The sequence below is a fragment of the Microbacterium sp. NPDC055903 genome (genome assembly GCF_053615555.1).
On record NZ_JBSHCA010000001.1, the window covers coordinates 833,125 to 890,795 of the forward strand.

Annotated in this window: 46 protein-coding genes (2 of these 46 only partly in view); 20 read left to right on the forward strand and 26 right to left on the reverse strand. The window is 69.1% G+C overall.

Annotated elements, in window-relative coordinates:
* The 4 genes from ACWGJP_RS03830 to ACWGJP_RS03845 all read right to left on the reverse strand — a co-directional run.
* A protein-coding gene (locus ACWGJP_RS03830; RefSeq protein ID WP_452328422.1) for an AAA family ATPase crosses the window boundary here: on the reverse strand, positions 1–454 show its start. Its footprint begins 518 nt before the window's first position; only the first 454 of its 972 coding nucleotides appear in the window; it begins with the start codon at positions 452–454; the stop codon falls past the left edge of the window.
* Between the two features lie 40 nt (positions 455–494).
* On the reverse strand, positions 495–6,578 hold the full coding sequence (locus tag ACWGJP_RS03835) for an Ig-like domain-containing protein (RefSeq protein WP_452328423.1): 6,084 nt from the start codon (positions 6,576–6,578) through the stop codon (positions 495–497).
* A 129-nt stretch (positions 6,579–6,707) separates the two neighbouring features.
* Complete coding sequence (locus ACWGJP_RS03840; protein ID WP_452328424.1) at positions 6,708–7,277, reverse strand: DNA-3-methyladenine glycosylase I; 570 nt, start codon at positions 7,275–7,277, stop codon at positions 6,708–6,710.
* Between the two features lie 291 nt (positions 7,278–7,568).
* Positions 7,569–9,623, reverse strand: a complete 2,055-nt coding sequence (locus tag ACWGJP_RS03845; protein WP_452328425.1) for an acyl-CoA dehydrogenase family protein — start codon at positions 9,621–9,623, stop codon at positions 7,569–7,571.
* A gap of 150 nt (positions 9,624–9,773) precedes the next feature.
* On the opposite strand from ACWGJP_RS03845, the gene ACWGJP_RS03850 reads away from it, so the two are divergent.
* Complete coding sequence (locus ACWGJP_RS03850; RefSeq protein ID WP_452328426.1) at positions 9,774–10,190, forward strand: OsmC family protein; 417 nt, start codon at positions 9,774–9,776, stop codon at positions 10,188–10,190.
* Position 10,191: 1 nt separating this feature from the next.
* On the opposite strand, the gene ACWGJP_RS03855 is transcribed toward ACWGJP_RS03850, so the two are convergent.
* The 5 genes from ACWGJP_RS03855 to ACWGJP_RS03875 all read right to left on the reverse strand — a co-directional run bounded on the left by ACWGJP_RS03855 (position 10,192) and on the right by ACWGJP_RS03875 (position 18,800).
* On the reverse strand, positions 10,192–11,310 hold the full coding sequence (locus ACWGJP_RS03855) for an HTTM domain-containing protein (protein WP_452328427.1): 1,119 nt from the start codon (positions 11,308–11,310) through the stop codon (positions 10,192–10,194).
* Positions 11,307–12,119: a DUF5819 family protein gene (locus ACWGJP_RS03860; RefSeq protein WP_452328428.1), complete on the reverse strand. Its 813-nt coding sequence runs from the start codon at positions 12,117–12,119 to the stop codon at positions 11,307–11,309. Before ACWGJP_RS03860 ends, ACWGJP_RS03855 begins: the two co-directional genes overlap by 4 nt.
* A gap of 72 nt (positions 12,120–12,191) precedes the next feature.
* Positions 12,192–15,506 (reverse strand): choice-of-anchor G family protein, encoded by a 3,315-nt coding sequence (locus ACWGJP_RS03865; RefSeq protein ID WP_452328429.1) that lies wholly within the window; start codon positions 15,504–15,506, stop codon positions 12,192–12,194.
* Between the two features lie 214 nt (positions 15,507–15,720).
* Positions 15,721–17,502, reverse strand: coding sequence for a glycoside hydrolase family 3 protein (locus tag ACWGJP_RS03870; RefSeq protein WP_452328430.1), 1,782 nt, complete (start codon positions 17,500–17,502; stop codon positions 15,721–15,723).
* The gene (locus tag ACWGJP_RS03875; protein ID WP_452328431.1) at positions 17,502–18,800 is read right to left on the reverse strand and encodes an MFS transporter; all 1,299 of its coding nucleotides are present in this window, start codon (positions 18,798–18,800) and stop codon (positions 17,502–17,504) included. The genes ACWGJP_RS03870 and ACWGJP_RS03875 overlap by 1 nt, the downstream gene beginning before the upstream one ends.
* A 141-nt stretch (positions 18,801–18,941) precedes the next feature.
* Here ACWGJP_RS03875 and ACWGJP_RS03880 point away from each other — a divergent pair, with 141 nt between their 5' ends.
* Positions 18,942–20,207: a TetR/AcrR family transcriptional regulator gene (locus tag ACWGJP_RS03880; protein ID WP_452328432.1), complete on the forward strand. Its 1,266-nt coding sequence runs from the start codon at positions 18,942–18,944 to the stop codon at positions 20,205–20,207.
* Positions 20,208–20,219: 12 nt separating this feature from the next.
* Here ACWGJP_RS03880 and recQ read toward each other — a convergent pair whose 3' ends face one another.
* Complete coding sequence (gene recQ / locus ACWGJP_RS03885) at positions 20,220–22,217, reverse strand: DNA helicase RecQ (protein ID WP_452328433.1); 1,998 nt, start codon at positions 22,215–22,217, stop codon at positions 20,220–20,222.
* Positions 22,218–22,297: 80 nt separating this feature from the next.
* Between recQ and ACWGJP_RS03890 the strand changes: the two genes are divergently transcribed.
* Complete coding sequence (locus ACWGJP_RS03890; protein ID WP_452328434.1) at positions 22,298–22,600, forward strand: GNAT family N-acetyltransferase; 303 nt, start codon at positions 22,298–22,300, stop codon at positions 22,598–22,600.
* Entirely contained in the window at positions 22,597–23,514 is a 918-nt protein-coding gene (locus ACWGJP_RS03895) for a pirin family protein (protein WP_452328435.1), read from the forward strand. Before ACWGJP_RS03890 ends, ACWGJP_RS03895 begins: the two co-directional genes overlap by 4 nt.
* Positions 23,515–23,686: 172 nt before the next feature.
* Here ACWGJP_RS03895 and ACWGJP_RS03900 read toward each other — a convergent pair whose 3' ends face one another.
* Positions 23,687–26,722 carry a S8 family peptidase gene (locus ACWGJP_RS03900; RefSeq protein ID WP_452328436.1) on the reverse strand — a complete coding sequence of 1,012 codons (3,036 nt, stop codon included), beginning with the start codon at positions 26,720–26,722 and terminating at the stop codon, positions 23,687–23,689.
* 138 nt (positions 26,723–26,860) lie between these two features.
* Here ACWGJP_RS03900 and ACWGJP_RS03905 point away from each other — a divergent pair, with 138 nt between their 5' ends.
* Genes ACWGJP_RS03905 through ACWGJP_RS03925 form a run of 5 tightly spaced genes read left to right on the forward strand, consistent with a single transcriptional unit; the run spans position 26,861 to position 31,550 of the window.
* Complete coding sequence (locus ACWGJP_RS03905) at positions 26,861–27,403, forward strand: ECF transporter S component (protein ID WP_452328437.1); 543 nt, start codon at positions 26,861–26,863, stop codon at positions 27,401–27,403.
* 43 nt (positions 27,404–27,446) lie between these two features.
* Positions 27,447–29,276, forward strand: coding sequence for an ATP-binding cassette domain-containing protein (locus ACWGJP_RS03910; RefSeq protein ID WP_452328438.1), 1,830 nt, complete (start codon positions 27,447–27,449; stop codon positions 29,274–29,276).
* Positions 29,273–30,088 (forward strand): energy-coupling factor transporter transmembrane component T family protein, encoded by an 816-nt coding sequence (locus ACWGJP_RS03915; RefSeq protein WP_452328439.1) that lies wholly within the window; start codon positions 29,273–29,275, stop codon positions 30,086–30,088. The genes ACWGJP_RS03910 and ACWGJP_RS03915 overlap by 4 nt, the downstream gene beginning before the upstream one ends.
* Before the next feature lie 11 nt (positions 30,089–30,099).
* Positions 30,100–30,975 carry a siderophore-interacting protein gene (locus ACWGJP_RS03920; protein WP_452328440.1) on the forward strand — a complete coding sequence of 292 codons (876 nt, stop codon included), beginning with the start codon at positions 30,100–30,102 and terminating at the stop codon, positions 30,973–30,975.
* Positions 30,972–31,550 (forward strand): ECF transporter S component, encoded by a 579-nt coding sequence (locus tag ACWGJP_RS03925; RefSeq protein ID WP_452328441.1) that lies wholly within the window; start codon positions 30,972–30,974, stop codon positions 31,548–31,550. Before ACWGJP_RS03920 ends, ACWGJP_RS03925 begins: the two co-directional genes overlap by 4 nt.
* Positions 31,551–31,601: 51 nt before the next feature.
* Here ACWGJP_RS03925 and ACWGJP_RS03930 read toward each other — a convergent pair whose 3' ends face one another.
* The 6 genes from ACWGJP_RS03930 to ACWGJP_RS03955 all read right to left on the reverse strand — a co-directional run bounded on the left by ACWGJP_RS03930 (position 31,602) and on the right by ACWGJP_RS03955 (position 36,335).
* Positions 31,602–32,366: an ABC transporter permease gene (locus tag ACWGJP_RS03930; protein WP_452328442.1), complete on the reverse strand. Its 765-nt coding sequence runs from the start codon at positions 32,364–32,366 to the stop codon at positions 31,602–31,604.
* On the reverse strand, positions 32,363–33,217 hold the full coding sequence (locus ACWGJP_RS03935; RefSeq protein WP_452328443.1) for an ABC transporter ATP-binding protein: 855 nt from the start codon (positions 33,215–33,217) through the stop codon (positions 32,363–32,365). The genes ACWGJP_RS03930 and ACWGJP_RS03935 overlap by 4 nt, the downstream gene beginning before the upstream one ends.
* Complete coding sequence (locus ACWGJP_RS03940) at positions 33,214–33,585, reverse strand: DUF1048 domain-containing protein (RefSeq protein WP_452328444.1); 372 nt, start codon at positions 33,583–33,585, stop codon at positions 33,214–33,216. Before ACWGJP_RS03940 ends, ACWGJP_RS03935 begins: the two co-directional genes overlap by 4 nt.
* Position 33,586: 1 nt before the next feature.
* A complete protein-coding gene (locus tag ACWGJP_RS03945) occupies positions 33,587–33,940 on the reverse strand; it encodes a PadR family transcriptional regulator (protein WP_452328445.1) in 354 nt (117 codons plus the stop codon).
* 159 nt (positions 33,941–34,099) lie between these two features.
* Entirely contained in the window at positions 34,100–35,263 is a 1,164-nt protein-coding gene (locus tag ACWGJP_RS03950) for an acyl-CoA dehydrogenase family protein (protein WP_452328446.1), read from the reverse strand.
* Positions 35,264–35,411: 148 nt separating this feature from the next.
* Positions 35,412–36,335 carry a D-alanyl-D-alanine carboxypeptidase family protein gene (locus ACWGJP_RS03955; RefSeq protein ID WP_452328447.1) on the reverse strand — a complete coding sequence of 308 codons (924 nt, stop codon included), beginning with the start codon at positions 36,333–36,335 and terminating at the stop codon, positions 35,412–35,414.
* 106 nt (positions 36,336–36,441) lie between these two features.
* On the opposite strand from ACWGJP_RS03955, the gene ACWGJP_RS03960 reads away from it, so the two are divergent.
* From ACWGJP_RS03960 to ACWGJP_RS03970, 3 genes are read left to right on the forward strand one after another with little or no spacing between them, the layout of a single operon-like run.
* Entirely contained in the window at positions 36,442–37,464 is a 1,023-nt protein-coding gene (locus tag ACWGJP_RS03960; RefSeq protein ID WP_452328448.1) for a zinc-dependent alcohol dehydrogenase, read from the forward strand.
* Positions 37,461–38,219, forward strand: a complete 759-nt coding sequence (locus tag ACWGJP_RS03965; RefSeq protein ID WP_452328449.1) for an SDR family oxidoreductase — start codon at positions 37,461–37,463, stop codon at positions 38,217–38,219. The genes ACWGJP_RS03960 and ACWGJP_RS03965 overlap by 4 nt, the downstream gene beginning before the upstream one ends.
* On the forward strand, positions 38,216–39,199 hold the full coding sequence (locus tag ACWGJP_RS03970; protein ID WP_452328450.1) for an aldo/keto reductase: 984 nt from the start codon (positions 38,216–38,218) through the stop codon (positions 39,197–39,199). The genes ACWGJP_RS03965 and ACWGJP_RS03970 overlap by 4 nt, the downstream gene beginning before the upstream one ends.
* A gap of 49 nt (positions 39,200–39,248) precedes the next feature.
* Here ACWGJP_RS03970 and ACWGJP_RS03975 read toward each other — a convergent pair whose 3' ends face one another.
* From ACWGJP_RS03975 to ACWGJP_RS04010, 8 genes are all read right to left on the reverse strand, one after another.
* Positions 39,249–40,763 carry an aldehyde dehydrogenase (NADP(+)) gene (locus ACWGJP_RS03975; RefSeq protein ID WP_452328451.1) on the reverse strand — a complete coding sequence of 505 codons (1,515 nt, stop codon included), beginning with the start codon at positions 40,761–40,763 and terminating at the stop codon, positions 39,249–39,251.
* Positions 40,760–41,938, reverse strand: coding sequence for a fumarylacetoacetate hydrolase family protein (locus tag ACWGJP_RS03980; RefSeq protein ID WP_452328452.1), 1,179 nt, complete (start codon positions 41,936–41,938; stop codon positions 40,760–40,762). The genes ACWGJP_RS03975 and ACWGJP_RS03980 overlap by 4 nt, the downstream gene beginning before the upstream one ends.
* A 72-nt stretch (positions 41,939–42,010) precedes the next feature.
* Entirely contained in the window at positions 42,011–42,793 is a 783-nt protein-coding gene (locus ACWGJP_RS03985; RefSeq protein WP_452328453.1) for an enoyl-CoA hydratase/isomerase family protein, read from the reverse strand.
* Positions 42,790–43,947, reverse strand: coding sequence for a hypothetical protein (locus ACWGJP_RS03990; protein ID WP_452328454.1), 1,158 nt, complete (start codon positions 43,945–43,947; stop codon positions 42,790–42,792). The genes ACWGJP_RS03985 and ACWGJP_RS03990 overlap by 4 nt, the downstream gene beginning before the upstream one ends.
* 4 nt (positions 43,948–43,951) lie before the next feature.
* Positions 43,952–45,172 carry a CaiB/BaiF CoA transferase family protein gene (locus ACWGJP_RS03995; RefSeq protein ID WP_452328455.1) on the reverse strand — a complete coding sequence of 407 codons (1,221 nt, stop codon included), beginning with the start codon at positions 45,170–45,172 and terminating at the stop codon, positions 43,952–43,954.
* 8 nt (positions 45,173–45,180) lie between these two features.
* The gene (locus tag ACWGJP_RS04000; RefSeq protein ID WP_452328456.1) at positions 45,181–46,245 is read right to left on the reverse strand and encodes a Gfo/Idh/MocA family protein; all 1,065 of its coding nucleotides are present in this window, start codon (positions 46,243–46,245) and stop codon (positions 45,181–45,183) included.
* The gene (locus ACWGJP_RS04005) at positions 46,242–47,201 is read right to left on the reverse strand and encodes an MBL fold metallo-hydrolase (protein WP_452328457.1); all 960 of its coding nucleotides are present in this window, start codon (positions 47,199–47,201) and stop codon (positions 46,242–46,244) included. The genes ACWGJP_RS04000 and ACWGJP_RS04005 overlap by 4 nt, the downstream gene beginning before the upstream one ends.
* Entirely contained in the window at positions 47,198–48,352 is a 1,155-nt protein-coding gene (locus ACWGJP_RS04010; RefSeq protein ID WP_452328458.1) for a mandelate racemase/muconate lactonizing enzyme family protein, read from the reverse strand. Before ACWGJP_RS04010 ends, ACWGJP_RS04005 begins: the two co-directional genes overlap by 4 nt.
* A 109-nt stretch (positions 48,353–48,461) precedes the next feature.
* Here ACWGJP_RS04010 and ACWGJP_RS04015 point away from each other — a divergent pair, with 109 nt between their 5' ends.
* From ACWGJP_RS04015 to ACWGJP_RS04045, 7 genes are all read left to right on the forward strand, one after another.
* A complete protein-coding gene (locus ACWGJP_RS04015) occupies positions 48,462–49,208 on the forward strand; it encodes a FadR/GntR family transcriptional regulator (RefSeq protein ID WP_452328459.1) in 747 nt (248 codons plus the stop codon).
* 199 nt (positions 49,209–49,407) lie between these two features.
* Positions 49,408–50,673, forward strand: coding sequence for an ABC transporter substrate-binding protein (locus tag ACWGJP_RS04020; protein WP_452328460.1), 1,266 nt, complete (start codon positions 49,408–49,410; stop codon positions 50,671–50,673).
* 4 nt (positions 50,674–50,677) lie between these two features.
* A complete protein-coding gene (locus tag ACWGJP_RS04025; RefSeq protein WP_452328461.1) occupies positions 50,678–51,637 on the forward strand; it encodes a carbohydrate ABC transporter permease in 960 nt (319 codons plus the stop codon).
* Positions 51,634–52,464 (forward strand): carbohydrate ABC transporter permease, encoded by an 831-nt coding sequence (locus ACWGJP_RS04030; protein WP_452328462.1) that lies wholly within the window; start codon positions 51,634–51,636, stop codon positions 52,462–52,464. The genes ACWGJP_RS04025 and ACWGJP_RS04030 overlap by 4 nt, the downstream gene beginning before the upstream one ends.
* 3 nt (positions 52,465–52,467) lie before the next feature.
* A complete protein-coding gene (locus ACWGJP_RS04035) occupies positions 52,468–54,612 on the forward strand; it encodes a right-handed parallel beta-helix repeat-containing protein (RefSeq protein ID WP_452328463.1) in 2,145 nt (714 codons plus the stop codon).
* A gap of 74 nt (positions 54,613–54,686) precedes the next feature.
* The gene (locus tag ACWGJP_RS04040) at positions 54,687–55,730 is read left to right on the forward strand and encodes an Rv2578c family radical SAM protein (RefSeq protein WP_452328464.1); all 1,044 of its coding nucleotides are present in this window, start codon (positions 54,687–54,689) and stop codon (positions 55,728–55,730) included.
* Positions 55,731–55,746: 16 nt separating this feature from the next.
* Entirely contained in the window at positions 55,747–56,286 is a 540-nt protein-coding gene (locus ACWGJP_RS04045) for a YaeQ family protein (protein WP_452328465.1), read from the forward strand.
* 3 nt (positions 56,287–56,289) lie between these two features.
* Here the strand turns inward: ACWGJP_RS04045 and ACWGJP_RS04050 are convergent, their stop codons facing one another.
* A complete protein-coding gene (locus ACWGJP_RS04050; RefSeq protein WP_452328466.1) occupies positions 56,290–56,766 on the reverse strand; it encodes an Lrp/AsnC family transcriptional regulator in 477 nt (158 codons plus the stop codon).
* 105 nt (positions 56,767–56,871) lie between these two features.
* On the opposite strand from ACWGJP_RS04050, the gene ald reads away from it, so the two are divergent.
* Positions 56,872–57,671: the 5' portion of an alanine dehydrogenase gene (gene ald / locus ACWGJP_RS04055; protein ID WP_452328467.1), read on the forward strand. Its footprint extends 289 nt past the window's final position; 800 of the gene's 1,089 nt are visible here — the first part of the coding sequence; its start codon is at positions 56,872–56,874; its stop codon lies beyond the right edge, outside the window.

The window sequence follows — 57,671 nt, forward strand, 5'->3', positions numbered from 1 at the left end:
CGATGACGAGGAAGGGGCGCCCTGTCTCGTGCGTGACGCCGTCGACCGTGACGCGGGACTCCTCCATGACCTCCAGCAGCGCGGACTGCGTCTTCGGCGAGGCGCGGTTGATCTCGTCGGCCAGCACGATCGACGCGAAGATCGGCCCCTTGTGGAACTCGAAGCGGTGCGCCTGCTGGTCGTAGATAGTCACGCCGGTGACGTCGGAGGGCAGGAGGTCGGGCGTGAACTGGATGCGCGCGCTCGTCCCCTGCACCGTGGCCGCCAGCGCCTTCGCGAGGCTGGTCTTGCCCGTTCCCGGGGCGTCCTCCAGCAGCACGTGTCCCTCGGCGAGCATCGCCGCGAGCACCAGGCTCACGATCTCGCGCTTGCCCTGCAGGGCCTTGTCGACGTTGTCGACGAGGCGGGAGAAGGTGCCCTGGAACCAGGCGGCCTGTTCGGGGGTCATCGTCATGTCTGTTGATCTCTCTTGATTCTGAAAGGGACGGGGCCGACTACGGTCTCGGCCACCACGATTTCTCAGTGTCGGCGCCGCCGCCCCAGCCGAGGATGTCGACCCAGGCCTCGATGCCGTCGCGGCCCAGGTAGCAGCCGATCTGCGCCGAGCCGTTGCCGTTGAAGTTGACGCTGTAGGTGTAGTTGCTCACACCGTTGGGGTAGGCGCTGGAGTAGCACTTCACGGTCTGGTTGCCGATGTTCAGGTTCTCCCAGTGCACGACGAACTTGGCGCAGCCGTTCACGCAGCTTCCGGCGAGGTCGCCCTGCGTCACCCAGACGCGGGGCTGCGGCGGAGCACTCGTCGATCGGGATGCCGTGCCGTCGCTGGACCATCCGGCGGCGTTGTGCACCTGGACCCGGATCGAGTGGGACTGGCCGTAACCGTTGCCGACCGTCGTCGAGCCGTTGACGTTCACGCTCTGCCAGCCGCCGCCGTTGACGCTGATCCGCGCCTGATCGAGCGCAGCACCGTTGTTGCCGTTCCCGCTCCACGAGAACGTGATCGACTGGCCGTTGTTCTGGGCGCTGACGTTCGGTGCCGGCGGGATGCCGTACGGCGTCACGGAGTTCGAGCCCGCGGACCCGTCGGAGATGTACTGCTTGCCGTCGACCGTCGCGACCGCACGCACGCTCACCGAGTACGACTGCCCGTTACTGACTCCCGAGATGGTCGTGCCATCCCAGTTGCTCTGCCAGCCGCCGCCCTTGTTGAGGTTGAACTGGTAGCTCGTCTCCCCGGCCGATGCGCCGTTGAGCTGCGAGGCGCTGAGCTGGTACCCGGACAGCTTGATCCACCCGTCACCCGTCGTCGCCGTAGGGCGTGGCGGGGTGTCCGGCTTGATGACGCCTCGGCGGGGCGCCGAGGCATCGCTCCACGCACCCCAGTCGGCCTTGTTCTGCGCACGCACCTTGTAGGTGTACGCCGTCGTCGAGGTGTCGACGACGACCGCCTGCGAGGTGCTGCCGGCCGCGACGTTGATCGTCTGCACACGGGTCGACCCGTTGTACACCTCGAGCTGGTAGCCGTCGATCGCGTCGCCGTTATCGTTCGGCGCGACCCAGCTCACCATCATCTGCGCGCGAGGCGGCACAGCCTGCATCTCCGCAGTCGTCGGTGGTGCCGGCTGCGCCGGCGGGCCCGCGGGGATCTCGGGCAGTGAGGGCTGGCTCATCGTCGACGGCTCGGGCGCGAGGTTGTGCGCTTGGATCGTCGCCGTGTACGAGGTGCCGTTCTCCAGGCCTGTCCAGGTGTACGTGTTGCCCGTGATGTTCGTCTTCGTGCCGGAGCCCACACCACCGGAGAGGACGATCGTGTAGTACTCCACCGGCGAGCCTGGTGTCGTCGGCGTCGTCCAGTCGATCTTCAGCTCCTTGTCGCCGAAGGTCAGAACTGGAGCGGCCGGCGTGTCAGGACGCGCGTCAGGACGCGCCTCCGCCGAGGACGGCGACGGGTCGGACTCGCCGACGCGGTTGGTCGCGGTGACCTGGAAGAGGTACTTGACGTTGTTCGTCAGGCCGTCCAGCGTGCACGTGGTCGACGAGCACTGCTTGGTGTACGGGTCGCCCTGCACGGAGCGCACCGTGTAGCCGGTGATCTCGGCGCCGTTGTTCGCCGGCGGCGACCAGGACAGCACCACGGTACGGTCCTGCACGCTCGAGACCGTCGGCACGCCGGGAGCATCCGGCTTGCCCTGCACAGTGACGACGATGGTCCCGTCGACCTCGCGGTCGGGGTCCTCGGTCATGTCGCCGATCCGGTAGCGAATGTTCATGGTGCCGACGAACGTCGCGGCCGGCGTCACCTCGACACGGTCGCCGACGACCTTGGCCTGACCGTCGCCGCTCTCCCTCGTCGCGCTGAGCAGGGTCAGCTCGCCCTCGCCGACGAACGGGTTCACGTCGTTCGCGAGCACGTCGACGGTGATCGTCTCGCCCTGGTTCGCCTCGTCGATCGTGTCGGTGTTGGCCGTCGGCAGCTCGCGCGTGGATGCCGTCACCGTGACGTCGACGGTGCCCTCGATGGGCTCGGTCTCGCCGTCGGAGATGCGGACGACGATGGATGCCGCGGTGCCCTTGGGCGTGTTCGACGCGGCCTCGACGAGCAGCTCGGTGCCCTCGACGCGCGCGCTCAGGCCGTCGGTCGTCCCGCTGACGTAGGTGAAGGTGTGCTTGCCCTGGTCCTCGGGGTCCGGGTCGTCCGTCAGCTCGGCGAGATCGATGGATGCCGGCGCCTCACCGGGCGCGACGTTCAGCTGGCCGCGGATGAAGGTCGGCTGCTGGTTCTCCGGCGGCAGCACCGTGACGGGGATCGACAGCGTCGCCTTGCGTCCTTCGGGGTCGTCGGGGCCCGTGCCGTCGGTCACCTCGAAGTTCAGGGCGTCCGATCCGAAGTACCCCTCGGCCGAGGTGTAGACGAGCGTGCGCTCATCCTTGATGAGGTTGTCGCCGTTCGCGTGCGCGGCGCTCACCTTCTCGGCCTCCGTGATCACGACCGAACCGCCGCCTGCCACGGTGACGTAGTCGGCGAGGGGGACCTCGATGGTCTCGCCGCTGACGACCTCGATGCCCTTCGTGGAGTCGACCACCGGTCGCAGGTCCTGCAGCGCGGGGACGAAGATGAACGACGACGTCGACTGCTCGTCCTGGTCGGTGATCGTGTAGCGGATGAGCTGACGCTCTTCTCCGATCGTGACGCGCACCTTGCCGTTCTCGAGCACCTCGCCGCCCGGCTCGCTCTCCAGAGCCAGCGACTCGGTCGTCCCGTCCGGGTCCTCGTCGTTCGCGAGGACGTCGACGTCGACGGTCAGCTCGTCCTTGACGTCCTCGGACTTCACCCTGTCGTCCCTGGCGATCGGGTACAGCAGCGGCACGTCCTCGTCCACGGTGATCTGGATGACGGCCTTCGCCTCGGCTCCTCGGTCGTCGACGATCGTGTACTGCACCGACGTCTCCACCGGGAAGTCCGGCGCCTGCACGAGCACGCGGTCGCCCGAGACGCGGGCGTCGAGCCCAGCCACGCCCTCAGGGACGGTGACGCCGCCCTCGACGAGCACGACCTCCCCGCCCTCAGGGTCGGAGTCGTTGAGCAGCACGGGGACAGCGACCTCGCGGCCAGGCCGCACGACCACGGAGTCCTTCACCGCGTACGGGCTCTGGTTCGCCTCCTCGCCGGGGGCTACGCCCACGCGGACCGTCGCGGTGCCCTCCTTGCCGAGGTTGTCACGGACCTTGTAGCTGAACGTGTCGACGCCAGCGGCATCCTCGAACGCCTGGTAGACGAGATAGTTCTGCTCGACCGTCACCTGACCCATGCTCGGGTTGGAGTCCAGCCCGAGCAGCTCGACCGAGTCGCCGTCGGCGTCGATGCCGTCGAGCGGGATCGCGATGTTCGCCGTCGCTCCGCTGATCGTGCGCGCCGTGACGTCCCTCGGCCTCGGTGCGGCGTTGCGCTCCTCATCGACGGCGAGAATCTGGATGGTGATGTATCCGGCATCCATCTGACCGTTCTCGTCGACCACGTTGTACGTCGCGTACACGGTCTTTGCCTCAGGCCCCGCACGGAAGCGGACCGAGTCCTGCGAGACGAAGGCCTCGCCGTCCTCCGGGTCGATGAACGGCTCGATGAGCTCGGGAGCGACGTGCATCGCCGCGTCGTTCGGATGCGTGTCGTTGTCGAGCACGGGGATCGTGACGACGTCGCCCGCGCGGACGACGACCGTGTCATCGTTCGCGACCGGCGGCAGGAGTTTGTCCGGTGCAGGGATCGGGATGACGACGACGTCGCCCTCCGCGGTCTTGGACCCGTTCGAGATGCGGTACGAGATGCGCACCTGCCCGGAGATGCCGCCCTGATCGCCGATGCGCAGCGTCTCGTGGTTGAGCACGGACACCGAGACGCCGCTGCCCGGCTCGACCGTCACGGACTGCACGACGAGGATGCCACCGGCGGGATCGGTGTCGTTGTTGAGCACGCCGACGAGGACCTCGCCGCCCGTGGGCAGCAGGGCGACGTCGCGCACCGCGATCGGCGGAAGGTCCTCCTCGGACTCCTCCTCGACATCGATGCGGACGATGCCCGTCGCCGACGGCACGCCGGCCGTCACGAGGTACTGGACGTAGTAGACGCCCTTCGACTCGGCCTTGAACGTGAAGGTCTTGTTCGGATAGTCCGGCACGATGGTCGCGCCGTCGACCGTGTCCACCCTGTTGAGGCGAAGCTGCTCGCGGCTCGAGCTCGTGTCGTTCGCCGTCGGGGCGACCGTGACCTGCTGGCCGACCTTGGTCACGACGTGATCCGCGTTGGTCTTCGGCAGCGTGGAGCCGGTGGGGCGGACATCGAGCTGGATGACACCGCTCGCGATCTCGCCCAGCGCATCGGCCACCGTGACCTGCACCTCGTAGCGGCCGGGGGCGCTCGCGACGGCACGGTAGGTGATCTGGCCGTCGGTCGTGAAGTCGACCTCGTCGCCGGGCGCGGCCACGACATCGCGGAGGTAGACGTCGTCGCCGTCAGGGTCGATCCAGTCGGGCAGGACGTTGTACGAGATCGTGCCGCCGGTCTCCACGGCGAGCGTGCTCTTGCGCTTGGCCTCCGGAGCGCCGTTGACGCTGAGATCGTGCACCTCGACGACCACGGTCGCGGTGTCCTTGCCGCCCCGGCCGTCGTCGACCTCGTACTCGAAGGTCGCGGTTCCCGAGGCATCCTCGTCGACGGCGATCTGCAGAGCGCTGCCGTTGTTGATCGGCTGCACATCGCCGATCGAGGGCTGCTTGCTGGAGAGGGAGGCCACCAGCACGTCGCCGTCGGCGTCTGTGTCGTTGTCGAGGACGGGCAGGTAGGTCGTGCCGCCCGGACGCACACCGAACTCGTCGTCCTCGGCGATCGGCACGGTGTTCTGCTCGCTGCGCTCGGGGAGCGAGGTCTCCACCGTCTCCTCGGTGGTGTCCTCCTCCTCCTCGGTCTCACCCTCGGGAGGGGTGATGTCGTTCCAGTTGTCGACCTGCTGCAGGCTTTCGGTCGCCAGCCACGCGGCGCCGCCGACGACGTCGTTGAGGACGATGACGTCGCGGTTAACGCGGAAGGTGAGGTTCGCCCCCGGTGCGACGTCGGGGATGCTCTTGACGAGGTCGTTCGAGTCGGTGGCGCAGTCGCGGACGAACATCCCCGAGCCCGACCACGCCCCGTACGCGCATCCGAGCAGCGAGACCGGCGCGGCGGCCGAACCCTCGGCACCTGCCTCGGTCGCGACGACCTCGGAGCCGTCGAGCGGCACGCTCAGCAGCGCGGACGAGGTGGCGACGGTGACGGCATCCGCGTCGGCGGACGCCTGCTGCAGCACGGCCGTGTCGGCGCCGTCGATCTCGGTGCGGAACCCGCCAGGGGTCGTCACGACGCCCTGTGCGGGGTCGAGGACGACGGGCGTCGTGCCGACCGCGGTGATGGTGGGCGAGCTGCTCGCCTCCACCCCGTCGATGGAGGCCGTCGACGCCTCGAGCGGATCGCCCTGCGTGTCGACGGGAATGGTGACGACCTCTGAGCGCTCAGCGGAGACGGCGAAGACCGTGCCGTCCGCGGCGACGGTCACATCCGCACCGCGACCCAGCTCGGCCGTCGGATCGGCGCCGGCGTACTCGAATCCGGCCAGCGACTGGACGGACTTCACCCAGAGGTACCCGGATGCGGTGTCGAGGATGGCCGCCGTCTTGTCGCCGAGCGCGACCTTGGCGGCACCGGGGACGGCCGTGCTGTCGCCGAGCGACACGCGCGCGGGGTCGACCAGGCCGACCGTGGACTCCTCCTTGTTGACGACGACGATCGTCGACTCGTCCTGGAGGATGTCGAAGTTCTCGGCGCTCGTGCGCAGACCGCCGTCGAGGACGGTCGACTCGTTGTTGAAGTGGCCGACGAGCAGGCTCGACGACTTGGTGATCCAGACGCCGCCGTCGTTGAGGTCCACCTCGGTGGTCGGGTTGCCCTCGTAGGCGAAGGCGAGCGTGGTGATCGTCAGAAGGCCGGCTGTCACAGCGGCCGCCGATGCCAGCGTCTTGGGTCGCGCTCGTACCCAGCTCAGCGCCTTCATCCCCGGTTCCCCCCTGGGTCGATGATCGTGGTCCTCGTCCATGTGGAGCCACGCCAAAGGCACGCCTCCCACCGAGACATCCTAACCGGCCGCGCGACACGCGCGAGATGGGGAGATGTCCCCACCCGATCAGCGCGCGCGCCAGCAGCCTTCGATGTGGTCGTCGACCATGCCGGCGGACTGCATCAGCGCGTACATCGTGGTGGCTCCGACGAAGCGGAATCCGCGCTTGCGCAGCGCCTTGCTCATGGCTGTCGACTCCTCGGTCACCGCCGGCACGTCCGCGAATGCGCGCGGCCTGGTGCGCGGCGGCGGGGCGAACGACCACATCAGCTCGTCGAGCTCGCCCTCCGCCATCTCGGTCACCAGCCGTGCGTTGCCGATGGTCGCGAGGATCTTCGCCCTGTTGCGAATGATCCCAGCATCCTGCATCAGCCGCTCGACGTCCTCGTCGCCGAACTCCGCGATGGCCTCAGGGACGAAGCCGGAGAACACCTCGCGGAACCGGGGACGCTTGCGCAGGATGGTGATCCAGCTCAGCCCGGCCTGGAAGCCCTCCAGCGACATCTTCTCGAACAGCGCCCTGTCACCGTGCAGCGGGGTGCCCCACTCCTCGTCGTGATAGCGCTGGTACTCGGCATCCGATCCGACCCACGCGCACCGCGCCCGGCCGTCGTCACCGGTGAGAAGAGAGGTCATTCCGCCAGGCTAGCGGGGGCCTCCCCCATCCTTCGCTCCCTGAGCTTGTCGAAGGGAGGCCCGACCGCCCGCTTCGACAAGCTCAGCGAGCTATGAAGCTCCCGCTCCGCGAACGGGACACCTTCCGCACGCTTCGACAAGCTCAGCGAGCTATGAAGCTCCCGCTCCCTGAGCCTGTCGAAGGGAGGGCCGACCGCACGCTTCGACAAGCTCAGCGAGCTATGAAGGGACGCTCAGCGAGCGGAGGGGGACGCTCAGCGAGCGGGGGGACGCTCGGCGAGCTCTGCCGCGTCAGCGCTGCTGCTTCTTGAGTGCCTTCTCCGAGATCGGCGCCGCTCCGGAGGCGGCGAGGTCGGCGTAGTACGCGCGCGCCTCGTCCTGACGACGCTGTTCGGCGCCGCTCGCGATCGGCGCGCGCACGTGCTCCGGCTCATAGCCGAACGCGCCGACGAGGTCGAGCGCGTGCGGACGGAGCCGCGCACACAGCCGGTCGATGTAGCGGGAGACGGCCGCCGCGCGCTGCGCGGAGAGCCTGCCGTTGATGAGATACCAGGCGAGGTGCTTCTCGATGAGCTGCAGCCCGAACAGGTCGCGCAGCCAGGTCAGCACGGTCTTCGTGTCCTCGTCGCCGACGCCGTTCACGGCATCCGTGAACGCCTCCCACTGCAGCAGCTCGCCGTGCGCCCGCGCGGCCTCGATGAGCTCGGCCTGGTTCTCGTTGAACAGCCGCTCACCGAGCGCCTTGTCCTTGCCCGCCGGGCGCAGACGGCCGGCGACGTCAGCGACCATCTGCTGCACGCGGTCGGCCAGCAGCTCGTGCTGCTGCTCCTCGCGCAGCCCGTTCTCCACCGAGCGCGCCGTGGAGCCGAAGTCGGCGACGGCCTGACCGAACTGCCGGAGCCCCGCGCCGTGGAACACCTTGCCCGCCGTCTGGCCGACGGCGAACTTCGCCAGCGCTGCAGCATCCTTGCCCTTGAACTGCCGCGCGTAGTCGGTGAGCAGGCGCTTGCCCACGAGCTGGAGCAGGACGTTGTTGTCGCCTTCGAAGGTGACGTAGATGTCGAGGTCCTGGCGAAGGCCGACGAGACGGTTCTCGAACATGAAGCCCGCGCCGCCACACGCCTCGCGCGCCTCCTGCAGCGTGTCGAGCGCATGCCACGTGGACAGCGGCTTCAGCGCGGCGGCGAGCGTCTCGAGGTCCTCGCGATCCTGCGGAGTGTCTGTCGCCCCGGAGAACACGCCGTCGAACTTCTGCAGGAACTCGTCGTGCGCGAAGATCTGCGCGTAGGTCGTGGCGAGCCGCGGGAGCAGGCGGCGCTGGTGCTTCCCGTAGTCCAGCAGCACGACCTCCTGGCCGTCCGCTCCGTCGAACTGACGGCGCTGCGTCGCATAGGTGATCGCGATGTGCAGGCCGAGGGCGGATGCCCACGACGATGCGCCATCCAGCGAGACGCGGCCCTGCACGAGCGTGCCCAGCATCGTGAAGAAACGCCTGCCTGGGCTGTCGATCGCGCTGGAGTACGTGCCGTCCGGCGCCACGTCACCGTAGCGGTTGAGCAGGTTCTTCCGGGGGATGCGCACCTGGTCGAAGCTCAGCCGGCCGTTGTCGATCCCGTTGAGCCCGCCCTTCAGCCCGTCGTCCTCACGGCCGATGCCAGGCAGATCGACGCCGTCCTCGCCGCGCAGCGGCACATAGAAGCAGTGCACGCCGTGGTTGACGCCGTTCGTGATGAGCTGGGCGAACACGGTCGCGGCGATTCCGTGCAGGGCCGCGTTGCCGAGGTACTCCTTGGTCGCCGCGCGGAACGGCGTGTGGATGACGAACTCCTCGGTCGCAGGATCGTACGTCGCCGTCGTGCCGACCGCGGCGACGTCGGAGCCGTGGCCGATCTCGGTCATCGCGAAGGCGCCGGGGATCTCCAGCGACATGATGCCGGGCAGCCACCTGTCGTGGTGCTCTGCTGTTCCCAGCTGCAGCACGGCGGAGCCGAACAGCCCCCACTGCACACCGGACTTGATCTGCAGGCTCGGGTCGGCGACGACGAGCTCCTCGAAGCCCGCGATGTTCGCGCCGTTGTTCTCCTCGCCGCCCAGACGCTTCGGGAAGGCCCTGTGCACCGCCTTGTTCTCTACGAGCAGGTGGAGCTGACCGAGCACGCGCTCGCGGTGCTCGTCCTTGCCGAGGTCGTCGATGCGCCAGAACGCCGGATCCTTGATCAGCGCACGGGCCTCACGGCGGGTCTCCGCCCAGGTGCCGAGGAGCAGATCGTTCACGACAGGGACGTCGATGCGCACGGCGTCGTCGGAGGAGGGAGTCGTCGAGGGGCGGACGGCTGCGTCGACCATGGGGGATCCTCTCAGAAGAAGTCAGGATGCGTCGATCGTAGAACTCCTCCAAGCCCAGACAAAGCACCCTGTGCGCTTCCTCTAATCGCCCCGCGGCCCGAGCCGCCGCCTCCTTGTCCCGACCCCACATTCGGCCCGTACGGTGGAGGCATGACGACCGCTCTCTACCGCACGCAGGCGATCAACCGAGACGGCGGAGACGGCGTCAGCGCCGTGCCGGGAGGCCTGTCGGTGAAGGTCTCCTCCCCTCTCGCCGCGGACTTCGATCAGGCGGCATCCAATCCGGAGCAGCTGCTCGCCCTGGCCTGGTCGACGTGTCTGAACGCCACGGCGCAGGCCGTGCTCGCCGGTGCGACCAGGAGCGCCGTGCGTGTCGAGGTGGAACTGCATCCTGCCCCGGCGCGCGGTTACGAGTTCCGCGTCGAGGCATACCTCTCGGTGGAGGGCGCCGACGAGGATGAGACCGCGACCGTGCTCGCTGCGGCGCATGCCCGCTGTCCGGTCTCACGGCTCCTCGGCGGATCCGCGACCGTCCACGTGCACACCGAGCCCTATCGCGCCGACTGACTCAGAGCGTCACACGCTCCGGAGGCGGCGCGTGAGCGGCATCCCGCCATCGTCTGGCCACTCCTGAGCTCAGCCGCGACCACGTGCGGTCTCTGATGAAGATGGCGTCGATGGCGATCATCGTCAGCGAGAACCAGGGCAGACCCATCAGCACGGCGATGCCGATGTGGAAAGACAGGATGCCGATGAGTCCGACGAGCCTCGTGGGGCGGGTGAGCAGCATGAGCGGGAAGGCGACCTGGATGAGGATCGAGCCCCAGCTCAGCATCACGACGCCGGGGCCCCATGAGGTCACGAGCTCGGTGAGCACCGGCCACGTGCCGAAGCGCGCCGTGTGCAGGGGGTTGTACACCGCGTAGCCCTCGGCCCAGGGGTCGCCGCCGGCCTTGAACAGCGCACCGGAGGCGTAGACGAAGCAGACCTGCGCCGTCAGCGCGACGAGCGCGAGGTTGTGCAGGACGGTGCCGATCTGCGAGAACGACCCTCCGGGGGCGAACCACTCGCCGTGCTTCGCCCTGCGGCGCGCATCGAACGACCACCGCGCGGCGGGGTCGGCGAAGAAGAGCAGCAGCAGGGCGATGCGGAACATGTTGTCGCCCTGGTCGCCGACCATGTCGTTGGCTTCGATGAACCCGACCCACATGCAGAAGAAGATCGGATGCACGATGCGGAACCGCCATCCGACGGTGAAGAGCACCGCGAGCACGAAGAGCAGCACGTAGAGCAGCGTGTACAGCGCATCGTTGCCCATCACGGCATGGAACGCGCTGAAGAACCAGATCTTCGGGAAGTCGCTGACCGGCTCGGCGAGCTCGCCGTTCCAGGCCGAGCCGGACCCGAACGTGTACAGACGGGTGCTGAAGTTCGTGGCGAGCAGCCCGACGGCGGTCAGCCCGAACAGGATGCGGGTGACGGCCAGGCCGTACAACGCCTTCTTCCCGTTGAAGAGCCAATCCTCGACGAACGCCGAGACGCGGTCGATGACCGACAGCACCATCGCCCAGAACCCGGCGAACAGGGATCCGGCGAAGGCCAGCACCCGCGCGGGGAAGGATGCCTCGGCACGCTCGCGCGCGCCATCCGCAGTGGAGGCCGGGGGCGTCTGCTCGGTAGCGCTCATCCCTGCGTCCTCTCGAACTGCGCGAGGAAGACGTCGCGGAACGCCTGCCGGTTCTGGCCGTCCTCCTCGATCGGAAGCCGCCAGCCCGTGGTCGAGAACGTGGGGTCGGGGCGCTGCGCGTTCGGATCGTTGCGGTTCTCGAAGGGGACGACGTTCTGCCTGCTCACCCGGTACTGCACGGCGACGACGTCATCACCCCAGATCGCATACGCGACCTGGGTGGCGTACGTGGTCGCCAGGTGCTCGGCCTGCATGTACGAGACGGTCGACGGCCCATCGCCCTCGAGCTCGTCGAACGAGCGCTGCATCCACGCCTCGCCGTCGCCCGAGTCGAAATCGAGCGCCGCGACGGCTTTCTGCTCGTCGTTCAGCTTGTTGTAGGCGTTCATCTGGCCGCTGGCGACCTCGCTGGACTGCACGCCAGCGCGGGGAGGGAAGAGGTTGTAGCGGAGCATCGACAGTTCGACGTCCGTCGCGCTCACCCAGCCGGTCTCCACCTCCTCGCCGTCGACCTCGATCACGGCCCGGACGTTGAAGTGGTAGTCGCCGTTGATCGGCTCAGGCGCGAACACGCTCCAGGACTGCCCGAACATCGGGATCATGTACGAGGTCAGCACCTGCTGCGTGGGGATCTCGCGTGCCGCGGAGTACGGCGCGATCCACAGGAACGAGGCGAAGACGTGCCAGAGCGTCAGCACGCACGCGGCGAGAGCGATGAGCTTCACCCACCAGGCGCGCTTCGGCCGCGGCTCAACGACCACAGCGGCCGCCGCCTCCTCCGGCTCAACGGACGCTTCAGTGTTCGTCATCATTCGGTTCCCTCATGACCGAAGGTCGGGACCGTCTCATGGAGACGGCCCCGACCTTCACTCCGTGCTAGTTCACTCGGCGGCGACGCGGCGCGAACGCGCCACGACGGCGATCCCTGCGCCGACCATAAGCAGGAGCACGCCCAGCGCGATCCAGCCCATCGGCGCGTCGGAACCGGTGCCCGCGAGCCCTGCCGCGGTGACCTGGAACGCTCCGCTGATCTCGCCCGAGCTCGCGCCCGTGAGGATCACCTGGTGCGTGCCGAGCTCCGTGCCGGCCGGGATCGTCCACGTGAACGTGACCGTACCCGCGTCGTCGGCGACCTGGGAGCCCAGGGCGAGCGGCGTGGAGTGCATGACCCCGGTCACGACCTCGCCGGGCGCGAAGCCCGTTCCGGTCGCGGTCTGCTGCTCGCCGCGCTCCAGGCGCGGGTGCTCGATGGTCAGACCGAGCACGCGCTCCGGGTCGGCGTCCGCGTCAGCGGATGCCTCCGCCTGCGCTGCCGTGGTGGCGGTCGCCGTCGCGGCTGCCGACGGGTCGGCCGCAGCCGATGCGTCCGCATCCGATGCCGCCGTCGCCGAGGCGGTGGCGGAGGACGTGGCCGTCGCGGCTGCCGCCGAGGAGGCGTTCGGGTTGGCGTCGGCAGCGGCGGAGGTGTCCGCCGCCGTGTCGGACGAGTTGTCCGCCTGTGCTGCGGCCTGAGCCGAGACGGATGCCGAGGCGTTCGCCGACGTCGTCGCATCTGCAGACGCAGCGGTCGAAGCCTGCGCCGTCGCCGCCGCAGCGGCCGCAGCCTCTGCGTTCGCCGTGGCTGCGGCATCCGCCGTCGTCGAGGCGTCAGCGAGAGCGGCCGCGACAGCAGCGGCCTGAGCGGCCACGTCGTTGTCGGGGTCAGCCGTCGCGGAAGCCGACGCGGACGCCGAGGCGTTCGTGTTCAGCTCCGCGTCAGCATCCGCATCCGCGTCCACGTCCGCATCCGCGTCCGATGCTGCGATCGTCGATGCGTCCTGCGAGGAGGTCGCGATCGCCGCAGCAGCGGAGGAGGCGTTCGGGTTCGCATCCGCAGCCGCCGAAGCGTCTGCGGCCGTGGTGGAGGTCGCGTCCGCCTGTGCTGCGGCCTGAGCCGAGACGGATGCCGAGGCGTTCGCCGACGTCGTCGCATCTGCAGACGCAGCCGTCGAAGCCTGCGCCGTCGCCGCCGCAGCCTCCGCGTTCGCCGTCGCCGCAGCATCCGCCGTCGTCGAGGCGTCAGCGAGAGCGGCCGCGACAGCAGCGGCCTGCGCCGCCACATCGTTGTCGGGGTCAGCCGTCGCCGAAGCCGACGCGGACGCCGAGGCGTTCGTGTTCAGCTCCGCGTCAGCATCCGCATCCGCGTCGACATCCGCCGCGGCCGTAGCCGATGCGTCGTTCGACGACGTCGCCGTGGCGGCGACCTCGGCCGAAGCGGCCGTGTTCGCGCTCGCGGCAGAGCTCGCGTCTGCCGTGGTGGAGGAGGAGTTGTCCGCCTGCGCCGCCGCCTGCGCTGCGACGGCCGCCGAGGAGGTGGCGTCCGTCGTCGCGTCGGAGGATGCAGTGGTGGAAGCGTCAGCCGTCGCCGCGACCGCCGCAGCGGCGTCCGCCGTCACATCAGCAGCCGCCGAGGCGGTGCTGGTGGCGTCGGCGAGAGCGGCGGCTTGGGCTGCGACCTGTGCGGAGGCGTTGCTGTCGTCGTCGGCATCGGCCGATGCGGATGCCGAGGCGGACGCGTTGGCGTTCACCTCACCGTCCGGCTCATCCAGAGCCTGGGCGCGCACCGTCGAGGAGCCGAGGTCCAGGTTCAGCGCCGCAGCGGCCGGGAGCAGTTCCAGGCTCAGCGTGTTGACCGTGAAGGACTCGTCACCCAGGTAGCCGGGCTCCGGCTGCTCGTTGACCGTGATCTCCACGACCTGGTTCAGCACCTCGAGCACCGGAGAGAGGCTCTCCAGCAGCGGGTCGATGACACCGGTGAGCGTGCTGCTCAGCGCCGGTCCGACGCCGTTGATGACACCGCTCAGCGTCGTGCCGAGCAGGTCGACGACGACTCCGAGGAGAGGCGTGACGAGGCCGTCGAGGAGGTCGTTGAGCGAGAGGCCGACGATGCCGAGGATCACATCGAGGAGGCCGCCGTCGGCGTCGATCTCGATGGTCGGCTCGGAGGAGTCGGTGCCCGTCAGCTGGCCGAGGGTCGCGTCGATCGTGATCGTCGCGTCCACGCTCGTGATGAGCGCCGACAGCTCAGCCGCGAGGTTCAGCGTGACGCCGGTCTCGTTGAGCAGAGCGGTGACGGCGGTCGTCACCTTGGTGGTGAGCGATCCGAGCGCCTCCGCGACAGCGGTGGTGATCGCGCTGATCGTGGTGTCGTCGAGCACGAGCGTGTTCGGGTCGAGCCCGTTCAGGCCGTCGGGCCCCGCGATCTGCGCGAGGTCGACCTCGATGGTGCCGTCCTCGAGGCTGATCGAGACGATGCCGGAGGTGTCCTCCAGGGGCTCGCTGATCAGCTCGGCTGCGAGAGCGGAGAGGCCGGCATCGAGGCCGTTCACCCCGATGTCGCCGCTGCTGATCGCGACGCCGATCCCGAGGACGCTCAGGTCGATGTCGAGGTCGCCGAGCAGGGACCCGACGACGCCCTCGGAGCCCAGCGCGGTGTCGAGCGTCCCCCCGACGCCCTCGACGGTGCTGGTCAGCGTGGTGGCCAGGCCGCCGAGCAGCGGGCTGGAAAGCGTGAGGCCGAGGTCGGTGGCGACGTACTCGGAGTCGAAGGTGACGTCGTTCGCGACGCCGGTTGCCGTGGCGGTCGAGGCCAGCGCACCGATCTCGAGGCCGAGCTGGTCGACGACGCCATCCGTGATCTCGTCGAGACCGAGCTGGGCGAGGACGTCGGTGAGGTCGACGGTCGCGTTGCCGAAGTCGCCGGGGTTGTCGGCATCGATGGCGATCGAGCCATCAGCGCTGATCGCGCCGGCGCTCGCGGTCGAGGTGTTGGCGTCCGGCGTCCCTGCGAAGGAGCTCAGCAGACCCACCTGCCCGAGGTTCAGCAGACCGGGCACGGAGCCGTCGGTGATGAGCGGAAGCTGAAGGCCGCCGCCAAGGTCGACCTCGAGCCCTTCGAGGAGCTCCAGGTTCAGCGGTGTGACGACCTCAGCGGGTCCGCCGGGGTTGCCGGCGAGCGCCTGTGATACGTCGAGCAGCCCGCCCCCGAGCAGCTCTGTGCGGATGATCTGGCCGAGAGCCTCCGAGTCATCGGAGGGGGCACCCTGAGCCGCGAGCGGCCCGACGATCCCTCCCGCGATGACCGCGGCGGTCGTGAGACCACCCAGCCCCACTGCCAGGGCTCTGCGCTTGCGCAGAGCACTCCTGTTGTTTGTCATTTCTTGCCCTCCCGTGATGCGAACGATGTCGCGTCACGAGACCCTCCCCAGGAGTCGGCAACTTCACCGACAGGACTCGTGTGCCGCCAGTATTCCGGTATCCGGTCCCATCTGTCCAGCCGACTCTCAGAAACACGGCGAAACACGGGGTGAACAGAACGAGCGCCCCGCCGGGAAAAGCGGAGCGCTCGTTCGGGGATCCGATATCGGATCGTTACAGACGGAGACCGTGTCCGAAGCGGAACAGCGGATCGGTGGTATCGAAGGGCACATCGGGACGGGATGCCTCGACCGCGGCCATCGACCGCGGCAGGTCGAACGGCAGACGCCCCTGAGGTGCGGCGACACCGGTGAGGACATCCAGCAATGCGCTGCCGGAGGCGCCCCAGTTCACCAGGACGGCTGCGGCAGCATCCACGATCTCCGTGAGGATCGCCGGCCGATCGGCCAGCACGTCCACGACCGTCGGAACGACGGACGAGACATCCCTGACGTGAGCGATGACCTCATCGGGGAAGGCCAGCGAGCCCGCATGGAAGAAGTTCTCGAACGCGGTCGCGCGCTCCTCGAACGGAGCCTGGAGCCGGAGCACGGCGATATCCGCCTCCTGCGGTGTGGTCACCACTTCTGCGTATTCCGCGAGGACCGCCTGATCGACGCCTTCGGCGTAGACCTTCAGTCCGCGCGCGAAGGGCAGGACACCACTGTTCGTGAGCACCGTGAACGATGCCCGCTGCGCCGCCTCGCCCGCCGCGCGGAACTCGACGCTGCCGACGATCTCATCGGCGGCGTCCTCGTCCACGTACGGGTCCTCGAACAGGCCGAGCTCGAACTTCTCGCGCAGGATCCGACGCGCCGAGACGTCCAGCCGCTCCTCGGAGATCTCGCCGTCGGCGATCAGCTCGAGGATGAGCTCCGGGCACGCCTCGCCGCCGAACTGATCGGCACCGGCATCCAGCACCTTCTTCACGCGCTGCTTCGGCGTGAGATCCTCCACGCCCCATGCCCTTGCGGGATGGGGGTCGCCGAAGATCTCGGCATCCGTGATCAGCCCCCAGTCGGTGCAGACCAGACCGTCGAAGCCGTAGCGCTCGCGGAGCAGCCCGGTGATCACCGACTTGTTGAACCCGAAGCCGACCTCTTCGTACTCCGTGCCCACGGGCATGCCGTAGTAGGGCATGATCTGCCGCGCGCCGGCCTCGAAGGCAGCCTCGAAGGGCTTCAGATGCAGCTCGAACTGCCCGCCGGGGTAGACCTGCTCGCGACCGTAGGGGAAGTGCGGGTCCTCGCCGTCCTTCTGCGGGCCGCCACCGGGGAAGTGCTTCGTCATCGTCGAGACGGAACCAGGGCCGAAGGAGGAGCCCTGGAATCCGCGGATGTAGGCCGCCCCCAGCTTCGAGGTGAGCTCCGCGTCCTCGCCGAACGTCGCCGTGCCGCGGGCCCAGCGCGGCTCTGTGGCGAGGTCGACCTGCGGGTGCAGGGCGACGCGCAGGCCGACGGCGGTGTACTCCTGCCTGGCGATGTCGCCGAAGCGCTCGACGAGCGCCTCGTCGCGGATCGCTGCGAGCCCCATCGTCTCGGGCCACTGCGAGAACGGACCCGCCATGATCGCCGCGCCGGGATTATCGCTGAACGAGTGCCTCGGGTCGGTCGAGAGAGTCACCGGGATGCCGAGGCGGGTGGATGCCGCGAGGCGCTGGAGCTCGTTCTGCCACGCGGCGATGTCGCGCGCCGTCGGGGCCGCGCCCAGCAGGTTGAAGTGGTTCATGAACCGGCCCTCGACGAACTCCCGCGCCGAGGGGAGCCCGAAGGCAGGGTTGCCCTCGTCCACGCCGTTCAGCCCGATCATCGTATGGAAGAAGAGGCCCGCCTTCTCCTCGATCGTCATGGCGTCGAGAAGGAGCTGCACACGGGTGTCGACGTCGAGGTCGGTGTCGAGCCAGGGGCGCTCGGCGACGGCATCCTCTGCCGCCTGGATCGTCACGGCATCCGTCATCACTTCACGCCCTTGATGCGATAGACCAGCACGGCGCCCAGCAGCGCGATGAGCGCGCCGAAGATGTACCAGACCGAATACCCGCCCAGCGGCGTGGCCGCGCCGATCGCGATGATCGCCGGGGCGATGGCCGGAGCGATGGACTGCGGCAGGGCGTTCGCGATGTTCAGCACGCCGAGGTCCTTCGCGGTGTCCGCGGGGTTCGGGAGGACCTCGGTGGCCAGGGCGAGGTCGACCGACAGGAACGAGCCTGCGCCGAGGCCGATGATGGCCTGCGCGACGATGACGACCGCGATGCTGGGGGCAAAGGCGAGGAGCAGGAGCCCCACGACCATGATCGCGCCGGCGATCGCCACGAAGGGGCGGCGCTTGCCGACCTTGTCGGAGAAGAAGCCGCCGAGCGGGGCGGAGAGCGCCATCGCGATCGTCGATGCGACGTTGGCGAGGAGGATCGTGGACACCGCCGCCTGCTCGTCCAGACCGAACTTGTCCTGCAGGAAGTACGGCAGGTACGTGGCGACGCCGGCGTAGCCGAACATGACGAAGAACTTGGTGATCCAGGTCCAGCCGAAATCGGGGTGCTTGCGCGGGTTGAAGATGAACGAGCGGAAGAACAGGCCGACCGTGAACTTCTCGGCGGGCTTCTCGGCGAGACGGCGGTCCTTGAGCACGAGCACGAAGACGATGACGAGCACGGTGGAGATGACGGCGGGGACCACGAAGCGCTCGAAGTCACCGGGCAGGTAGTTGACGATGAAGCTGCCCGCGAGGATCGCGATCGGGGTGGTGATGCCGATGATGCCGGAGACCTTGCCGCGGCTGTGCGTTGGCACCTGATCGGGGAGGGTCGCATTGGCGGCGGCGAGCACGGCGTTCATCGCGCCCTGCACGAGGCACCACGCCAGCAGGACGACCCAGACCGAGTCGGCGACGCCGATGACGACGAAGCCGCCGAGGCCGACGAGGCCGCCGCCGAGGATCCACGGCCGGCGCATGCCCCAGCGCGAGGTGGTGCGGTCGGAGAGGCGCCCGACGAGAGGGTTGCAGATCATCGCGAAGAAGGCGCCGACGCCCAGCACGAGGCCCAGGCTGCCGGTATAGCCCTCGGGGTCGAGGCGCTGGATCTTGAACGCCATCGACACCATCACCGGGGTGAGCAGTGCCAGGTAGACACCGAAGTTCACACCGGCGAGCGCAGGCGTGTAGCCACGGGGGGTCTTGTCAGGGGTCGTTCCCGGCGCCTTGAAGCCGGTCGTGCCGACGGCCGCGGCGGTCGCGGCGGATGACATCTCTGTCATGGGTGGTCCTCTCGGGTGTGCCGCTTGTCCTCTGCGACGCGGCGTCTCGGACGAGAATACATGAAACCCGTCCTTTTGGTAACCGAATCTCGTCCGATTGGTAATCAGTGAGAATAGGATGGGTCGGAAGGAGGGTCGGCGATGATCGTTGCAGTGCCGAAGCCGCGCCAGGCGAGCACAGCGCAGACCCGCGCGCGCATCATGATCGCCGCGCGTGAGATGTTCATCGCGTACGGCTACCGGTCGACCTCTCTGCGGAGCATCGCCGTGACGGCCGGCGTCAGCCACCCCGGCCTCCTCAAGCACTTCGCCTCGAAGGACGAGCTGCTCACGACGATCGTGGAATCGTTCGAGGAGGCGAACGTCGAAGCCGCCGAACTGATCGCGGCCGCCGGCGAGCCCGGCAGCTTCCCGTTCGTCGAGATCGCCCGCCGCAACGAGCAGACCCGCGGCTACCTGGCCCTCTTCGCCGCGCTGACCGGCGAGGCGTCGACGGCATCCCATCCCGCGCACGAGGCCATGCGCGATCGCTATGCACGGCTGATCGCGATGTCCACCGAGGTGATGGAGGATGCGATCCTGCACGGCACCATCTCCGAGGAGAGGGACCCGCGCGGCGAGGCCGTCCGGGTGGCCGCCGCATGGGACGGACTCCAGCTGCTGGAGCAGTATCTGCCCGGTCGCGTCGACGTCGCCACCATGCTCGAGGCGCACGAGGGACACCTGACACTGCCGCTCGGATGGCGAGAGCCGAACGAGGAGCAGACAGAGGCGGTGCCCTCCCCCCTGCCCCCGATCGACGAGGTCTTCCCCGCCGAGGAGGAGTCGGGCTACGCATCCGGCCGCCGCAAGAGGGCGAAGATCGTCGCTGATGCAATGGCACTGTTCGCCAAAGAGGGCTACGGCGACACCAGCCTGCGCGACATCGCCGAGAAGGTGGGCGTGTCCAAGTCGACGCTCATGCACCACTACCCGACCAAGGAGTCGCTGCTGGGCGCCGTGCTCGCCGAGCGCGACCGCTCGATCTCTTCACGGCCGGCGTACCGCCAGGGCGCGACCGCGGCCGAGGAGCTGCGCGCGCTTCCCTCCGGTGCGGCCGAGAACGCGATCGGCGCACCCGGCCTCATCGAGGTGTACGCCGTGCTGTCCTGCGAGGCCGTGCCCGCCTCGCATCCGGCGCACGAGTACTTCACCTCCCGGTTCTCGCGCGCGCTCGACCAGTTCCGCGAACTGTTCCGGATCGCTCAGGCCGAGGGCGCCCTGCCCGCGCACCGCGACCCAGAGCAGGAGGCGATCTGGCTCATCGCTCTCTGGGACGGCTTGCAGTACCAGTGGCTGTACGACCGGGATGCCGTCGATGTCGCCGCCCAGCTCGAGGCGCATCTGGCGGACGTCCTCCCCTCCTGACCCGGCAGGCGGTCAGGACGCGGCGATCACCGCGAGCACGGCATCGCCGTAGGCCTCGCGCTTCTTGGCACCGATGCCGGTGATGCCGTCGAGGTCGGCCTGCGTCGAAGGACGATGCTCGGCCAGCGCCCGGAGCGTGGCATCGCCGAAGACGATGTACGCCGGCACCCCCTGCTCGCGCGCGGTCTCCGCACGCCAGGCGCGCAGCGCCTCGAAGAGGCCGCGATCGCCCTCGCCGAGCGTGTCTGCGGCAGATGCCTTGCGCGCGCGGGCCGCGCCCGCGGTGCGCCCCATGGCGTCCTTGCGCAACGGCACCGGAGTCTCGCCGCGCAGAACTCCCTGCGCCGCCTCGCCCGGCGCGAGCGTTCCGTAGTCGCCCTGCGCGACGAGGATGCCGCGGGCGAGGAGCTGACGGACGACGCTGCGCCAGTCCTGGTCGGAGAGGTCCTTGCCGATCCCGTAGGTCGCGAGCTGGTCGTGCCGCTGCTGCCGGATCCTGTCGTTCGACGCCCCGCGCAGGATGTCGATGAGGTGACCGGCACCGAAGGCCTGGTTGCGCTCGCGCTTGAGACGGACGATCGTCGAGAGCAGCTTCTGCGCCGGCACCAGACCGTCGAAGGTGTCCGGCTTCTCCAGGCAGGTGTCGCAGTTGCCGCACGCGCCGGACTCCTGCCCGAAGTATCCGAGCAGGTTCTGCCTGCGGCATTCCACCGTCTCGCAGAGGGCGAGCATGGCGTCGAGGTGCTGCCCCATGCGCATCTTGAACGTCCGGTCGCCGGGGCTCTGATCGATGAGCCTGCGCTGCTGCACGACGTCGCCGAGGCCGTAGGCCATCCAGGCGATGGATGCTTCGCCATCGCGACCGGCACGACCGGTCTCCTGGTAGTAGCCCTCGACGGACTTCGGCAGATCCACGTGCGCCACGAAGCGCACATCCGGCTTGTCGATGCCCATGCCGAACGCGATGGTGGCGACCATGACCACGCCGTCCTCGCGGAGGAAGCGCGACTGGTTCGCCGCTCGCACCTCTGCGGGGAGCCCGGCGTGGTACGGCAGCGCATCGAAGCCCTGCGCGGCGAGGTGATCGGCGGTCTGCTCGACCGACTTGCGGCTGAGCGCATAGACGATGCCCGCAGCGCCATCCGGCATCGAGCGGATGAACGAGACGAGCTGCTTGCGGGGCTCGACCTTCGGGACGATGCGGTACTGGATGTTGGGACGGTCGAAGCTCGCGACGAAGTGGGCGGCCCTGCCCAGCTGCAGCCGCTCGGTGATCTCCTGATGGGTCGCCCTCGTGGCGGTCGCGGTGAGCGCCATGCGCGGCACACCGGGGAACCGCTCGCCGAGATCGCCGAGCCCGAGATAGTCGGGCCGGAAATCGTGCCCCCACTGCGAGACGCAGTGCGCCTCGTCGATGGCGATGACGCTCAGCGCGCCCCGCTGCAGCAGCGCCGTGGTCGCGGCGTTCGAAAGCCGCTCCGGTGCGACGTAGAGGAGATCGAGCTCGCCGGCGACGTAGGCGCGCTCGACCTCGCGGCGCTCGTCGATCGACTGCGTGGAGTTCAGATACGCGGCGTTGACGCCGTTCGCACGCAGGGCGTCGACCTGGTCGTGCATGAGCGCGATGAGCGGGCTGATCACGAGGCCCGTGCCCTCGCGCACGAGCGCGGGCACCTGGTACGTGACCGACTTGCCGCCGCCGGTCGGCATGAGCACGACGGCATCCCCCCCGCCGATCACCTGCTCGACGATCGCCGCCTGGTCGCCGCGGAAGGCGTCGTAGCCGAAGACGGTGTGCAGCGCCTCGAGAGCGGTGGCATACCGCGACGGGGCCGCGCCGCGCACGGCCGCACCCGCAGCAGGGGTCATCGGCCCAGAACCCCAGTCCAGCGGGGGCTCCCAGCCGTCCTGCGGCGGGATCCAGTCCATTTCCTCCGGCGGGTAGGCGTTGTCCCACGGCTCGTCGGGCAGAGGCAGATCCTCGTAGGGGTCACGGGGATTCTGCGGCATCCCTCCAGCGTAACGACCCGCAGGGACATCCACTCGCCCCGCTCACAGGCTTAGGGTGGTCGGGACGGGAAGGAGCACCCATGACCGACACCACCGTCGCCCTCGCCGAGGAGCAGTCCCGGTACGAGATCCGCGTGGGCGAGACCCTCGCCGGCTTCGCGGAGTTCCGCCGCCGCCCCGGCGAGATCCTGTTCACGCACACCGAGATCGACCCGGCATTCCAGGGCATGGGTCTGGCCGGCATCCTCGCATCGAGCGCCCTCGCCGATGCCGTCTCCTCCGGCCACACCATCGTTCCCTACTGCCCGTACATCGCCGGATATCTGAAGTCACACGTGGTGGACGGCGTGGAAATCCGCTGGCCCCAGGTGCCGGGCGAATGATCGGCCCTCGACGCATCCCGCTCGAACCGCGCGAGGTGCCGCTCGGCGGCGTCCGCGCGATGAACGTGCTGCGGACGCTCCCCCATAAGGACCTCCCCACGGTCGGCGCATGGTGCTTCCTCGACCGCTTCGGTCCTGGCCCCGTGCGCATGCGCGTCGAGCCGCACCCGCACATCGGGCTGCAGACCGTCACCTGGCCGCTCGTGGGTGACATGCGTCACCGAGACTCGGTCGACAGCGACGTCACGCTTCGCCGCGGCCAGCTCAATCTCATGACGGCCGGCAACGGCATCTCCCACTCGGAGTATTCGCTCACGGACGACCCCATCCCCTTGGACGCCCTGCAGTTCTGGGTCGTGCTTCCGGAGTCCGTCCGCCACGGAGACGGTGCCTTCGAGCAGCACGCCGACCTGCCGCAGGTGCACTTGGGTTCGGATGCCATCGCGACGGTGCTGCTCGGCGAGTTCGCCGGGGTCCGCTCCCCCGCGACCGTGCACACGCCGATCGTCGGCGCCGAGGTGTCGCTGCGTGCGGGAGGACGTGTGGAGCTTCCGCTGCGGCCGGAGTGGGAGCACGCCGTGCTGCTCGTCGAGGGCGAAGCCTCGTTCGACGGCGAGGCGCTGGTCCGCAATGAGCTGCTCTACCTGGGCGACGCACGGGACGCCGTGACGGTGACGAGCACGGAGGGCGCCCTGCTGTTCGTCCTCGGCGGCGAGCCCTTCGACGAGGACCTGGTGATGTGGTGGAACTTCGCCGCGCGCACGCACGAGGAGATCGCGCAGGCGCGTGCGGATTGGGAGGATCCGGATGCCTCCGCCACCCGCTTCGGTCACGTGATCACGCACGGCGCGGAGCGCGTGCCGGCGCCCGAGCTGCCGAACGTGCACCTGATGCCCCGGCGACGGAGGATCTGACGCTTCGACAGGTTCAGCGAGCGGGACGCTTCGACAGGCTCAGCGAGCATCGTTCCCTGAGCCTGTCGAAGGGAACCCACCCGAACGCACGCTTCGACAGGCTCAGCGAGCGGGAGACGAGCGCGCGAAAAGGGGCCGGATGCCGAAGCATCCGACCCCTTCGACGTACGCGCTACGGCGCGTCGACCGTGACGATCGTCCGCACGTCGGAGTCGTCGTACTGTACGACGCCGAGGTAGCGCGTGCCTGCCTCCAGCCCCGACCAGGACAGCTCGTAGCTCGTGTCGACCCCGCTCGTCACGCTGAGCGGGTTCGGCGTCGCGGTGAAGGCGCCCTCGCCCTCCGGCTGCACGTTGGCGTAGGTCATGTCCCACGTCATCGGCGCGGAGGTGGAGTACACGTTCGCCACCACGAGGTAGGTGCCTGCGACCGGGGTCTGCACCGTGACCTGCTCATCGGCCGATGCGGTGGCCGACTGCCAGCGCTGGTAGTAGCGCAGGTCGTCGGGGCTCACCACCCGGTAGACGGTCAGATCGAGGTCGCTGCCGGTGTCGTCGGAGGAGTCGAGGTCGAACCGTGAGAGCTGCGTGCCCTCCGGAACGTCGACGATCCACGCGACATCCTTGTTCTCGTCGCCGGAGTTCTCGTCACCCGAGTGCCCCTCGACGGGGTTGTCGGGATCCGCCAGCACCGTGAACGCCGACAGCCCGGCCAGGTTGAGCGGCAGGTCGCCGTCGAGACCCGGCAGGATGTCCACCGTGGTGGAGCCGTCGGCTCCCGTCGCGGACACCTCGGCCGGAGCATCCGCGGTCACCGGGAACACGGCGAGCGGGATCCGCACGGTGGTCGGATGCTTCTTCTCGCTGCCCGTCCACGTCAGCGAGCCCGTGGCCCATTCCTCCACCGGAGCGGAGGCGTTGTCGAAGGTGACCGTGAAGGACGCCGACTGACCCTTCTTGAGCTTCAGCGTCGACGGCGAGACGGTGACGTCGACGCCGGGGATCGACACGGATGCCTTGTAGGTGCCCGCCTTCGCGGCGGTCACCGTCCTCGTCACCGTCTGCTCGGTGGCGAAGGTGCCGATCGCGATCGAGGGGATGTTCAGATCGCTGCCGTCGATGGGCTCCACGCCGTCGAAGGCCACCCGGCCGGTCCCCTCGATGTAGCTCAGCCAGTCACCCGTGGTGTTCAGGTACAGCAGGCCGGGATCGAAGTAGCGCTCCGCGTCGACCTGCCCCGCGCCCTGCTCGAACGGGTCGGTGTTGGCCGAGCCGTCCGCCAGCACGGTGTCGTAGGCGGTCGTCATCATCGCGGACTTGATCTCCGCCGGCGACGCCTTCGGCTTCTCGCCCAGGTACAGCGCGGCGAGACCTGCGATGTGCGGCGAGGCCATCGAGGTGCCGGAGAGGATCTCGAACGTGGGCTCCTCGCCCTTCGCGTTGTGCCCTGCGGCGAGGATCGCCACACCGGGGGCTGCGATGTCGGGCTTGATGACGTCGGATCCATCGGCGTTCATCGGGCCGCGGCTCGAGAAGCCGGCGATCTGCGGCGTGGGCGTGACCTCGTCGGTCACGTTGTCGCCGATGAGCGTGATCGGCCGGTCGGTGCCGCCCTGCACGTACGACAGCACGGCATCATGATGCGCGGCGGCGAGGTGCACGGTCGGAACCGCGTGGAAGTCGTTGTCGAGAGAATCCGAGCCGCCGGGGACGTTGACGAGCACCATGCCGATGCCGCCCGCGTCCTTCACGACCTCCGACTTCTCGGCTCGCGCGTTCTCTCCGCGCTCGCAGACCACGATGCGACCCTCGGCCTTCGCGGGGTCCAGCGTGCCGGGCAGGCACAGGTTCGCCCCTTCGGCGAGCGCGGCGTCACCGGCGAAGACGGACGGTCCGGTGACCTCCTCGCCGAAGGGCACGCTCACGCTCGCTCCGGCCTCGGCGAAGCCGTCGAACTCGACGGTGCCCTCCCAGGTGGGGATCGTGGATGCCGCGACCGTGGTGTACCAGGGCGAGGCGTGGTCGGCCGTGACCGGGTCAGGGCCGTCGTTGCCCGCACTCACCGAGACGAACACGCCGGCGGCCGCTGCGTTCAGGAACGCGATGTCGTCCGGCTCGAGGATGCTCTGGGCCGAGCCGCCGCCGATGGAGTAGTTGATGACGTCCACACCGTCGGCGACGGCCTGGTCGATGGCGGCGACGAGGTCGCTCAGCGCACAGATGTCATCGGTGGTCACGAGCGGGTCGGGGCCAACGAAGCAGGCCTTGTACATGGCGACCTTCGCGGCGGGCGCGACACCCGAGACGGTGCCGAAGTCGACGCCCTCGACGGACGCGTCGACCTTGAAGTCGCCGGCCGCGGTGCTCGCCGTGTGGGATCCGTGGCCGTCGCCGTCACGCGGCGAGAGATAGTCGTACTGGAAGTCGAAGCCGTTCGCCTCCGCCCCGGCGGAGAAGTACTGGCCACCGATGAGCTTGGTCGAGTACGCGGAGGCATCCCAGTCCTGCGCCTCGACGATGGCGCTCTTGAACGTCGCGCCGTCCGACTTATCGAAGTAGACGTACTCGCCGTCGGTGTAGGCGTCCTTGTTCTTCTTCTTCGGGGCCTTCAGAGCGTCGCCCGCGAACGACGGGTGCTCAGGCGCGATGCCGGTGTCGATGACGCCGACGACGATGCCCTCTCCGGCATCCTTCACCCCTCCGACGTCCCGCCAGACGCCGCCCTTGCCCTTGCGGTCGTCGCCGAGCCCGAGGAACTCCGTCGAGGTGACCGCATCCGGGTGACGGATCTCGTCGGGGAACACGTCGAGGACGTCCTTCGAGGCGCGGAGGGCGTCGACCTGCTCGCCGGTGAGATCGGCGCTGAAGCCGTTGAGAGTCACCTGGTAGGTGTTGTCCGGGGCCACCCCCGTGCTCTGCGCGAGCTTGTCCTGCTTCTTCTTGAGATGCGCGATGTAGTCCTTGGACTCCTGGCTGCTCGCGTCGAGCTGCTCGCCCTCGGCGGGCTCCGTGGAGCGCAGACCGGAGATGTCGCCGGCATAGGTGGCGACGGGGTCGCCCTTCATCACGACGATGTAATGACCTGGCGTGCCCTCTACGGGTGCGGGATGCGTCACCCCCTCTGCCGCAGACGTGGCTGTTGCGGTCGATCCGACGAACAGGACGGCCAGGGTTGCGGCCGCCGCGAGTCGGAGAGGAGTTCGTGCCATGGTGCTCTCCCGTGGGTCTGCGATGCGGCGGGCTTTGCCGCATCGACGCTCAACGTAGACCCGCGTCCGGCGGCGCGCCAGAGACCGGAAGATTTCCTAGACGAACGTCGCATGTCTCCCGGCCAGTAGGCTTGACGGGTGCCGAAGAGCCCCGTCCTGACCACCCGCGTGCTCCTCGTCTGCGCAGCAATCGGCGTCGCGACCGGCATCCTCGGCGGCATCGCCGGTCTGATCACGCCGTTCGTCATCGTGACGGCCCCGTGGGCGTACGGCCTGGTCCTCGGCTCGCATGTGCTCCCCGGCATCATCGCCCAGGAGGTGCTGCGACGGCCGTTCGTGGCGCTGTCGGCGCACATCTTCGCGGCTCTGATCGCCAGTGCGTTCAACCCGGCGTGGACGCTGCGCTTCCTCGGCACGGCGCTGCTGTTCGGCGGCATCCAGGAGGGCGTCGCCGCGCTCACCCGCTATCGGGCGTGGGGCGCATGGCGGTTCCTCATCTCCGCTGCGGTGATCGGCGTGCTCGTCGCCGCGGTGGTCTTCTTCGCCGTCGATCTCGGCAAGCTCGCCGTCTGGGCGCAGATCGCCTACCTCATCGTCTCCGTGCTCGGCCCCATCGCCTGGACTCTGGCAGGGCTCGGCATCGGCAGCGCGCTGCGGCGCGCGGGTGTCGCCAGGCACTGACGCCACCTCCGCACGCCAGGTAAGGGTGAGCTAAGTTAGGGGGATGCCCCTGCTCCATGTGCGTGACCTCACGCTCACCCATGCAGGGTCGTCGCACCCCTCACCGCAGGGCGTCTCCTTCGACGTCGAGGCCGGCGAGGTCGTGCTCATCCTCGGGCCGAGCGGCTCCGGGAAGTCCACCCTCACCCTCGCGCTGAACGGTCTGATCCCCCAGTCGGTCCCCGCGACGGTGGAGGGCACCGTGGAGGTCGCCGGCCGTGACGCCGCGACGACACCCGTGGCATCGCTCAGCACGGACATCGCGATGGTGTTCCAGGATCCGGACGCGCAGCAGGTCACCGGGACGGTGCTGGACGAAGTCGCCTTCGGCCTGGAGAACCTGCTGCTGCCCGTGCCGGAGATCCTCGCTCGCGCCGAGACGGCGCTGACCAGGGTCGGCCTCTGGGAGCGCCGCACGGAGAACCCCGACCGTCTGTCCGGCGGAGGCCGCCAACGACTGGCGATCGCCTGTGCGCTGGCGATGCAGTCGCCCCTCATCGTGCTGGACGAGCCGACCGCGAACCTCGACCCGCAGGGCATAGACGACGTCTACGACGCGCTGACCGACCTCGTCGCCGCCGGCGACCGCTCGATCGTGCTCGTCGAGCACAACCTCGATGCCGCGATGCGCTTCGCCACCCGGGTGCTCGTCCTCGACCGTGAGGGGCGGCTGGCGTTCGACGGTCCGGCTCGCGAAGTGCTGCTCGAGCACACCGAGGAGCTCGTCGCGATGGGCGTGTGGCTCCCGGCCGCGACCCTGGCCGCGCGCTCCTTGCGCTCGCGAGGTGTGCTCTCCCCGGATGCTCCGCTGCCGTTGACCCCTGAGGAACTCGTCGCCGCGCTGGCCGACGCATCGCTTCCGCTCGCTGAGCCCGTCCATCCACCGCTCGCTGAGCCTGTCCATCCACCGCTCGCTGAGCCCCTCCATCCACCGCTCGCTGACCCCCTCCATCCACCGCTCGCTGAGCCTGTCGAAGCGCAGCATCCGTCGGGGTTCCCTTCGACAGGCTCAGGGAACGCTGGCGGGAACTCAGGGAACGCGAGCGGGGGCTCAGGGAACGCTGACGCGATCCGCGCTCGGGGCCTCACGGTTCGGCGCGGAGCGCGCGAGATCCTGCACGGCGTCGACCTCGCGGTCGCATCCGGATCGCTCACGGCGATCGTGGGGGCGAACGGCGCGGGCAAGACGACCCTCATCCAGGCACTCGCCGGCGTGGTGGCCCCACCGCGACGGCAGGTCGACATCGACGGCCTCGACCCCGCCACGGCGTCCCCGCGCGAGCTCTCCGAACGCATCGGCTTCGTGTTCCAGAATCCCGAGCACCAATTCATCGCGCACTCGGTGTTCGACGAGCTGGCGCACGGGCTGCGACTGCGACGCGTCGCGGATGCGGAGATCACCGATCGCGTCGAGGAGATGCTCCGGCGTTTCGGACTCGCGGCGAAGGCCGGTACCCACCCCTTCCTCCTCTCCGGAGGGGAGAAGCGAAGGCTCTCCGTCGGCACTGCGCTCATCACCCGACCGACCGTGCTCGCCCTCGACGAGCCCACTTTCGGCCAGGACCGCGCCCGCGCGGAGGAGCTGCTCGACCTGCTCGGGGCGCTGCGCGCCGAGGGGACGACCATCCTCATCGTCACCCACGACCTCCAGCTCGTCGCCGAGCACGCGACGCACACGGTGATCCTCTCCGACGGTCGCGTGCACGCCGCGGGGCCGACGAACGAACTGTTGGCGACCGACGGCCTGTTCGAGGCGGCGGGCCTGCGCCTGCCCGCCCTGCACCGCGCGATCCCGCCCGCCGTGCGGCGGGTCCTCGCCGGGGAGGTGCGATGAGCAGCGCGACCATCGACCCCTATGCCGCCGCACCGCCGGCATCCGCCCTGCGCTTCCTGCACCACCTGAACCCGCTGGCCAAGATCGCCGCTGTGCTGCCCGCGATGCTGCTGCTCGTGTTCGTCCGTGACCTCGCCACCCCCGCGGCCTTCCTCGTCATCGCGTACCTCGTCATCCTCGTCGGCGTGCGGGCCACCCGCAGAACCGCCGCCGTGCTCCTGGCGATTCCCGTCGCACTGGCGGTGATCGGCGTCGCCTTCGCGATCTGGGTGGACGCGGCACGAGTCGACACGACTGTGCCGCTCCTGCAGCTGGGCTCCTGGACGCTCTACTCCGGGGCGCTGGAGGTCGGCTTCGCCACGGCGCTGCGTCTCGGGGCGATCACCGCTCTGGCGCTGATCGGCGGGCTGACCACGACCGGTCCTGACCTCGTGCGCGCGAGCGTGCAGCAGCTCCGGCTGCCGTACCGGATCGGGTACACCGCACTGGCCGCCTACCGGTTCGTGCCGCGGTTCGGCCATGAGCTGGCCGTGATCCGCGCGGCGCACCGCGTGCGCGGGCATCACGGCGGACGCGGTCCCCTCGCCAGGATCGCCAGGGGCTGGGGATACATCGTTCCCTTGCTGGCCGGAGCGATCCGCCACGCCGAGCGCGTCGCGCTCGCGATGGATTCCCGTGCGTTCGGCGCGCACCCCACGCGCACCGAGCGCCACCTCGTGCCGTTCCGCACCCGCGACGTCGTCTTCGTCGTCGCGTTCCTCATCGTCTCGGCAGCGGTCTTCATCACGCTGCATCCCTGGCAGCTCTCCTGAGAGGAAATCCCATGGCCTACTCGAAGATGGTCAAGCCCGCCTCGGCCGACCTGCTGCACCTGAGGGTGCTGCGGAGCGAACGCCTTTCGGCGCACTGGATCCGCATCACCCTCGGCGGCGGCGACATCGACCGGTTCGTGCCGATGGGCTTCGATCAGTGGTTCCGCCTCTTCCTTCCCATCGGAGGGGAGGCGGGGCTGGAGCGCGTCCCCGCCAAGGCCAACAGCATGTTCGGCTACCTCAAGTTCCTGCGCATCCCCGACGGCGAACGCCCGGTCATGCGCAACTACAGCGTGCGTGCGTACCGCGCGGCGACGGCGGATGCCGGTGCCGAGATCGATGTCGACTTCGTGCTGCACGGCTCTGCCGCCGATGGCACGGCGGGCCCCGCATCCCGGTGGGCCGAGACGTGCGCGGCGGGAGAGCACGTGCTCATCATCGACGAGGGGCTGACCTTCAATCCGCAGCGCGGCACCGACAGGGTGGTGCTCGTCGGCGACGAGACCGCCCTGCCGGCGATCGCCTCGATCTGCGCGTCACTTCCCGAGACGGCCACCGGATTCGCCATCGTCGAGGTGCCGAGCGACGAGGATGCCCTCACATTCCCGCATCCCGTCGGCGTCGACGTGACCTGGATCGCGCGCCCGCACGACGTGAAGCCGGGTGAGCGCGCGCTCGCGGCCCTCCGAGAGACCGAGCTCCCCGCAGCACCGTTCCACGCCTACGGCGCCGGCGAGCAGAGCCTCGCCTCCGGTGTGCGCAAGCAGCTCGTCGGCGAGCGCGGCGTCGACAAGGACCAGGTCAGCTTCTGCGGGTACTGGAAGATCGGCGCCGCCTCTCCCGCCTCCAAGGCCGCTCGCGAGCAGGCGGCGGAGCCGCTGGCATGAGCGCGGATTCCCCCTCGGGGCCGGCGCGCCCCCGCATCCGGATCTCCACCCGACTGCTGCTCGTGTGCGCGGCGCTCGGCGTCGCCGGCGGCATCCTTCTCGCTCCGTCGAACTGGCTCTCGACCCTGCTGCTGACCACGGGCTGGCCTCCCCTGTCGGTCGCGATCGCGGGCCTGTGGCTGCTGCCGTCGGTGATCGCCCTGCGGCTGCTGCGCACTCCCCTGGTCGGGATCCTCGTCGGAATCCTCTCCGGCCTCGTGATCGTGCCGTTCTCGGGCTACGGATTCATGAGCGTCGTATCGAACGTCTCATGGGCGGCCTTCGCAGAGCTGCCCTTCCTCGTGGTGCTCTGGCGGTTCTGGCACACCTGGCAGCACTACTCCGGCGCTGTACTCCTGGGCATCGTGTATCCGCTGTTCGCCTGGGAGTTCTTCGACATGACCATGCAGCCCGTGTGGAGCCAGGTGCTGCTCTTCGTCGTGACCATGGCCAGCTGCGTCGGGGCGACGGCGCTCGGCATCCTCATCGCCGACCGTCTCAGCGCCGCGGGTGCGGGAAGCACTCGCCGGCGCTGAGACGGTCGGGGTGTGGAGCGGCATCCCGGTGAGGATACGCGTCCTTCGCTCTCAGCGGAGCTTGCGGCGGTAGATCGCGATCGACCACACGTAGGCCACGACGAGGATGCCGACGAGCCACGCCATCGCCACCCAGATGCCAGAGCCCACCGGCTGCCCGGCGAACAGCGCCCTGATCGTGTCGACGATCGAGGTCACCGGCTGATTCTGCGCGAACCAGGCGACAGGGCCAGGCATCGAGGCGGTCGGGACGAACGCCGAGCTGATGAACGGCAGGAAGATCAGCGGGTAGCTGAAGGCGCTCGCGCCATCGACGGTCTTGGCGGAGAGTCCGGCGATCACGGCCAACCAGGTGAGCGCCAGGGTGAACAGGACGATGATCCCCACGACGCCGAGCCATGCGCCGAACGACGCGGAGGTGCGGAATCCCATCGCGAAGGCGACGCCGACGACGATCGCCACCGAGATGATGTTGGACACGAGCGAGGTGAGCACGTGCGCCCAGAGGACGCTCGAGCGCGCGATCGGCATCGACTGGAACCGCTCGAAGATCCCGCCCTGCATGTCCAGGAACAGCCGGTACGCCGTGTACGCGATGCCGGAGGCGATCGTGATGAGCAGGATGCCGGGGAGCATGTAGTCGATGTACGAGCCCTCGGATCCGGTGTCGATCGCTCCCCCGAGGACGAAGACGAACAGCAGCATCATGGCGATCGGCGTGACCGCGGTCGTGATGATCGTGTCAGGGCTGCGGAGGATGTGACGCAGCGACCGGCCGGTGAGGACACCGGTATCGCTGAGGACGTGCGTGGTCATGATGCGTTCCTTTCCGGGTGATGCGCTTCGACAGGCTCAGCGAGCTCGGGCGCTTCGACAGGCTCAGCGAGCTCGGGCGCTTCGACGGGCTCAGCGGGGTTCGGTCCGCCGACGAGGGCGAGGAAGACCTCTTCGAGCGTCGGCTGCTTCTCGACGTACTCGACCGTCGCCTGCGGCAGCAGCCGCTTGAGCTCGGCGAGAGTGCCGTTCTGGATGATCGTGCCCTCGTGCAGGATCGCGATGCGATCGGCGAGCTGCTCGGCCTCATCGAGGTACTGCGTGGTGAGGAGCACCGTCGTGCCGCCCTGCGCGAGCGCCCGCACGGTGTCCCAGACCTCGATTCGCGCCTGCGGGTCGAGGCCCGTCGTCGGCTCGTCGAGGAAGATGATCGGCGGGTTGCCGACCAGGCTCATGGCGATGTCGAGCCGGCGGCGCATGCCGCCGGAGTACTCGCCGGCCTTGCGGCCCCCGGCATCCGTCAACGAGAAGCGCGCGAGCATCTCGTCGGCGACGGCACCGGGGTTCTTCAGATGGCGGAGCCGCGCGACGAGCACGAGGTTCTCGCGACCCGTGAGCACCTCGTCCACAGCGGCGAACTGCCCGGTGAGGCTGATCGCGTCGCGCACGCCGTCCGCATCGGAGGCCACATCGCTGCCGTGCACGACGGCGGATCCCGCGTCGGCCTTCAGCAGGGTGGCGAGGATGCGGACGAGGGTGGTCTTGCCCGCGCCGTTCGATCCGAGGAGGGCGAAGATGCTGCCGCTCGCGACCTCGAAGTCGACGCCCCGGAGCACCTCGAGCTCCTTGAAGGTCTTGCGGATGCCCCGCACTGTGATCGCTGCGGTGGTCATGATTCACGTTCCTTTCCGATCGCCGCGTCGATCGCCTTGGTCAGACGCGCGCGCTCCTTGTCGATCCATTCCTTGTGCCGGTACGAGCGGACGAACTCCTCGGCGAAGGCGACCGGGTCTTCGCCGACGATCGCGCTGACCGGCGTGCAGTCGAGAGCCGCCCGCTCCCAGAGGTCCACGTGATCGCCGAGCATCGTGATGAGGATGTCTCCCTCACCGATCGAGCCGTAGTACATGAAGTACCGGTTCAGCGCCCGCGCGGCATCCGCGTACGGGGCGGGCAGCGCCTCCAGGCGCGCCATGTCGTTCTTGTACTGCTTCTTCTGCTCGAGCGATCCGGTGAGCGCTTCGATCCACTTCGCGGCCATGTCAGGAATCCCTTTTGTCGGTGCTGCTGATGTCGGTGTGACGGAGCTGTTCGATGCGCTCTGCGAGGAAGCTCCAGGTCCTCCAGAAGTCGGCGAGCTGCTCGCGACCTGCGGCGTTGAGCGAGAACACCTTGCGTGGCGGGCCCTTCTCGGACGGGACCTTCTCCACGTCCACGAGCCCCTTCTGCTCGATGCGGACGAGCAGGGCGTAGACCGTGCCCTCCGCGATGTCGGCGAAGCCGCGGTCGCGGAGCCAGGCGGTGATCTCGTATCCGTACGCGGCCCGCTCGGCGAGGATCGCGAGGACGATGCCCTCGAGAGAGCCCTTGAGCATCTCGGTCATCTGGTTCGCCATACGATCACCCCTCTCTACTCAGTGTTGTTGACTACCAGTAGAAAGTAACACTGAGTACCAGTACTTGGCAACACTGAATACTGAGAACTCCTCTGCATCCGCCGAACACGACGAAGCCGCCCGCCCCGCAAGAGGGGACGGGCGGCTTCGCGAGGCGACTCAGCGCTTGCCGGCGATCTGCCTGCCGACCAGCTCGCGCATGATCTCGTTGGTGCCGCCGTAGATGCGGTGCACGCGCGCATCGAGGAAGGCGCGGGCGATCGGGTACTCGGTGATGTAGCCGTAGCCGCCGTGCAGCTGGACGCCGATGTCGAGGGTCTCCCACTCGCGCTCCGTCGCCCAGTACTTCAGCTGAGCGGCCTCTTCTGCCGAGAGCTTGCCTGCCGCGTACAGCCTGAGACCGCGGTCGACGTAGGCCCAGAGCGCATCGACGGTCGTCGCCATGTCGGCGATCCGGAAGCGCGAGTTCTGGAAGTCGATGACTCGCTCGCCGAACGCCTCGCGGTCGCGGGTGTAGTCGACGGTCCACTTCAGCGCCGCCTGGGTGGCCGCAGCGGCGGAGACGGCGATGGACAGGCGCTCCAGCGGCAGGTTCATCATGAGCTGGATGAAGCCCTGGCCCTCGGTGCCGCTGATGAGGTTCTCATCGGGCACGAAGACATCGGAGAACGACAGCTCAGCCGTGTCCCAGCCGTGGAAGCCCATCTTGCTGAGCTTCTTGCCGTGCTCGAAGCCCTCCATGCCGTTCTCGACGATGAGGAGGCTGAAGGCATCCGGGCGATTGCCCTCGCCCGTCTTGACGAAGGTCACGACGATGTCGGCCGTCTTGCCCGAGGAGATGAAGGTCTTCGCACCGTTGAGGATGTACCCGCCGTCGACCTTCTTCGCGTTCGTCTTGATGCCGCGGAGGTCGCTGCCCGCACCGGGGTCGGTCATCGCGAGGGCACCGAGGATCTCGCCGGTCGCCATGCGCGGCAACCACTTCTCCTTCTGCGCCTGCGTGCCCATGTGGACGAGATAGGGCACGGCGAGGTCGTCCTGGATGCCGAAGGCTCCTGCGAGGGAGCCTGCGCCTGCGCCGATGATCTCCTCGTTCACGATCGCCCGGAAGCGATAGTCCTGGAGCATCCCCGCGCCGCCGAACTCCTCGGGGACGGAGAGCCCGATGATGCCGGCCTCACCCGCGGCGAGCATCGTCTCGCGGTCGATCTCGCCCGCGGCATCCCACCGCTCGATGGCCTCGTTGCTGATGTGGCGCTTCGCGAAGTCCTTCACGAGCTCCCGGAAGGCCTCGTGGTCCTCGTCGTAGATGTCGCGTTCCATGCCGTCCTCCCGAACGTGTCGTGCGTCGTCGCTCCGGCGATTCTATGCGGATCGTCCGACGCGACCGCAAGGCATTGTGGGAATGCATCCCACTGTCAGCGGGACCGGGTTCCACGTTTGTGGAGAGCCGCCAGAGGGGCGATCAGGGTCAGTCGAGGTAGTCCGGGGCGGCCTGGAGGCCGAAGAACTCCTCCAGCGTCGTGAAGCCACCCTCGTGATACGCGGTGGCGAGCTCGACCCCGACGTATCGCAGGTGCCAGGGCTCGGGCGAGTACCCGGTCACCCCGGTCCGCCCCGACTCGTAGCGGACGATGTAGCCGTATCTCCAGCCGTTGGCGATCACCCAGTCGCTCTCGCTCGTCCCTCCGAAGTCATGGATGCCTCCGCATCCGCCGCTGCAGGAGATGACGTCGAGCGCGAGGCCGGTCTGATGCTCGCTGTGGCCCGGCCGCGCGGAGACCTCGTCGGCGGCGCTCTGCCCGCGCGAGCTGACGTGGCCCGCGTAGGTGGTCTGCTGCAGCCCGTAGGAGCGGTACCCGTTGTTCATGCCGAGCGTTCCCGCCCCGGCATCCGAGAGCGCGCCGGCCAGATCGTCCATCGCCGCGGCGGCCTCCTGCCGGAGGTCCGCCGAGCGGCTCGTCGTGCGCAACTCGGTCTGCGTCAGCCCGCCCGGCACATAGGATTCCGGATCGAGCGGGCGGGCCTTGTTGACCACGACCCAGACGCGCTCCGGATCGCTCAGCGAGATGCACGGGGCATTGCCCGCCGCCACCGCCGCACGGAACGCGGCACCCCCGCCGAACGCGGCGATGGTCGCCGCGTCATCGCCCTCGGCGAGCGCCGCCTGCACCGCGGCATCCGCACAGGGGTCGGCAGCGAGAGTCGCGTCGACGTCGACCGGGGGGAGCTGCATAGCCGCAGCAGGCACGGGCTGTTCCAGCGGCGCAGCGGCCGGAACCTCGGCGAGTGCCCACAGCGCGCCGATCGCGGTGACGACGATGCCGATCGGCAAAGCGATCGCGAGCGAGCGGGAACGGGGGGACGCATGCCGGGGCTGCGTCGACTCGCTCATCCCCCTATTCTCCCCCGTCAGCCTGAGAGCGCTGTCGCGGGATCGCGATATTGATCATTCGTCATACCTTTAGCTATTCTGGTCATCGACGAGTGAGGAGCATTCAGTGCTGACTGCGAACTATGTGGGCGATCGCACGATCGACATCCGCGAGGCCGAGCCTCGGGCACCGGGCAGAGGCGAGGTGCAGATCGAGGTCGCCTACACGGGCCTGTGCGGCACCGACCTGCACATCCTGCACGGCAACATGGACGCGAGGGTCGTCACGCCTCTCGTATTCGGGCACGAGATGAGCGGCACCATCGCCGCACTCGGAGACGGTGTCGAGGGATGGACCGTCGGTGACGCCGTGACCGTCATGCCGCTCGCATGGGACGGCACCTGCCCCGCGTGCCGCGAGGGCAACGAGCACATCTGCCAGAACCTGGATTTCATCGGCATCGACTCCCCCGGCTCCCTGCAGGCGCTCTGGAACGTCCCCGCCCATACCCTGGTCGCGGTGCCGAAGGGCGTCGCGCTGGACCACGCCGCGCTCGTCGAGCCGGTGGCGGTCGCCGTCCACGACGTCCGCCGCTCCGAGCTCGTCGCCGGGCAGAAGGCCGTCGTCATCGGCGGAGGCCCGATCGGCACCCTCATCGCCACCGTCGCGAGGCACACCGGTGCGGAGATCGCCGTCATCGAGATCGATGCGGAACGACGGGCCCAAGCCGAGGAACTGGGCTTCACCACCGTCGATCCCTCGGCGATCGATCAGGTCGCGTGGGTCGAGGAATGGACCGGCGGCGCGGGCGCAGACGTCGTCTTCGAGGTCTCGGGCGCCGCTGCCGCGGTACGCGGGATGACCGCATTGGCCAAAGTCCGCGGCACGATCGTCGTCGTCGCGATCCATCCCACTCCCAGAGAGGTCGATCTGCAGCGCGTCTTCTGGCGCGAGCTCCGCCTGCTCGGAGCCCGCGTGTACCAGCGCGCCGACTTCGAGACGGCCGTGCAGCTCATCGCAGACGGCGTGATCCCCACCGATCTCGTGATCACCCGTATCGTCCCGCTCGTCGAGACCGCCGCGGCCTTCGCCGAGCTCGAAGCGGGGCGCGCGATGAAGATCCTCGTCGACGTGCAGGCCACCCGATGACCGCGCTGTTCGACCTCACGGGGCTTCGTGCCGTCGTCACCGGCGCCAACCGCGGCATCGGCTTCGGGATGGCGACCGCGCTCGCCGATGCCGGGGCCGACATCATCGGGGTGAGCGCATCGATCCCGGCATCCGGCAGCGACATCGAGCAGGCCGTCACGGCGAAGGGCCGCACCTTCCAGGCGATCTCCTGCGATCTCTCCGACACCGAAGCCGTCGCTGATCTCGGCGAGCGGCTCCGCACCGCCGAGATCGACATCCTCGTCAACAACGCGGGAACCATCCTGCGTGCGCCGGCCGCCGAGCATCCGATGGACTGGTTCGAGCGCGTCGTGCAGGTCAACCTGACGAGTCAGTTCGCCCTCGCCCAGGCCGTCGGGGCATCGATGCTCGATCGGGGCCGCGGAAAGATCATCTTCACCGCCTCGCTGCTGAGCTTCCAGGGCGGCATCAATGTCCCTGGCTATGCGGCGGCGAAGTCCGGGATCACGGGCGTCGTGAAGGCCCTGTCGAACGAGTGGTCAGGGCGAGGGGTGAACGTCAACGCCATCGCTCCCGGATACATCGCCACCGACAACACCCAGGCGCTGCGGGACGACCCCGACCGGTCGGCCGCGATCCTCGACCGCATCCCCGCAGGTCGCTGGGGCCGTCCCGACGACCTCGGCGGCGCCACTGTGTTCCTCGCCTCCGCCGCATCCGACTACGTCGACGGCATCGTCCTGCCCGTCGACGGCGGATGGCTCGGCCGATGAGGGATGTGACCCGGCTGCGCACGGGAACTCCGCTCACCCGATTCGGTCTCGGCGGGGCCCAGCTCGGCAACCTCGGTCGCGTCACCACGGAGGAACAGGCTCATTCCGCGGTGGCGACCGCATGGGAGCGCGGCGTCCGCCTGTTCGACACGGCCCCGCACTACGGGCTCGGTCACTCGGAGCGGCGACTGGGTCGTCTGCTGGCCGATCACCCGAGGGACGAGTACGTCCTGTCGACCAAGGCCGGTCGCACGCTCGTGCCGCAGGAGAACCCGGAGGGTCTGCTCGATGACGGCGGCTTCGCCGTGCCCGGCGACTTCCGGCGCGACTTCGACTTCTCGCGCGACGCGATCCTGCGCGGCGTCGAGGAGAGCATGGCCCGCCTCGGCGTGGACCGGCTCGACATCGTCTACCTGCACGACCCGGACCATCACGAGGAGCAGGCCATGACCGAGGGCATCGGTGCGCTCGTCGAGCTGCGCGATCAGGGCGTCGTCTCCGCCATCGGCGTCGGCATGAACCAGTCGGCGATGCCCGCGCGTTTCGTGCGCGAGACGGACATCGACGTCGTGATGCTGGCCGGGCGGTTCACGCTCCTCGAACAGCCGGCGCTCGCCGACCTGCTGCCGGTCGCCCTCGAGCACGGCGTCGGGATCGTCAACGTCGGCGTCTACAACTCGGGACTGCTCGCGCGCGCCAGGGTCGCGGCCGATGCGACGTACGACTACGTCCCCGCACCGCCCGCGCTCATCGCCAGGGCGAACGCGATCGCCGCGGTGTGCGAGGCGCACGGCACGGATCTGCCGACGGCAGCGATGCAGTTCAGCCTCCGTCACCCCGCGGTCTCCTCGGTGGTGCTCGGATGCCGGGATGGCGCGCAGGTGTCCGCCAACCTCGACCGCCTCGACGTGCCGGTGGACGACCGGCTCTGGGATGCGCTCATCGAGCGCGGGCTGCTTCCCGAGGGCGTGTTCGGCTGATCGGAGGCCCGGTCGGGGCGCGCGACCTGTTCACGCGCCCCGACCGTTCTCACCGGGAGGCGAGCTCCAGCACGCCGTCGACCCGGCGCGGAATGGCCACGGGCCCGTCGCGCAGCTCCTCGGGCAGCACGTCAGCCGGGGCGTCCTGCCACGCGAGCGGACGCAGGAACCTGCGGATCGCGGTCACGCCGACCGAGGTGTGCTGGGTGTTCGTGGCCGGCCACGGACCACCGTGGTTCATCGCCCAGGAGACCCGCACTCCGGTCGGATAGCCGTCGTAGACGATACGTCCGACGAGGTCCTCGACGGCATCCGTCAGGGCGGCGCGCTCCGCCGTCTCTCCGGGCGCGGAGTGGATCGTCGCGGTCAGCGAGTGGGGCACCGCCTGCAGCGCTGCACGGACCTCGTCGATCGCGGAATATCGCACGAGCACGACGAGCGGTCCGAAGGCCTCCTCCGCGACGGCGGGGCCGACCGAGACCGCATCGATCTCCAGCACGGCCGGCGAGAGCGAGAAGCCGTCCGGCCCGGCGACGGGGGCGACGAGACTGCGCGCCCCGCCCTCCGAGATCAGGCGCTCACGGATCTCGTCGAAGGCACCGTGGATGCGGGAGTTGAGCAGCGTCTGCGCCGCAGCTCCTTCGGCACGTGACACCACGTCGGCGACGAGCACGTCGCCCGCAGCACCCTCCGGCACGAACGCGATACCCGGCTTGGTGCACAGCTGTCCTGCCGAACCGGTCACCGAGACGAACAGCCCCTCGCCGATCGCCGAGGATCGCTCCGCCACCGCGCCAGGGGTGACGACCAGCGGATTCAGGCTCGAGAGTTCTCCGTAGAAGGGGATCGGGGTCTCTCGCTCATCGATGATGGCCTGCAGGATACGACCGGTCGAAAGAGACCCTGTGAAGCCCACCGCGGCGACGGCGGGATCCGCGACGAGCGCGGAACCGGCCTGCTGGCCGTAGACGATGCCGAGCGTGCCGTCTGGCGCGCCATAGGCCTCCGCTGCGCGGGCGAGGGAGGCGAACGAACGCGCCGAGGTGAGCAGGTGCGAACTGTGCGCCTTGATGACGACCGGGCTGCCGGCGGCGAGCGCCGACGCGGTGTCTCCTCCCACCACTGAGAACGCGAAAGGGAAGTTGCTCGCCCCGAACACCGCCACCGGCCCGATCGGCACGAGCATCCGCCGGACGTCCGGTCCAGGACCGAGCGGGGTGTCTGCAGCGTGATCGATGATCGCCTCGAGGTACCCTCCCTCGTCCACGGCGTCGGCGAAGAGCCGAAACTGGAAGGCGCTGCGCGAGAGCTCGCCGTTCAACCGCGCTTCGGCGAGACCGGTCTCGGACACCGCAGCCGCGACGAGCTCGGCGCGGTCGGCCTCGAGGCCGTCTGCGAGCGCACGCAAGAGCCCGGCGCGCCATGCCCTGGAGTGCGCACGCAGCGCGACGGACGCGGCGGCCGCGGCGGCCGTGCGCGCAGCGACGCCTGCAGCGTCCGTGGTCGTGATCCCCGTGTCGGTCGTGCGTCCGGTGCGGGGATCGGTGGTGAGCAGAGTGGTCATGCGTCCGTCCTTCCGAGGAGGCCTCGTTCGGCGAGATTGGTGAAGAGCGCGCCGATGCCGAAGGCCCACGGAGCCAGCTCCTCGCTGTGCTGCACGCGGTTCACGAGCGCGCCGAGCCTGGGCGAGGCGATCCGCACGACGTCTCCGACATGGTGGGTGAAACCGTGCCCCGCCTCATCCCGGTCGTCCGTCGGGGCGAACATCGTGCCCAGGTACAGCACGAAGCCGTCCGGGTAGGCATGGTGCGCACCGCTGGCCTGGCGGGCGAGATCGGCGGGATCGCGACTGATCTGCGCCATGTGGGAGCTCGCCTCCATCCGGAAGCCGTCCTCCCCGTCGACGGAGAGGGTCACCGTCTCGACCCGGACGTCGTCGAGGCGGAAGCCGTCGTCGAACAGACGGATGAACGGCCCCAGCGACGCCGAGGCGTTGTTGTCCTTCGCCCGCCCGAGCAGCAGCGCCGAGCGGCCCTCGATGTCGCGGAGGTTCACGTCGTTGCCGAGCGTCGCGCCGACGATGGAACCGGCGGAGGACACCACCAGCACCACCTCCGGCTCCGGGTTGTTCCACTTCGACTCGGCGAGCACGCCCACGTCGCTGCCGGCGCCCACGGTGGACAGCACGGGCGCCTTGGTGAAGATCTCCGCGTCGGGGCCGATGCCGACCTCGAGGTACTGGCTCCACAGCCCCGCGTCGATGAGGACGCGCTTGAGGCGCGCGGCTTCGGGCGAGCCTGGCACGAGATCGCGGATGTCGCCGCCCAGCGCGTCGAGGATCGTCGCACGGATGCCGTCGGCGGACTCGGCCTCGCCGCGGGCACGCTCCTCGATGATGCGCTCGAGCATCGAGACGGGGAAGGTCACCCCCGAGGCCTTGACCACCTGCAGATCGATCGGAGAGAGCAGCCACGGTCGTGCGTCGTCGCGCGTATCGGGAGCCGAGTTCGCCCACACGTGCTCGAACGTCCCGATCACCGGGCCGTCGGCGGTGCGTGCGGCCGCGGCGGGGTCCGCATGCTCGGTCAGCTCCCGCATCGTCGGGAACGCCGTGGTGATGTCGTGCAGCCGACCGTCGCGGAGCACGACGACGGCCGGTCCCTCGGGGAGCTGCACCCGCCCGACGAGGAGCGCGTCCTCCGCGTCGATGGGCAGGATGGTCGTCCAGTTCTCGGTCATCGTTCCTCCAGTGTGCGTGAATGAGGTCCCGGCGTCGCGTCCCGGGTCATCGAGCGATCGGTCAGGGCCGCGTCACCGGCCGCGGAAGACACCGGCGCGCTTCTCCGCGAAAGCGGCACGCCCTTCGGCGGCGTCCTCGGTGGCGAAGGTGATGCCCTGCATCTCGCGTTCGTATGCGATCGCCTGGTCCTGCGGAAGGTTCCACGCCGCGCGCAGGTTGGCCTTGGCCGTCTCGGCCGCGATCGGCGGACGGGAGGCGATCACCGCGGCGATCTCCTGCGCGCGGGCGAGGAGGCCATCGGCGGGCACGACCTCGCTGACGAGCCCCCAGGCGAGCGCCTGCTGCGCGTCGATCGCGTCGCCGGTCATGAGCATCAGTGCGGCGTTGCTCGCACCGATCGAGTTCGCCAGCAGGACGGACATCCCGCCTCCGCCGATCCAGCCGAGCTTGATCTCCGGCGCGGCGAAGCTGGCCGTGTCGGCGGCGATGCGGATGTCGCAGGTGAGCGACGCCTCGAGTCCTCCGCCGAAGGCGTAGCCGTTGACGGCGGCGATCACGGGCTTGCGCAGCTCGCGCAGCGCGTCGCAGTAGTCGCGGCGGTTGCGGAACTCCCACGGGGTCGCGTACTGGTCGAGCGTCGCGATGTCGCTGCCGGCGCTGAACGCCCTGCCCGTGCCGGTGTAGACGACGGCGCGGACCGCCTCGTCGTCGTTGAGCGCTCTGACGACGCGCACGAGCGCGTCGCTCATGGTCTGGGTGACCGCGTTGAGCTTCTCCGGCCGGTTCAACCGGACCGTGGCCACATGCCCCTCGGTCTCGACGACGATGAGGTCGGTGTCTGAAGCGACGGTCATGCGGGCTCCTTATCGGGGGATGAAGGGGACGGGGAATGCGCGACGACGGACTCGAGGGGCGACGCGGGAAGCGCGCGGAAGCGCTCCTCGATCTCGTCGAGCGCCTCCTCTGCCGCGCGTGCACCGACGACGACGTCACGCACGATGCCAGACGCGATGCTCTGGAAGGGGATGTATCCGGCCGCGCGCGGGCGCACCCATGCGTGCTCGATCGTCGTCCTGGTCGCGGAGTAGAACCCGTGCGCCGCGGCGTCGACGGCCGCATCCGTCCACGCGGACCGCGCGCCCGGCTGGCCGTCGTGCTGCGGGATGAACCCCCGCTGCGCCTCGTCGGACAGCAGCCAGCGCAGATGCGCGAGCAGCGCCGCCGAAGGCTTGGAGCGGCGCGTCACGGCGATGCCCGTGCCGCCGATGGTCGAGCCGATGCGCCCTTCGTGCCGGGGAGCGGCGCCGAAGGAGATGGCATCCGAGCTGTAGTTCACGTAGCCGTAGACGAGCGGGATGTATCCGATGTCGCCCCGGTCGCGCATCCGATCGAGCAGGCCGATCGGGTTCAGCAGGCCGGTGCCCCGAGGGGCTCCGGCGGACAGCCGCGTGAGCAGGTCCAGCGCCCGCGATGCGACGGCCCTGTCGAAGAGGCCCTCGCCGCGACCGGGGTCATCGCCGAGCGAGACGGCGATGGAGCACAGCGAGAGGAAAGCGTGCGGACCGGCGAGGCTCGTGGCGACAAGGCCCCGATCGGCCAGTGCCAGCACGTCATCCCAGCACTGGGGGACATCCGCCACGAGGTCGCGACGCCGGGCCGACACCTGCGTCGCCGCATCGAGCGGCAGCGCCCACAGCCTTCCCTCCGCGCGGTACGAGGCGATGCTCGGTCCGACTGCGGCATCCGTCCATGCCTGCACCTGGGCGGAGTCGAACAGCTCGTCGAGCGGACGGAGACTGCCGGTCGAGAGCGCGTCGCCGAGGTGCGGATGATCGAGCACGAGGAGGTCGTACCGGCGGGCGAGCTCATCGATGGGGGCCGATTCGAAACCCTCGAGCGGCTGTACCTCCCAGCGCAGGGTGTCCCCGCCGCCGAGATCGCCGGATGCCGCCTCCAGGGCGTTCCTGCCGCGAGGGTGGTCCCAGGTGAGACCGACGTACTCGGTCATGCGCTCATCCCCTCCGCGAGGACGACTGCGCGACGGCTCCGGCGTCGAGGAGCTCCCGCACGCGGTCGGCCCCGATGCCGAGCTCGGCGAGGATCTCACCGGTGTGCTCGCCGACGAGCGGCGCCCCGCGGTCGATGCGGGCCGGTGTCTTGGCGAACCGGTAGGGGAAGCCGGGAGTCTTGATGCGCCCTTCCGTCGGGTGGTCGTACTCGACGAAGGTGCCGTTGTGGATGATCTGCGGATCGTTCACGAGCTCCTCATAGCCGTAGACCGGTCCCACCCACATTCCCGCGGGCAGCAGCGTGTCCAGCCAGTGCTGCGTCGTCTGCGCCTGCAGGTGCCGCGCGACGGTCGCGTAGAGCTCGTCGCGGTGGGTCCACCCGTGCACCTCGGGATCGAGGCCGGCGAACGAGGGCTCGCCCAGCACCTCACCGAGCGCCGAGAGGTCGGCGAAACCGAGTGCGAGGTATCCGTCGCTGGTGGCGAAGACGCCATAGGGGGCGCGGATGTAGACGTGCGCGTTGGGCTCGGAGCCGCGCCGCTGCGGGACGCCGCCGACCGTGTAGACGCTCAGCTCCTGCATCTGCAGGGTGGTCAGCGCATCGAGCATGTTGACCGTGACGAGCTGACCCTCCCCGGTGCGCTCACGGTGCAGCAGGGCGGCGAGCACGGCCTCGAAGGCCGTCGACGCGGTCACCGCATCAGCGAGGTACTGACCGGCGGGAGAAGGAGGCTCGCCCTCTCGTCCCGCGGAGAGCATCGCACCGCTCATGGCCTGCAGGATCAGATCCTGGCCGGGGCGGTCCTTGTAGGGTCCATCCTCGCCGTATCCGGACATCGAGACGTACACGAGCGAGGGGTTCAGCGCCGAGAGCGTCTCGTAGTCGAGCCCCAGCCTCGCGGCGACGCCGGGGCGGTAGTTCTGCAGGAAGACATCCGCTCCGGCAATCAGCTCGCGGACGACCTCCTTGCCGGCATCCGATTTCAGATCGACGGCGAGGGAGCGTTTGTTGCGGTTGAGAGACAGGAAGGAGACGTTGATCTCGTTGCCGGCCGCACCGCCCGCCGATGCGAAGCGCTGCCACTCCCCCGCGGTCGGCTCGACCTTGATGACGTCGGCCCCCAGATCCCCGAGGCGCTGGGCCGCGAAGGGCCCGGCCATCGCGATGGAGCAGTCGATCACCCGGTAGCCGTCCAGGACTCCGCGTGCGGTTGTCTCGGTCATGATTCCTCTCAGACGGGTGTGTCAGCGCCGTCGGCGGCGGATGAGCGCAGCAGGGCGTCGATGAGCTCGACGGAGCGCGCAGCCACGGTGACGTCGGAGTTGTTCTCCCGGCTCGCGCCGGTGATGAGCTCGATGAAACGGGCGGGTGGCACGAGGCACTCGTACTCGCCCTCCCCCGGCGGGATGGCGATGCTCTCGCGCCGGCCGTCGTAGCGGCTCAGTTCGACGCGCTCCCGCTCGACGTCGATCATCAGCACACCCTCGGTGCCGAACAGCCGGATGTCCACCTGGTACTTGTCGCCGTCCGCGAGGGTCGCCGCGCCGGACAGCGAGCCGATGGCGCCGTTGTCGAAGCGGATCACGCCGGCGTCGAAGAGGTCGACGGGAGCGCCGGCGCTGGTCACGCGCCCGGCGACGGATGCCGCCCTGAGCCCGGTGAGCCAGAACAGCAGCGCCGAGGAGTGCGTGATCTGACCGTGCGCGTAGCCGCCGCCGCGCTGCGGGCTCGACCAGGTCGTCGGATCGGGCGCGGTGTCGGAGTTCCAGCGCTCCAGCATGTGGCTGGGGTCGGTGCCGAACAGCCCTCGGGTGGGCGAGGCCATGTGGCACAGCGCGTATTGGATCTCCCCGATCGCGCCCTCCTCGAGCATCCGCCTGGCCGCGACCGTGAAGGGCTTGTAGTTCCAGCCGTACGGCACGAGGAAGACCGTCCCGGCCTTCTCAGCCCGCGCCGCGAGATCCCATGCCTCATCGGCGTTCAGGGTCATGGGCTTCTCGCAGAGCACGTGCAAGCCGCGCTCGAGCGCCTGAGCGGCGAGCGGATGGTGCAGGTCGTGCGGTGTGGAGATCACGACGGCGTCGATGTCGGCGTCGAGGAGTTCCTCGGCATCCTCGGTCGCGAAGGAGAACCCGAACTTCTCCCTGACGGCCTCGAGCCCCGGACCCTTGCCGCACACGCCGACGAGCTCGACGTCCTCCCTGGCTGCGAACAGCGGGAAATGGTTGCTCGTCGCCCACCAGCCGGCACCGATCGCGCCGAGACGCACGGGTCGGTCGGTGATGGTGCCGGTCATGCGATCCACCTCCACGTACGGATGCCGTCGCGGTCGCCCTCGGCGACGCGCCCCTGCCGGACGAGCCGCTCGAGGTTGCCCGTCATCGGGAAGATGAGATACTCCGCGGCGCTCTCCGACCAGGGGCCCAGCGCGGATGCCGAGCGGTGGATCAGCTCGAGCGAGGCGAGCGCGTCGCCCGCGGCGAGCTCGGCCTCGATGACGCGATCGATCCGCTCGGTGTACGCCAGCGAGCCGTCCAGGAAATCGTTCACGGCGGTCCCCTCGTAGACGGGATAGTGCGCGGTGAGCAGGAGATCGGCGTCCAGGGCGCGCAGGCGCTGGATGCTTTCGACGTACGCCTCCGTGTCGCGATAGGTCGGGGGGAACGCAGGCCGCCCGTCCGCCGTCGGCACGGTGTCCCCGAGCACGGCGTCCGAGATGAGGAGGGTCCGGTTCGTGCGATCCCAGAGGGCCAGGTGTCCCGGCGAATGCCCTGGCACGGAGAGGACCTCGATCCTCCGGTCGCCGAGGTCGAAGGTCTCCCCGCCGTCGAGGGCGCGGTCGACGGCGACGAGCGCGGTGCTCCGACGGACCTCCGCGGTCGTCTCCGGCGGATCGTCGAAGCGGTCGCGGTCGGCGAACTCGCCGTACCGGCCGGAGATCAGCAGATCGACGTCCTCCGTCATCGGGACATCGGCGCGGCCGGCGAGGAACTGCGCCTCGGGCGCCACGGCTTTCAGCGCGGCGTTCCCGCCCGTGTGGTCGAAGTCGCAGTGCGAGCTGATCACCCAGCGCAGCTCAGACGGGTCGACGCCGATCTCTGCGAGGGCCGGCAGCAGGGTCCCCGGCACGGAGTCCGCGACGCCGGTGTCGAAGAGCAGGGCGCCTGCGGGTCCCGTGAGCAGATACATCGCGATGAACCGCTCGCCCAGGGGCGCCTGGATGCGATGGATGCCCGGCCGAAGCTGCATCATTCCTCCCACGAGCCGCTGTCGACGAGCCGCAGGCCGGCGCGCGGCGAGCGCACATGGGGTCCGGCCGGCTCCTGCCAGTCTCCGGAGGTCCTCGCCTGCTCGATGGCTGCCTCGTCGACGTCGATGCCGACGCCTGGCCGGTCTCCGAGCACGACGCCGCCGTCTGTGAACTCCTGGTCCAGGCTGAGCCCGAACGGGGCCCCGAGGTCCTGGATCTCCGCGGAGAGATGATTGGGCACGGCGGCCGCGGCGGCGGTGACGGTGTGGTTCGCCGTCAGCCCGACGGGGCTCACGGGAAGATCACGGCTGTGCGCCGCCACGGCGACGCGGAGGAAGTGCGTGATGCCCCACACCGCACCGGCCTGCACGATGTCCGCACCGCCCGCGTCGAGGAGAGGACGGTACTGCTCGAGTCCCGTGAGGTTCTCGCCGGTGGCGACGGATGCCCTGACCGCTGCGCTCAGGCGCGCGTGACCGGCGGCGTCCCACCGCCGCAGCGGCTCCTCGATCCAGGTGAGGTCGATCCGCTCCTCGATCGCGCTGACATAGCGGACCGCCTGCTTGAGGTTCCAAGACTCGTTCGCGTCGAGCATCAGCGCGGGGCTCGCACCGCCGGCCGAGAGGATGTCGGTGAGGATGCCGAAGCGGCGCAGATCGGCGTCGAGGCCGCGCCCGCCCTTCAGCTTGGCCGCGGTGAACCCGCGGTCGGCGAAGCGGCGGTACTGCACAGCCAGTTCGTCATCGCTGAGCGCCGCATCCAATGCCGAGGCGTAGCCGGGCACGAAGCGATCGCCGGCACCGAGCAGCCGCCACAGCGGCTCGCCGGCGAGCTTGGCCTTGATGTCCCAGAGCGCCGTGTCGAAGGCGCCGATGCCGCCGAAGGTGGCGCCCCCGTGCGACGACTTGAACACCCGGGCGAGCATGGCGTCATAGAGCGTGGCGACGGCGCGCGGGTCGCGCCCCTCGAGTGCGGGGAAGAGCCGGTCGAGGTCGGCGTGCGATCCCATGCCGACGCCCTCGACGCCCTCGTCCGTCTCTAGGATCACCACGGGCACATCGGTGACGCCGGAGGCGATGAACCCGTTGACGTCGCCGACGGGGCGCCCCCAGTCGTGGACGGTGCGCAGTGTGCGGTATCCGGTGATCTTCATGTCGCCCTTGAGTGTGAGATCGGGTGGGTGTAAACACCATACATCATATGTCTGCGGTTTGACGAGTGTCCGTCGAGCCCGCACCGAGGAGGCCAATAGAGTGGCACGCATGACCCTGCCTGCAGAGCACGATGCGTCCGGACGCAGCCGAGCGCCGATCGACCGGATCGGCGTGACGGTGCTCAACGAGCTGGTCCAGTCGATCGTCACCGGCGAGTACGCACCGGGAGACGCCCTCCCGCCGGAGAGCGTCATCAGCGTGCAGTTCGGTGTCAGCCGCACCGTGATCCGCGAGACGATGAAGCGCCTTCAGGAGAAGGGCATGGTCACCGTCGCCCAGGGGCGAGGCACGCACGTCAATCCTTCGACGAGCTGGAACGTGCTCGACCCGCTGGTGCTGTCGACGATGATCCGCAACGACTCCACACTCGGCGTCCTCGACGAGCTGAGCGTGGTGCGCGGCGCGCTGGAGGCGGCGATGGCGGCGTCCGCCGCAGGCGCCGCCGATGAGGAGGGACGCGCCAGGCTGCGCGAGAATCTCACCGCCATGACCGAGCGCCTCGACGACTCGGTCGCGTTCCGCGAGGCCGACGTCCAGTTCCACATCACCGTGATGGAGCTCTCGGACAACGCCCTGGCAGAGAACATCTCGCGCGTCCTCATCGGTCACGCGGTCGGGAGCGATCGATTCACCGGCCATGACCCGGCGCACGCCTTCGAGCTGACCCTCGCCGAGCACGAGCGGATCGTCGACGCGATCGTCGCGGGCGACCCGGAGGCCGCGCGCATCGCGATGAGCGAGCACATCCTCGGGTCATGGGAGCGCCGCCGCCTGCCCTCCGCTCGCCGCGACTGACGCCACGGCGCGAGAACAGGCGATCCGCAAGCATCCATCGGCCGACCGGCCATCCGGTGATCGACGAGCCCGCAACTCGACCTGAAGGTCATTCATGTGATGTTTGATTGACGCACATCATCAGACGTAGTATGTTTCATGGACGAGCCCGGCACCACAGGCTCTGCAGCACTTCCCCATCAACGTTGAGAGGATCGCAATGAAGCGAAGGATCGCCATCCCCGCCATGGTCGGCGTGGCAGCACTCGCCCTGACCGGATGCGGCGGCGCGTCGCCGAACGGCTCGACCGGAGAGTCCTCCGGCACGAGCGACAAGCTCGTCGTCTGGAACTGGGGCGACGCAGACGAGGCCGCGGCCGCGTACACCGAAGACGTCAAGGCGGCATTCGCCGAGATGCACCCCGACGTCGAGGTCGAGATCGTCAACCAGCCGTTCGACCAGTACTACACGCTGCTCGGCAGCGCCGTCGAGGCAGGCACGGGCCCCGACCTCGCCCTGTTCAACGGCGGCACCCAGCTCAAGAGCCGCGCCGACACGCTGGTCCCGATCACGGCGGAACTCGCCGACCTCGAGGACACCCTCGCGGGCTGGCCCGCGTTCCAGGCTGACGGTGAGACCTACTCCGCGCCGATGTTCCTGCAGGGCTTCCCGATCTACTACAACAAGGCACTGTTCGCCGAGGCAGGCCTGGACGCCGACAACCCGCCGGCCACGTGGGACGACCTCGCCGCCGCGTGCACCGCCATCCTCGACAAGACCGACGCGTCGTGCTTCGCACTGGGAAACAAGGAGGGCCTCGGTATCGAGTTCTTCCTGTCGGGCTTCGGCTCCGGCATCTTCTCCCCTGAGGAGTACGACGCCTGGATCGACGGCGAGCGCGACTGGACGAGCGAGCACGCCACCCAGGTGCTCCAGCTCTGGGCCGATTCCGCCGCGGACGGCTGGTACAACGACGGCGCGAACTCCACGGCGATGTTCAACGACTCCTTCGACCTGTTCTCCGCGGGCAACGCGGCGATGGTCGTCGGCCTCATGAGCGGCACCGCCCACTGGAAGCAGTTCGACGAGTTCCTCGGCGACGACCTCGGCTTCATGATGCCGGTCACCGTCAACGACGGCACGACGCTCGCCCTCCCCGCCGAGGGCGGCATCGGCTACGGCATCCTGAACGAGGACAAGAAGGACCTCGGCGTGGACTGGATCAAGGCGACCGTCGACCACGACGCCCTCTCGGCGTACTCGCTCGCCGGCGGCCAGATCACGTCCGACACGACGATCGAGCTCGACACCGACATCTCGTCGGCGAACGACATCGTCGCGGAGCTCGGCGGCAGCAAGCCGCTGCTGCACACCGCACTCGAGGCCGACACGCTCGATCTGCTGCACCGACTCGGCCAGCAGCTGCTGGGCGGAGAGGTGACCGTCGCCGACGCGACCGCGCAGCTGGCAGCTTCGGAGGGCTGATCTCTTGTCGACCGACACCACCTCGACCCGGAGCCTTGTCCTGAAGGGCAGGGCTCCGGGCCGCGGGCGCCTCACCACGACGGACGTCCCGCTGCGCAAGAAGCCGTGGACGTCCGAGCGGCTGGCCCCCTACCTCATGGTGCTGCCGGTCATCCTCATCCTCGTCGTCTTCCGACTCTACCCGCTCGCCCTCGGCGTGAACTTCTCGTTCACCGGTGACAAGGAGCTCAACGGCCAGTTCATCGGGCTGGACAACTACGTCACCCTGCTCGGCGACGAGCGCTTCCAGGCAGCGGCACGCAACGTCCTCGTCGTTCTGCTCTTCGTGCCGATCCAGGTCTTCGTCGCCGGCATCCTCGCCACCTTCGTCTTCCTGAAGGTGCCGGGGCACCGCTTCTACCGCAGTGTGTACTTCCTGCCTGTGGTGCTCTCGCCCATCATCATCGGGGCGATCTTCAACATCATCCTGGCAGCCAACGGCCCGCTCAACGCCGCGCTCGGCACCGTGAACATCCCCGGCGTCGACTGGCTCGGCCTGCCAGGCACCGCGCTGCCCACCGTCCTGGTCGTGCACATCTGGGCCACCTTCGGCATGGCCTTCACGATCTTCCTCGCCGGGTTCGCGACGCTCGACGCCGAACTCCTCGACGCCGCGAAGATCGACGGCGCGAACCTCTGGCAGCAGATCGTGCATGTCATCATCCCGAGCCTCAGCCAGACGATCCAGTTCGTGTTCGTCACGACGACGATCGGGATGCTGACCGGCCTGTTCGGCCTGCTCTACACCATGACGGCCGGAGGACCGGGAGCCGCCAGCTACCTGCCGGAGTTCCTCATCTGGAAGCTCAACGGCGAGGCCCGCCCGGCCCTCGCCTCAGCAGCATCCGTCTTCCTCCTGCTGATCGTGCTCGTGATCGGCCTCATCCAGATCCGCGTGCTCCGCCGCGCCACCAAGGAGGCATGATGCGCCGCGAACGCACCGCGAAGTGGATCATCGCGATCCCGATGATGCTGCTGGCGATCGCCACGATCTACCCCATGCTCTACGCGCTGAACATCTCGCTGAAGACGCGCAAGGACTACGTGCTCGACCGCCTCGGCGTCACCCAGACGTTCAACGTGCAGAACTTCATCGATGCATGGACGAACGCGGACATGGGCCGCTACTTCCTGAACACGATCATCGTGACGGTGTTCGCTGTCCTCCTGCTGCTCGTCCTGGCCTCGATGTGCGGCTTCGCACTCAGCCACCTGACGTTCCGCGGGAGCAGGGTCGCCTTCCTGATCATCCTCGCGATGATGATGATCCCCTTCCAGGTGATCATGGTGCCCACGATCAAGGTCCTCAGCGACATGGGGCTGATCAACACCTTCCCCGGGCTGATCATCGCCTACGTCGCCCAGTTCCTGCCGTTCACCGTGTACTTCATGACCTCGTACTACTCGGGCATCCCGAAGGAGCTCACCGAGGCCGCGCGCGTCGACGGCAACGGACTCTTCGGCGTCTGGTGGCGGATCATGGTCCCGGTCGGCAAGCCGGCGCTCATCTCCATGGGCATCCTGAACGCGCTCTTCGTGTGGAACGACATCCTCATCGCCCTGCTCATCATGCAGTCGCCGCAGAACCGCACCGTGATGGTCGGGGTGAGCGCGCTGCGCGGCCAGTACCCCGACAACGTCCCGACGTACATCGCCGGAGTGCTCCTCGCAGTGCTGCCGATCATCGTGGTCTACCTCATCTTCCAGCGGCAGATCGCCGGCGGCGTGACCGCCGGCGCCACGAAGGGCTGAGCCGTGAGCACCGACCGCATCGAGGTCTACGTCGCGCCCGATGGATCTCCGTACGCCGACGGATCGCACGGATACCCCGCCAACGACCTCGCGCACGGCCTCGCGCTCGTCCGTGCCCGTCGGGAGCCGGGCCAGCGAGCCGTCATCTGGATGGCGGGCGGCGAGTACGCGCACGCCGGGCCCGTCGTTCTCGATGCGGCCGACTCGTTCACCTCCGTCGTCGCGATCGATCCGTCGAACCCGCCGGTCCTGCGCGGCTCGGCGAGGATCACGGGGTGGCTCCCGGTCTCCGTCAACGGCGTGGACGCCTTCGCGGCCCCCGCTCCGCGCAGCAGCGGACGCCGGCTGTACATCGACGGCACCGCCGCCGAGCGTCCCCGGTACCCCCGCGAGGGCTTCCTCCGCGTCGAGGAGCAGGAGGGGCTCGATCCCGCAGGCAGCTTCGTGGGAACGCTCTTCGACGGCGCCGCGTCCTTCCGCTACGCCGACGGCGACCTCCCTGCGCTGAGCCGACCCGAGGCCGTCGAGATCGTCGTCCCGCACTACTGGGTGCAGGAGCGGATGCCGATCGCCTCGATCGACCGCGAGAAGCGCATCATCACGAGCGACCTGCGCAGCATCTTCGCGCTCCGTGACGACGCCGCGGCGCTCTTCGCCCGGTACTACCTCGACAACGTCGCCGAGAGCTTCGGCGAGGTGGCCGGCGAATGGTACCTGGACGCCACCGGCGAGCTCGCCGGAGCATCCGGTCCGCACGTCCTCTACCTGCCGGAACCAGGGGTCGCGATCGAGGATCTGGACGTCCGGATGCCGGTGACCGACGCCTTCGTCGTCGTGGCAGGGACCGCTGACGCCCCCGCCCGCGAGGTGCGCTTCGAGGGGATCTCCTTCGCGGAGGCGGACTTCGACCGCGTGCCGGCAGCCGTGCCGCCGTTCGGCGTCCGCGAGGACCCGCAGCTGCCCGCAGACGGGCGCTACGCGGCCGATGTCCAGGCGGCGAGCACCGTACCGGCCGCGCTCCGGTTCACGCACGCCCGCTCGTGCGCCGTCGTCGGCGGCTCGGTCGAGCGGGTCGGCGGCTACGGCGTCAGCCTGGGACCGGGCTCGAGGGGCAATCTGCTCAGCGGCATCCGCTTCGCCGACCTCGGCGCCGGAGCCGTGCGCTCCGGCGGAGGGATCGACGCGCTCGGCCCCGACTACAACCAGGCGAACGAGGTCTCGGACTGCCTCATCGAACGCGGCGGCCAGGTCTACCCGAACACCGTCGCCGTGCTCTTCCAGCACGGTTCGCACAATGTCATCGCGCACAACGAGATCCGCGACTTCCTCTACTCGGGCGTCTCCGTCGGCTGGATGTGGGACTACCTGCACAGCCCTTCCGAGGGAAACCGGATCGAGGGCAACCACATCCACGACCTCGGCAAGGGCCTGCTCAACGACATGGGAGGCGTGTACCTGCTCGGCATCGCACCCGGCACGGTCGTGCGGGGCAACCACATCCACGACGTGGAATGCGCGAACTACGGCGGCTGGGGCATCTATCTCGACGAGGGCTCATCGCACGTCGTCATCGAGCAGAACGTCGTCCACGACGTCTCGAGCCAGGCCTACCATCAGCACTACGGCCGCGAGGTGATGATCCGCGACAACGTCTGGGCCTATGGCCGCAACGGCCAGGTGTCGATCACACGGCCAGAGGAGCACGTGTCCTTCACCTTCCACCGCAACATCGTCGTCGGCGAGGGGATGCCGGCCTTCATCGGCTACCCCGACCATCGTGACATCCGCGCCTTCGGCATCGACAGCGACCTGAACCTCTTCTGGGACGAGTCTCCGCTCGATGGTGCCGCCCGCGCGGCGAACGCGTCCCGCGAGACGCAGCAGGACGGACGAGTCGGATTCGAGATCGTCGAGCGGCTGGACGCCGAGTGGCAACGGCTGGGGCACGATCGCCATTCGGTGACGGCCGATCCGCTCTTCGTCGACGCCGCCGCTCGCGACTTCCGCGTGCGGCCCGGCTCGCCGGCGGAGCAGCTCGGCATCCGGGTGCCGGACGTCTCCGACGCAGGCCCGCGGCCGGAGTCGGAGCGCGGGCATCCGCTGGCGGTGCCCACTCGCGTCGATCCCTTCCTGCCGACCCGGGGATAGCCTCGTCGCACTCGAATCGAAGCTTTCGCCGAAACTGGATTGCAGAGTCATCGTTTCTTTGTTCTAATGAAGAGATGCGGTGGCAAGGGCAGACGATCGATGACGTGGACGATGCCGCGCTGCCAGGAATGGAGAGCCGGAGCGGCATCGTCCGCTCCGCGACGACACCCGAGTTCGCGGGGATGACCTTCCACGAGGTGCTGGCGAAGTCGGCCTTGAACAGCGTCCCCGGCGGATCACGGATGCCGTTCGGCTGGACGATCAACCCCTATCGCGGATGCAGTCATGCGTGCATATACTGCTTCGCGAGGGGCACGCACGAGTACCTCGATCTCGACGGCGGAGGCGACTTCGACTCCCAGATCGTCGTCAAGACGAACATCGTAGAGGTGCTCGAGAAGGAGCTGCGCCGCGGCAGCTGGCGGCATGAGCTCGTGGCGCTCGGCACGAACACCGATCCCTACCAGCGCGCCGAGGGGCGGTATCGGCTCATGCCCGGCATCATCCGCGCCCTCGCCGACTCCGGCACACCCTTCTCGATCCTGACCAAGGGCACGCTGATCCGACGCGACATCCCGCTGCTCGTCGAGGCGGCTCGATCCGTGCCCGTCGACGTGCAGATGTCGATCGCCATGTACGACGAGGCGCTGCAGCACTCCATCGAGCCAGGCACGCCCTCCACGCAGGCGCGGCTGGACACGGTCAGGGCGCTCTCCGACGCCGGATTCAGGGTGAGCGTCTTCCTCATGCCGATCCTGCCGCACCTCACCGACTCGGTGGAGGCGATCGACACCGCGCTGAGGCGCATCAAGGAGGCGGGCGCCGACACCGCGATCTACGGCGCGCTCCATCTGCGACCGGGCGTCAAGCCGTGGTTCCTGGGGTGGCTGGAGCGCGAGCATCCGGAGCTCCTGTCGTCGTACCGCGGCCTCTACCCCGGGGCCGCTTCCGAGGCGCCGAAGGCCTATCGGCAGTGGCTCGCGAAACGCGTCCGGCCGCTCATCCGCGTGCACGGCCTGGACGCCCGCTCGGACGACGAGCTGCCGATGCGACGCAGGCCCGCGCCGCCCGTTCGGATGTCGACCGCACCCTCCCCGGCCCAGGCGACGCTGTTCTGACGCGTAGGCTCGGAGCATGGCGATAGGCGCGACGATCCACACCTTCACGGTGAACCTGGCAGACACGGATCGCGGGGTCTACGAAGAGCTGACGCTCCGCGCGGCGAAGCATCCCTCGGAGACCGACGCCTACATGCTGACCAGGGTGCTGGCGTACTGCCTCGAGTACACCGAGGGGATCACCTTCAGCGAAGGGCTCTCGTCCACCGACGAACCGGCGGTCGTCGTCCGCGATCTCACAGGCCGCACGACCGGCTGGATCGAGATCGGCGCCCCAGATGCCGAGCGGATGCACTACGGCAGCCGACTCGCGGATCGCACCGTGGTGTACACCCACCGCGACCCGACGAAGGTGATCGCCGCATGGGAGGGCAAGCGCATCCACGATGCGGAGGCGATCAGGGTCTACGGATTCGACCCCGGATTCATCGACGAGGGGACGCGGCAGCTGGAGCGCCGCAACGAGATGACGCTCACCGTCACGGAGTCGCAGCTCTACCTCGACCTCAACGGAACGGCACTGTCGAGCGCGGTCCACGAGCACCGCATCGACTGACGCTCAGAGCGAGGGCGCCGGCACCTCGTGATCGAGGATCAGGCTGGTGCGGGTTCCGGCCACGGCGGGATGAGCGCTGAGGTGATCGAGCACGAACTCGCGCACGGCATCCGAGTCGCGCACCGCGACGTGCACGAGGAAGTCCTCGTCGCCGCCGAGGAAGAACACCTGCACGACCCCCGGCACCTGCGCCAGCTCGGTCATGAAAGAGGCCATCTGATGCCGGGCCCCCGCCCTGATGCGCACCCCGATCAGCGCCTCCAGCCCCAGGCCCAGCGCGCGATGGTCGACATGCGCGGCGAAGCCGGTGATCACCCCGCGTTCGCGCAGGCCTCTGACCCGCGCCAGGCACGTCGAGGCGGCGACGCCGGCGGCCTCGGCCAGTGCCGCATTCGACATCCTGCCGTCGCGGCGCAGCAGGGCGATGATGCGCCGGTCGATCTCGTCGATCTCAGCAACTGAAGGATTTTCGGTGGCCACGTCGAAACACTCCCGCTCTGCGCCTTATCTTCGATCCAGAGAGTTCTTCCCGCAGATTCTGCGGATTTCCTCCCGAAAGGGCGGCTTGTCTTCGATGATCATCCCATGTTGATCGGCGTTCCCACAGAGGTCAAGAACAACGAGTTCCGAGTCGGGCTCACCCCGGCCGGGGCTCTGGAGCTCGTCCATCACGGGCATGAGGTTCGTATACAGGCGGGCGCGGGCGAGGGCAGCGGATATCCGGATGCCCTCTACGCGGCGGCCGGTGCCGTGGTCACCGACGTCGACGGCGCATGGGGCGCGGACCTCGTGATCAAGGTCAAGGAGCCGATCGCCGTCGAGTACCCCCGACTGCGCGCCGACCAGACCCTCTTCACCTATCTGCACCTGGCCGCGGACCGCCCCCTCACCGACGCCCTGCTCGCCTCGGGCACCACGGCGATCGCTTACGAGACCGTGCAGCTGCCCGACCGCTCGCTGCCGCTGCTCGCCCCGATGAGCGAGGTGGCCGGTCGGCTGTCGATCCAGGTGGGCGGCGCTGAGCTGATGAAGGGACGCGGTGGCCGCGGTGTGCTCCTCGGTGGCGTGCCAGGCACCCCGAAGGCGAACGTCGTCGTCATCGGAGCCGGCGTCGCCGGCGAGTCCGCGGCCCGCATGGCGCTCGGCATGAACGCCGACGTCACGGTGCTCGACGTGTCCATCCCGCGGCTGCGCCAGATCGACGCCGTCTACGGCGGTCGTATCAAGACGCTGCGCTCCAACGCCTACACGATCGCGGAGGAGCTCACCCGCGCGGACCTCGTGATCGGGTCCGTGCTGATCCCCGGCGCGGCGGCGCCGAAGCTCGTCACCGTGGACATGGTCGCGGCGATGGCGCCGGGCTCGGTGCTCGTCGACATCGCGAT

What these genes read in the sequence shown, in the direction of transcription:
- ACWGJP_RS03835 (WP_452328423.1), bottom strand. Translation starts at nt 6,578, where the DNA reads ATGAAGGCGCTGAGCTGGGTACGAGCGCGACCCAAGACGCTGGCATCG.
- ACWGJP_RS03840 (WP_452328424.1), bottom strand. Translation starts at nt 7,277, where the DNA reads ATGACCTCTCTTCTCACCGGTGACGACGGCCGGGCGCGGTGCGCGTGG.
- ACWGJP_RS03845 (WP_452328425.1), bottom strand. Translation starts at nt 9,623, where the DNA reads ATGGTCGACGCAGCCGTCCGCCCCTCGACGACTCCCTCCTCCGACGAC.
- ACWGJP_RS03850 (WP_452328426.1), top strand. Translation starts at nt 9,774, where the DNA reads ATGACGACCGCTCTCTACCGCACGCAGGCGATCAACCGAGACGGCGGA.
- ACWGJP_RS03855 (WP_452328427.1), bottom strand. Translation starts at nt 11,310, where the DNA reads ATGAGCGCTACCGAGCAGACGCCCCCGGCCTCCACTGCGGATGGCGCG.
- ACWGJP_RS03860 (WP_452328428.1), bottom strand. Translation starts at nt 12,119, where the DNA reads ATGACGAACACTGAAGCGTCCGTTGAGCCGGAGGAGGCGGCGGCCGCT.
- ACWGJP_RS03865 (WP_452328429.1), bottom strand. Translation starts at nt 15,506, where the DNA reads ATGACAAACAACAGGAGTGCTCTGCGCAAGCGCAGAGCCCTGGCAGTG.
- ACWGJP_RS03870 (WP_452328430.1), bottom strand. Translation starts at nt 17,502, where the DNA reads ATGACGGATGCCGTGACGATCCAGGCGGCAGAGGATGCCGTCGCCGAG.
- ACWGJP_RS03875 (WP_452328431.1), bottom strand. Translation starts at nt 18,800, where the DNA reads ATGACAGAGATGTCATCCGCCGCGACCGCCGCGGCCGTCGGCACGACC.
- ACWGJP_RS03880 (WP_452328432.1), top strand. Translation starts at nt 18,942, where the DNA reads ATGATCGTTGCAGTGCCGAAGCCGCGCCAGGCGAGCACAGCGCAGACC.
- recQ (WP_452328433.1), bottom strand. Translation starts at nt 22,217, where the DNA reads ATGCCGCAGAATCCCCGTGACCCCTACGAGGATCTGCCTCTGCCCGAC.
- ACWGJP_RS03890 (WP_452328434.1), top strand. Translation starts at nt 22,298, where the DNA reads ATGACCGACACCACCGTCGCCCTCGCCGAGGAGCAGTCCCGGTACGAG.
- ACWGJP_RS03895 (WP_452328435.1), top strand. Translation starts at nt 22,597, where the DNA reads ATGATCGGCCCTCGACGCATCCCGCTCGAACCGCGCGAGGTGCCGCTC.
- ACWGJP_RS03900 (WP_452328436.1), bottom strand. Translation starts at nt 26,722, where the DNA reads ATGGCACGAACTCCTCTCCGACTCGCGGCGGCCGCAACCCTGGCCGTC.
- ACWGJP_RS03910 (WP_452328438.1), top strand. Translation starts at nt 27,447, where the DNA reads ATGCCCCTGCTCCATGTGCGTGACCTCACGCTCACCCATGCAGGGTCG.
- ACWGJP_RS03915 (WP_452328439.1), top strand. Translation starts at nt 29,273, where the DNA reads ATGAGCAGCGCGACCATCGACCCCTATGCCGCCGCACCGCCGGCATCC.
- ACWGJP_RS03920 (WP_452328440.1), top strand. Translation starts at nt 30,100, where the DNA reads ATGGCCTACTCGAAGATGGTCAAGCCCGCCTCGGCCGACCTGCTGCAC.
- ACWGJP_RS03925 (WP_452328441.1), top strand. Translation starts at nt 30,972, where the DNA reads ATGAGCGCGGATTCCCCCTCGGGGCCGGCGCGCCCCCGCATCCGGATC.
- ACWGJP_RS03930 (WP_452328442.1), bottom strand. Translation starts at nt 32,366, where the DNA reads ATGACCACGCACGTCCTCAGCGATACCGGTGTCCTCACCGGCCGGTCG.
- ACWGJP_RS03935 (WP_452328443.1), bottom strand. Translation starts at nt 33,217, where the DNA reads ATGACCACCGCAGCGATCACAGTGCGGGGCATCCGCAAGACCTTCAAG.
- ACWGJP_RS03940 (WP_452328444.1), bottom strand. Translation starts at nt 33,585, where the DNA reads ATGGCCGCGAAGTGGATCGAAGCGCTCACCGGATCGCTCGAGCAGAAG.
- ACWGJP_RS03945 (WP_452328445.1), bottom strand. Translation starts at nt 33,940, where the DNA reads ATGGCGAACCAGATGACCGAGATGCTCAAGGGCTCTCTCGAGGGCATC.
- ACWGJP_RS03950 (WP_452328446.1), bottom strand. Translation starts at nt 35,263, where the DNA reads ATGGAACGCGACATCTACGACGAGGACCACGAGGCCTTCCGGGAGCTC.
- ACWGJP_RS03955 (WP_452328447.1), bottom strand. Translation starts at nt 36,335, where the DNA reads ATGAGCGAGTCGACGCAGCCCCGGCATGCGTCCCCCCGTTCCCGCTCG.
- ACWGJP_RS03965 (WP_452328449.1), top strand. Translation starts at nt 37,461, where the DNA reads ATGACCGCGCTGTTCGACCTCACGGGGCTTCGTGCCGTCGTCACCGGC.
- ACWGJP_RS03970 (WP_452328450.1), top strand. Translation starts at nt 38,216, where the DNA reads ATGAGGGATGTGACCCGGCTGCGCACGGGAACTCCGCTCACCCGATTC.
- ACWGJP_RS03975 (WP_452328451.1), bottom strand. Translation starts at nt 40,763, where the DNA reads ATGACCACTCTGCTCACCACCGATCCCCGCACCGGACGCACGACCGAC.
- ACWGJP_RS03980 (WP_452328452.1), bottom strand. Translation starts at nt 41,938, where the DNA reads ATGACCGAGAACTGGACGACCATCCTGCCCATCGACGCGGAGGACGCG.
- ACWGJP_RS03985 (WP_452328453.1), bottom strand. Translation starts at nt 42,793, where the DNA reads ATGACCGTCGCTTCAGACACCGACCTCATCGTCGTCGAGACCGAGGGG.
- ACWGJP_RS03990 (WP_452328454.1), bottom strand. Translation starts at nt 43,947, where the DNA reads ATGACCGAGTACGTCGGTCTCACCTGGGACCACCCTCGCGGCAGGAAC.
- ACWGJP_RS03995 (WP_452328455.1), bottom strand. Translation starts at nt 45,172, where the DNA reads ATGACCGAGACAACCGCACGCGGAGTCCTGGACGGCTACCGGGTGATC.
- ACWGJP_RS04000 (WP_452328456.1), bottom strand. Translation starts at nt 46,245, where the DNA reads ATGACCGGCACCATCACCGACCGACCCGTGCGTCTCGGCGCGATCGGT.
- ACWGJP_RS04005 (WP_452328457.1), bottom strand. Translation starts at nt 47,201, where the DNA reads ATGATGCAGCTTCGGCCGGGCATCCATCGCATCCAGGCGCCCCTGGGC.
- ACWGJP_RS04010 (WP_452328458.1), bottom strand. Translation starts at nt 48,352, where the DNA reads ATGAAGATCACCGGATACCGCACACTGCGCACCGTCCACGACTGGGGG.
- ACWGJP_RS04015 (WP_452328459.1), top strand. Translation starts at nt 48,462, where the DNA reads ATGACCCTGCCTGCAGAGCACGATGCGTCCGGACGCAGCCGAGCGCCG.
- ACWGJP_RS04020 (WP_452328460.1), top strand. Translation starts at nt 49,408, where the DNA reads ATGAAGCGAAGGATCGCCATCCCCGCCATGGTCGGCGTGGCAGCACTC.
- ACWGJP_RS04030 (WP_452328462.1), top strand. Translation starts at nt 51,634, where the DNA reads ATGATGCGCCGCGAACGCACCGCGAAGTGGATCATCGCGATCCCGATG.
- ACWGJP_RS04040 (WP_452328464.1), top strand. Translation starts at nt 54,687, where the DNA reads ATGCGGTGGCAAGGGCAGACGATCGATGACGTGGACGATGCCGCGCTG.
- ACWGJP_RS04045 (WP_452328465.1), top strand. Translation starts at nt 55,747, where the DNA reads ATGGCGATAGGCGCGACGATCCACACCTTCACGGTGAACCTGGCAGAC.